51 protein-coding genes (2 of these 51 only partly in view) are annotated in these 57,671 nt (G+C 68.8%); 24 read left to right on the forward strand and 27 right to left on the reverse strand.

The window, feature by feature from the left end; genetic code table 11:
- A protein-coding gene (locus AC5RUW_RS06100) for an SDR family oxidoreductase (RefSeq protein ID WP_494159863.1) crosses the window boundary here: on the reverse strand, positions 1-386 show its 5' portion. The gene continues 373 nt to the left of window position 1, outside the view; the window shows 386 of its 759 coding nt (coding positions 1-386); the start codon lies at positions 384-386; its stop codon lies beyond the left edge, outside the window.
- Between the two features lie 204 nt (positions 387-590).
- Positions 591-1,331, reverse strand: coding sequence for a beta-ketoacyl-ACP reductase (locus tag AC5RUW_RS06105; protein WP_494159864.1), 741 nt, complete (start codon positions 1,329-1,331; stop codon positions 591-593).
- 115 nt (positions 1,332-1,446) lie between these two features.
- On the opposite strand from AC5RUW_RS06105, the gene AC5RUW_RS06110 reads away from it, so the two are divergent.
- The 4 genes from AC5RUW_RS06110 to AC5RUW_RS06125 all read left to right on the forward strand — a co-directional run bounded on the left by AC5RUW_RS06110 (position 1,447) and on the right by AC5RUW_RS06125 (position 3,696).
- Complete coding sequence (locus tag AC5RUW_RS06110) at positions 1,447-1,845, forward strand: DUF3099 domain-containing protein (RefSeq protein ID WP_494159865.1); 399 nt, start codon at positions 1,447-1,449, stop codon at positions 1,843-1,845.
- Between the two features lie 10 nt (positions 1,846-1,855).
- Positions 1,856-2,128: a hypothetical protein gene (locus AC5RUW_RS06115; RefSeq protein ID WP_494159866.1), complete on the forward strand. Its 273-nt coding sequence runs from the start codon at positions 1,856-1,858 to the stop codon at positions 2,126-2,128.
- Positions 2,129-3,007 carry an SURF1 family cytochrome oxidase biogenesis protein gene (locus AC5RUW_RS06120; RefSeq protein ID WP_494159867.1) on the forward strand — a complete coding sequence of 293 codons (879 nt, stop codon included), beginning with the start codon at positions 2,129-2,131 and terminating at the stop codon, positions 3,005-3,007.
- 68 nt (positions 3,008-3,075) lie between these two features.
- The gene (locus AC5RUW_RS06125; RefSeq protein WP_494159868.1) at positions 3,076-3,696 is read left to right on the forward strand and encodes an L-threonylcarbamoyladenylate synthase; all 621 of its coding nucleotides are present in this window, start codon (positions 3,076-3,078) and stop codon (positions 3,694-3,696) included.
- Positions 3,697-3,714: 18 nt separating this feature from the next.
- On the opposite strand, the gene AC5RUW_RS06130 is transcribed toward AC5RUW_RS06125, so the two are convergent.
- Positions 3,715-5,313 carry an ABC-F family ATP-binding cassette domain-containing protein gene (locus tag AC5RUW_RS06130; protein WP_494159869.1) on the reverse strand — a complete coding sequence of 533 codons (1,599 nt, stop codon included), beginning with the start codon at positions 5,311-5,313 and terminating at the stop codon, positions 3,715-3,717.
- Between the two features lie 148 nt (positions 5,314-5,461).
- On the opposite strand from AC5RUW_RS06130, the gene AC5RUW_RS06135 reads away from it, so the two are divergent.
- The 4 genes from AC5RUW_RS06135 (at position 5,462) to AC5RUW_RS06150 (ending at position 9,640) form a co-directional block, all read left to right on the forward strand.
- A complete protein-coding gene (locus AC5RUW_RS06135; RefSeq protein WP_494159870.1) occupies positions 5,462-6,160 on the forward strand; it encodes a biotin transporter BioY in 699 nt (232 codons plus the stop codon).
- Between the two features lie 155 nt (positions 6,161-6,315).
- Positions 6,316-6,999, forward strand: coding sequence for an energy-coupling factor ABC transporter ATP-binding protein (locus tag AC5RUW_RS06140; protein ID WP_494159871.1), 684 nt, complete (start codon positions 6,316-6,318; stop codon positions 6,997-6,999).
- The gene (locus tag AC5RUW_RS06145; protein WP_494159872.1) at positions 6,999-7,574 is read left to right on the forward strand and encodes a CbiQ family ECF transporter T component; all 576 of its coding nucleotides are present in this window, start codon (positions 6,999-7,001) and stop codon (positions 7,572-7,574) included. Before AC5RUW_RS06140 ends, AC5RUW_RS06145 begins: the two co-directional genes overlap by 1 nt.
- 770 nt (positions 7,575-8,344) lie before the next feature.
- Positions 8,345-9,640: a hypothetical protein gene (locus tag AC5RUW_RS06150; RefSeq protein ID WP_494159873.1), complete on the forward strand. Its 1,296-nt coding sequence runs from the start codon at positions 8,345-8,347 to the stop codon at positions 9,638-9,640.
- A gap of 128 nt (positions 9,641-9,768) precedes the next feature.
- Here AC5RUW_RS06150 and AC5RUW_RS06155 read toward each other — a convergent pair whose 3' ends face one another.
- From AC5RUW_RS06155 to AC5RUW_RS06175, 5 genes are all read right to left on the reverse strand, one after another.
- Positions 9,769-10,098 (reverse strand): metal-sulfur cluster assembly factor, encoded by a 330-nt coding sequence (locus AC5RUW_RS06155; RefSeq protein WP_494006977.1) that lies wholly within the window; start codon positions 10,096-10,098, stop codon positions 9,769-9,771.
- A 33-nt stretch (positions 10,099-10,131) separates the two neighbouring features.
- Positions 10,132-10,890 (reverse strand): Fe-S cluster assembly ATPase SufC, encoded by a 759-nt coding sequence (sufC, locus tag AC5RUW_RS06160; protein WP_494006976.1) that lies wholly within the window; start codon positions 10,888-10,890, stop codon positions 10,132-10,134.
- Between the two features lie 121 nt (positions 10,891-11,011).
- A complete protein-coding gene (gene sufD / locus AC5RUW_RS06165; RefSeq protein ID WP_494006975.1) occupies positions 11,012-12,343 on the reverse strand; it encodes a Fe-S cluster assembly protein SufD in 1,332 nt (443 codons plus the stop codon).
- Complete coding sequence (sufB, locus tag AC5RUW_RS06170; protein ID WP_494006974.1) at positions 12,343-13,818, reverse strand: Fe-S cluster assembly protein SufB; 1,476 nt, start codon at positions 13,816-13,818, stop codon at positions 12,343-12,345. The genes sufD and sufB overlap by 1 nt, the downstream gene beginning before the upstream one ends.
- Positions 13,818-14,612 (reverse strand): helix-turn-helix transcriptional regulator, encoded by a 795-nt coding sequence (locus tag AC5RUW_RS06175; protein WP_494006973.1) that lies wholly within the window; start codon positions 14,610-14,612, stop codon positions 13,818-13,820. The genes sufB and AC5RUW_RS06175 overlap by 1 nt, the downstream gene beginning before the upstream one ends.
- Before the next feature lie 192 nt (positions 14,613-14,804).
- Between AC5RUW_RS06175 and AC5RUW_RS06180 the strand changes: the two genes are divergently transcribed.
- From AC5RUW_RS06180 to AC5RUW_RS06200, 5 genes are all read left to right on the forward strand, one after another.
- Positions 14,805-15,680 (forward strand): ABC transporter ATP-binding protein, encoded by an 876-nt coding sequence (locus AC5RUW_RS06180; RefSeq protein WP_494160201.1) that lies wholly within the window; start codon positions 14,805-14,807, stop codon positions 15,678-15,680.
- The gene (locus AC5RUW_RS06185; protein ID WP_494159874.1) at positions 15,677-16,420 is read left to right on the forward strand and encodes an ABC transporter permease; all 744 of its coding nucleotides are present in this window, start codon (positions 15,677-15,679) and stop codon (positions 16,418-16,420) included. Before AC5RUW_RS06180 ends, AC5RUW_RS06185 begins: the two co-directional genes overlap by 4 nt.
- A gap of 68 nt (positions 16,421-16,488) precedes the next feature.
- A complete protein-coding gene (locus AC5RUW_RS06190; protein WP_494160202.1) occupies positions 16,489-17,391 on the forward strand; it encodes a COX15/CtaA family protein in 903 nt (300 codons plus the stop codon).
- A gap of 221 nt (positions 17,392-17,612) precedes the next feature.
- Positions 17,613-18,065, forward strand: coding sequence for a hypothetical protein (locus tag AC5RUW_RS06195; protein WP_494159875.1), 453 nt, complete (start codon positions 17,613-17,615; stop codon positions 18,063-18,065).
- A complete protein-coding gene (locus AC5RUW_RS06200; RefSeq protein ID WP_494159876.1) occupies positions 18,062-18,385 on the forward strand; it encodes a winged helix-turn-helix domain-containing protein in 324 nt (107 codons plus the stop codon). The genes AC5RUW_RS06195 and AC5RUW_RS06200 overlap by 4 nt, the downstream gene beginning before the upstream one ends.
- Positions 18,386-18,452: 67 nt before the next feature.
- On the opposite strand, the gene AC5RUW_RS06205 is transcribed toward AC5RUW_RS06200, so the two are convergent.
- Entirely contained in the window at positions 18,453-19,352 is a 900-nt protein-coding gene (locus AC5RUW_RS06205; RefSeq protein ID WP_494160203.1) for a heme o synthase, read from the reverse strand.
- A 337-nt stretch (positions 19,353-19,689) separates the two neighbouring features.
- On the opposite strand from AC5RUW_RS06205, the gene tkt reads away from it, so the two are divergent.
- Genes tkt through pgl form a run of 6 tightly spaced genes read left to right on the forward strand, consistent with a single transcriptional unit; the run spans position 19,690 to position 27,936 of the window.
- Positions 19,690-21,876 (forward strand): transketolase, encoded by a 2,187-nt coding sequence (gene tkt / locus AC5RUW_RS06210; RefSeq protein ID WP_494159877.1) that lies wholly within the window; start codon positions 19,690-19,692, stop codon positions 21,874-21,876.
- Between the two features lie 23 nt (positions 21,877-21,899).
- A complete protein-coding gene (gene tal, locus AC5RUW_RS06215) occupies positions 21,900-23,021 on the forward strand; it encodes a transaldolase (protein ID WP_494159878.1) in 1,122 nt (373 codons plus the stop codon).
- Positions 23,022-23,027: 6 nt separating this feature from the next.
- The gene (locus AC5RUW_RS06220; RefSeq protein WP_494159879.1) at positions 23,028-24,653 is read left to right on the forward strand and encodes a phosphoglucose isomerase-related protein; all 1,626 of its coding nucleotides are present in this window, start codon (positions 23,028-23,030) and stop codon (positions 24,651-24,653) included.
- Positions 24,654-26,195, forward strand: coding sequence for a glucose-6-phosphate dehydrogenase (gene zwf / locus AC5RUW_RS06225; RefSeq protein WP_494159880.1), 1,542 nt, complete (start codon positions 24,654-24,656; stop codon positions 26,193-26,195).
- The gene (locus AC5RUW_RS06230; protein WP_494159881.1) at positions 26,192-27,127 is read left to right on the forward strand and encodes a glucose-6-phosphate dehydrogenase assembly protein OpcA; all 936 of its coding nucleotides are present in this window, start codon (positions 26,192-26,194) and stop codon (positions 27,125-27,127) included. The genes zwf and AC5RUW_RS06230 overlap by 4 nt, the downstream gene beginning before the upstream one ends.
- The gene (pgl, locus tag AC5RUW_RS06235; RefSeq protein WP_494159882.1) at positions 27,124-27,936 is read left to right on the forward strand and encodes a 6-phosphogluconolactonase; all 813 of its coding nucleotides are present in this window, start codon (positions 27,124-27,126) and stop codon (positions 27,934-27,936) included. The genes AC5RUW_RS06230 and pgl overlap by 4 nt, the downstream gene beginning before the upstream one ends.
- 109 nt (positions 27,937-28,045) lie before the next feature.
- Here pgl and secG read toward each other — a convergent pair whose 3' ends face one another.
- The 15 genes from secG to AC5RUW_RS06310 all read right to left on the reverse strand — a co-directional run bounded on the left by secG (position 28,046) and on the right by AC5RUW_RS06310 (position 46,555).
- Complete coding sequence (secG, locus tag AC5RUW_RS06240; protein ID WP_494006963.1) at positions 28,046-28,297, reverse strand: preprotein translocase subunit SecG; 252 nt, start codon at positions 28,295-28,297, stop codon at positions 28,046-28,048.
- Between the two features lie 58 nt (positions 28,298-28,355).
- Entirely contained in the window at positions 28,356-29,171 is an 816-nt protein-coding gene (gene tpiA, locus AC5RUW_RS06245) for a triose-phosphate isomerase (RefSeq protein ID WP_494159883.1), read from the reverse strand.
- Positions 29,172-29,263: 92 nt separating this feature from the next.
- Positions 29,264-30,490 (reverse strand): phosphoglycerate kinase, encoded by a 1,227-nt coding sequence (locus AC5RUW_RS06250; protein ID WP_494159884.1) that lies wholly within the window; start codon positions 30,488-30,490, stop codon positions 29,264-29,266.
- A gap of 54 nt (positions 30,491-30,544) precedes the next feature.
- Positions 30,545-31,549 carry a type I glyceraldehyde-3-phosphate dehydrogenase gene (gap, locus tag AC5RUW_RS06255; protein ID WP_494159885.1) on the reverse strand — a complete coding sequence of 335 codons (1,005 nt, stop codon included), beginning with the start codon at positions 31,547-31,549 and terminating at the stop codon, positions 30,545-30,547.
- Positions 31,550-31,749: 200 nt separating this feature from the next.
- On the reverse strand, positions 31,750-32,385 hold the full coding sequence (locus AC5RUW_RS06260) for a superoxide dismutase (RefSeq protein ID WP_494159037.1): 636 nt from the start codon (positions 32,383-32,385) through the stop codon (positions 31,750-31,752).
- Between the two features lie 106 nt (positions 32,386-32,491).
- A complete protein-coding gene (whiA, locus tag AC5RUW_RS06265) occupies positions 32,492-33,472 on the reverse strand; it encodes a DNA-binding protein WhiA (protein WP_494006959.1) in 981 nt (326 codons plus the stop codon).
- Between the two features lie 23 nt (positions 33,473-33,495).
- Positions 33,496-34,524, reverse strand: a complete 1,029-nt coding sequence (locus AC5RUW_RS06270; protein ID WP_494159886.1) for a gluconeogenesis factor YvcK family protein — start codon at positions 34,522-34,524, stop codon at positions 33,496-33,498.
- Complete coding sequence (gene rapZ / locus AC5RUW_RS06275; protein WP_494006957.1) at positions 34,521-35,420, reverse strand: RNase adapter RapZ; 900 nt, start codon at positions 35,418-35,420, stop codon at positions 34,521-34,523. Before rapZ ends, AC5RUW_RS06270 begins: the two co-directional genes overlap by 4 nt.
- A 49-nt stretch (positions 35,421-35,469) precedes the next feature.
- Positions 35,470-37,536: an excinuclease ABC subunit UvrC gene (uvrC, locus tag AC5RUW_RS06280; protein ID WP_494159887.1), complete on the reverse strand. Its 2,067-nt coding sequence runs from the start codon at positions 37,534-37,536 to the stop codon at positions 35,470-35,472.
- Between the two features lie 76 nt (positions 37,537-37,612).
- On the reverse strand, positions 37,613-38,281 hold the full coding sequence (locus AC5RUW_RS06285) for a lysophospholipid acyltransferase family protein (RefSeq protein ID WP_494159888.1): 669 nt from the start codon (positions 38,279-38,281) through the stop codon (positions 37,613-37,615).
- A complete protein-coding gene (locus AC5RUW_RS06290) occupies positions 38,268-39,035 on the reverse strand; it encodes an HAD hydrolase-like protein (protein WP_494159889.1) in 768 nt (255 codons plus the stop codon). The genes AC5RUW_RS06285 and AC5RUW_RS06290 overlap by 14 nt, the downstream gene beginning before the upstream one ends.
- A 137-nt stretch (positions 39,036-39,172) precedes the next feature.
- Positions 39,173-42,073 (reverse strand): excinuclease ABC subunit UvrA, encoded by a 2,901-nt coding sequence (gene uvrA / locus AC5RUW_RS06295; protein WP_494159890.1) that lies wholly within the window; start codon positions 42,071-42,073, stop codon positions 39,173-39,175.
- Between the two features lie 54 nt (positions 42,074-42,127).
- Entirely contained in the window at positions 42,128-42,505 is a 378-nt protein-coding gene (locus AC5RUW_RS06300; RefSeq protein ID WP_494006952.1) for a GntR family transcriptional regulator, read from the reverse strand.
- Between the two features lie 161 nt (positions 42,506-42,666).
- Positions 42,667-44,721: an ABC transporter ATP-binding protein gene (locus AC5RUW_RS06305; protein WP_494160204.1), complete on the reverse strand. Its 2,055-nt coding sequence runs from the start codon at positions 44,719-44,721 to the stop codon at positions 42,667-42,669.
- A gap of 100 nt (positions 44,722-44,821) precedes the next feature.
- Positions 44,822-46,555: an ABC transporter ATP-binding protein gene (locus tag AC5RUW_RS06310; protein WP_494159891.1), complete on the reverse strand. Its 1,734-nt coding sequence runs from the start codon at positions 46,553-46,555 to the stop codon at positions 44,822-44,824.
- Positions 46,556-46,809: 254 nt separating this feature from the next.
- Between AC5RUW_RS06310 and AC5RUW_RS06315 the strand changes: the two genes are divergently transcribed.
- On the forward strand, positions 46,810-47,448 hold the full coding sequence (locus tag AC5RUW_RS06315) for an MBL fold metallo-hydrolase (RefSeq protein ID WP_494159892.1): 639 nt from the start codon (positions 46,810-46,812) through the stop codon (positions 47,446-47,448).
- Between the two features lie 202 nt (positions 47,449-47,650).
- Here the strand turns inward: AC5RUW_RS06315 and AC5RUW_RS06320 are convergent, their stop codons facing one another.
- Together AC5RUW_RS06320 and AC5RUW_RS06325 are read right to left on the reverse strand one after the other, a co-directional pair.
- Positions 47,651-48,430, reverse strand: coding sequence for a trans-aconitate 2-methyltransferase (locus tag AC5RUW_RS06320; protein ID WP_494159893.1), 780 nt, complete (start codon positions 48,428-48,430; stop codon positions 47,651-47,653).
- Positions 48,431-48,827: 397 nt separating this feature from the next.
- The gene (locus AC5RUW_RS06325; RefSeq protein WP_494159894.1) at positions 48,828-50,783 is read right to left on the reverse strand and encodes an HNH endonuclease signature motif containing protein; all 1,956 of its coding nucleotides are present in this window, start codon (positions 50,781-50,783) and stop codon (positions 48,828-48,830) included.
- 212 nt (positions 50,784-50,995) lie between these two features.
- Here AC5RUW_RS06325 and AC5RUW_RS06330 point away from each other — a divergent pair, with 212 nt between their 5' ends.
- The 4 genes from AC5RUW_RS06330 to AC5RUW_RS06345 all read left to right on the forward strand — a co-directional run bounded on the left by AC5RUW_RS06330 (position 50,996) and on the right by AC5RUW_RS06345 (position 56,539).
- Positions 50,996-53,539: a DEAD/DEAH box helicase gene (locus AC5RUW_RS06330; RefSeq protein WP_494159895.1), complete on the forward strand. Its 2,544-nt coding sequence runs from the start codon at positions 50,996-50,998 to the stop codon at positions 53,537-53,539.
- A 9-nt stretch (positions 53,540-53,548) separates the two neighbouring features.
- The gene (locus AC5RUW_RS06335) at positions 53,549-54,040 is read left to right on the forward strand and encodes a GNAT family N-acetyltransferase (protein WP_494159896.1); all 492 of its coding nucleotides are present in this window, start codon (positions 53,549-53,551) and stop codon (positions 54,038-54,040) included.
- Positions 54,041-54,084: 44 nt separating this feature from the next.
- Positions 54,085-55,347, forward strand: coding sequence for an alpha/beta fold hydrolase (locus AC5RUW_RS06340; protein ID WP_494160205.1), 1,263 nt, complete (start codon positions 54,085-54,087; stop codon positions 55,345-55,347).
- A 112-nt stretch (positions 55,348-55,459) separates the two neighbouring features.
- Positions 55,460-56,539 carry a glycosyltransferase family 2 protein gene (locus AC5RUW_RS06345; protein ID WP_494159897.1) on the forward strand — a complete coding sequence of 360 codons (1,080 nt, stop codon included), beginning with the start codon at positions 55,460-55,462 and terminating at the stop codon, positions 56,537-56,539.
- Here the strand turns inward: AC5RUW_RS06345 and AC5RUW_RS06350 are convergent.
- Positions 56,472-57,671, reverse strand: the 3' portion of a protein-coding gene (locus AC5RUW_RS06350) for a TerC family protein (protein WP_494159898.1). Its footprint extends 33 nt past the window's final position; 1,200 of the gene's 1,233 nt are visible here — the last part of the coding sequence; its start codon lies off the right edge, out of view; it ends in the stop codon at positions 56,472-56,474. The genes AC5RUW_RS06345 and AC5RUW_RS06350 overlap by 68 nt on opposite strands.

The following is a 57,671-nucleotide window of genomic DNA, read 5'->3' on the forward strand; positions in this document are numbered from 1 at the left end:
CGTGAGCCGGCCGGCATCGCCTTGGCCGCCGCCCGGGCCATGGCAACCTGGGCGTCACGGTTCAGGCGCAGTGCGTAGTCCTCGCCGAAGCCGGTCTCCATTCCGCCGGAGGCGTTCAGGACCAGCAGGTCCAGGCCGCCGAAGTTCTCCTTCGCGGCCGCCACCAGTGCCTCGGGGCCCTCCTGAGTGGTCAGGTCGGCGCCGACGGCCACCGCACGGCCGCCTGCCGCCTCGATGGCGGCCACCACCTTGTTGGCCCGGGGCGCCTTCTGCCGGTAGTTCACCACCACGGCCGCGCCCTCGCCGGCGAGAAGCTTCGCGGTCTCGGCGCCGATGCCGCGCGAGGATCCGGTAACGATGGCGGTCTTTCCCTCCAGCAGGGCCATGGGAAACTCCTTCAGGTCGGTGAGCTTGCGGAATCTGTCCGGCGCGCTTGTGGGAACTGCCCAAGGCGCTGGAAGCACTGTTCCCATCCTGCCAGCCGATGCCGGTCCCGGCAGTGGAGGATTCCTCCAAGGAACCGGCGCCGAAGCTGGCAGGGGCCGGGGATGCCCGTCCCCTGCCGGCACCGCCGGGCCCGGGAGGCGGCGTCAGTGCCCCATGCCGAGCCCGCCGTCCACCGGAATCACGGCGCCGGAAATGTAGGCGGCCTCGTCGCCGGCGATCCAGCGGACCACCTTGGCGACCTCTTCAGGCTCGGCGAACCGGCCGGCCGGGATGGACCCGAGGTAGTCCTGCTGTGTCTGTTCCGGCAGCGCCCGGGTCATGTCGGTGTTGATGAAGCCGGGGGCGACGACGTTGGCGGTGATGCCGCGCGAGCCCAGCTCCCGGGTCAGGGAGCGGGCGATGCCGATGAGGCCGGCCTTGGACGCGGCGTAGTTGATCTGGCCCGGCGAACCGTACAGGCCGACGACGGAGCTGATCAGCACCACGCGGCCCTTCCGCAGCCGGATCATGCCCTTCGACGCGCGTTTGATCACGCGGAAGGCTCCGGTGAGGTTGGTGTCGACGACGTCGGTGAAATCCTCTTCGCTCATCCGCAGCAGCAGGGTGTCTCGGGTGATGCCGGCGTTGGCGACCAGGACCTCCACCGGCCCGTGGGCTGCCTCCACCTCCGTGAAGGCGGCATCGATGGACGCGGCGTCCGTCACATCCGCCTTTACGCCGAGCATTCCCTCGGGCACCTCGCCGGAGCGGTAGGTCACCGCCACCCGATCGCCGCCCGCGAGGAATTCGCGGGCAATGGCCAGGCCGATTCCGCGGGTTCCTCCCGTCACCAATACGCTGCGGCCCTGCACGGCATCGGGCTGGGTCTGCTGGGTGTTCTGCACGAAAGAATCCTCCATGGGGGTAGGGGGCCGGGTCCGGTTCGATCCTAGCCGCGCCGAAACCGGGTTCTGCAACGCACCGGGCAGTGAGAGAATGGTCGAACGTGTTTGGAGGGTGATGAACAGGCAATCCAGCGATTCCGGCGACGCCGGGGGGATCCCCCGGATCACCGGAGCCAGGGCGGCGCACTCGGACGAGATGCGCTCCCGCATGATCAAGTACACGGTGTCGATGAGCATCCGTATGGTGTGCCTCTTCCTGCTCTTTTTCGTCCAGGGCTGGATGACCTGGGTAGTGGTGGTGGGCGCCGTCGTGCTCCCCTGGTTCGCCGTGGTGATCGCCAACGGGGGAAGCGACACGCGGAACATGGACACGGGCGCCATGATCGACGCCCCGCCGATGCAGGCCCTGGGCTCGCCCGCTCCCCCGCAGCCGGCGGACGAGCGGCCCGAAACCACCGTGCTGCACGGTGAGATCATTGATGACCAGCGCAACGACGACAACGACAAGGCCTGACGGACGCTCCATGAACCTCCTCGACTCGCTCTCCGGTCCTGCCGGCCCCGGCCCCGATGAGGGGGCGGCCGTGTGCTCCCGGCGCGGCTGCCGCGCCGACGCCGCGTGGCGCCTGCTGTGGAACAACCCGCGCATCCACACCCCGGACCGCCGCAAGACCTGGCTGGCCTGCGCGGACCACCGCGGGTGGCTGGAGGAGTATCTGCGCGAGCGGACCCTCTGGCGGGAGACCCTCCCCCTGGGCGCCGGCGACGGGCCGGCCGACGTGGAGGGCAGCAGGTAGATGTACCGGTTCCTGTTGTCGGGCAAATGGCTCGGCTGGTTCCTGCTGGTCTGCCTGCTGGCCGCGGTCTGCAGCGCGCTGGGAATGTGGCAGCTGGACCGCCGCGAGGCGGTGCGCGCCGACATCGGCGTCGTCGAAGAGAACTACGACGCCGATCCGCGGGCCTACGACCCGGCGCTGTTCACCGGCTATGACCCGGCGACCGAGTGGCTGCCGGTGACGCTGACCGGGACCTACGACGCCGCCGAACAGCGCGTGGTACGCAACCGCCCGCTGAACGGCCGGCCCGGCTACGAAGTGCTGGTGCCCCTGCGGTTGTCCGACGGCACGGCGGTGGCCGTGAACCGGGGCTGGCTGCCGATCGGCAATGACGAGGCCGGCCATCCGGACTCCGTACCGGCTCCGCCGGAGGGCGAGGTCGAGGTGACGGCCCGCATCCGGCCGTCGGAGCCCGCCGTCGAGCGCGGCGCCCCGGCCGGGCAGCTGGCCTCCATCGACCTGGCCGCCTATGCGGCCGAACTCGACTATCCGCTCGCGACCGGCTCGTACGGCGTGATGGCTGCCGAGAGCCCCTCGGCGGCGGAGGTTCCCCAGCCGCTGGCCGTGCCTGAACGCAGCGAGGGCACCCACCTTTCGTACGCGCTGCAGTGGTTCGCCTTCGGGCTGCTGCTGTTCGTGGGCCTGGGCTACGCCGCGTACCAGGAGGCACAGAACCGTCGCTGGGCCGCGGCCGGCCTGGACCGCGACGACGACGAGGACGGGATGCACTCGGCTGTTCCACGCGCCCGCCCCAAGCCGCAGCGTGCCCGACGCCGGCCCACCCAGGAGGAGGAAGAGGACGCCATCCTCGACGCGCAGGAGGATCTTGACGCACGGTAAGGCCGGACATGCCGTTCCCGGCGGCCTTACCGCCGCAGCAGCTGTCGGATCAGCGGTAGCCTCGGGAGATGGCACGATACTTTGACATCCATCCGGATAACCCGCCGCGGCGCGCCGTCGACCAGGTTGCCGCCATCCTTCGCTCCGGCGGCCTGATCGCCTACCCGACGGATTCCTGCTACGCCCTGGGCGCCCAGCTCAACAACAAGGACGCCCTGGACCGGATCCGCTCCATCCGTCATTTGGACGACAAGCACCACTTCACGCTGATGTGCAGGGACTTTGCGCAGCTGGGCCGGTTCGTCACGATGGACAACGACGTTTTCCGCGCCATCAAGGCCTCCACCCCCGGCAGCTACACCTTTATCCTGCCGGCGGTGAAGGAAGTGCCGCGCTGGCTGTCGCAGCCCAAGAAGAAGACGGTGGGCGTGCGCATCCCGGACAGCAAGGTGGTAGGCGCGCTGCTGGAGGAACTGGGCGAACCGATGATCTCCAGCACCCTGCTGCTGCCCGGCGAGGAGGATCCCCTGACCGAAGGCTGGGACATCAAGGAGCGCCTGGACCACCAGCTGGACGCCGTCCTTGACGCCGGGTTCTGCCCGCCGGACCTCACGACCGTCGTCGACTTCTCCAGCGGCAGGCCCCAGGTCCTCAGGCGCGGCGCAGGAGATCCGTCCCGCTTCGAGTAAGCGGATGCCGGGCCGTGCTCAGGCGAGGGTGACGAGCTCCAGGTAATCGGAGTTCCACAGGTCCTCGACGCCGTCGGGCAGCAGGACCACACGCTCGGGGTTGAGCGCCTCGACGGCGCCTTCGTCGTGGCTGACCATCACCACGGCGCCCTTGTAGTTGCTCAGGGCACCGAGGATCTCGGCGCGGCTGGCCGGGTCCAGGTTGTTGGTCGGTTCGTCGAGCAGCAGCACGTTGGCCGAGGAGGCCACGATGGTGGCCAGCGCGAGGCGGGTCTTCTCGCCGCCGGAGAGCACGCCGGCCGGCTTGTTGACGTCGTCACCGGAGAAGAGGAACGAACCGAGGATGCCGCGGACCTCGGCGTCGGCCATGTCCGGGGCGGCGCTGCGCATGTTCTCCAGGATCGTGCGCTCGGTGTCCAGGGTCTCGTGCTCCTGGGCGTAGTAGCCGATCTTCAGGCCGTGCCCGGCCACGACCTGGCCGGTGTCTGGCTTGTCCACGCCGGCGAGCATGCGCAGCAGGGTGGTCTTGCCCGCGCCGTTCAGGCCCAGGATCACCACGCGCGAGCCACGGTCGATCGCCAGGTCCACGTCGGTGAAGATCTCCAGCGACCCATAGCTCTTGCTCAAGCCCTCGGCCGTCAGCGGCGTGCGTCCGCACGGCGCCGGCTCCGGGAACCGCAGCGCGGCGACCTTGTCCGAGGTTCGTTCGGCCTCAAGCCCGCCCAGCAGCCGCTCGGCCCGCTTGAGCATGTTCTGGGCAGCCACGGCCTTGGTGGCCTTGGCGCGCATCTTGTTCGCCTGGTCGATCAGGACCTGGGCCTTCTTCTCGGCGTTCGCCCGTTCACGCTTCCGCGCGCGCTCGTCAGTCTCCCGCTGGACCTTGTACCGCTTCCAGTCCAGGTTGTAGATGTCGATGGTGGCGCGGTTCGCGTCGAGGCTGAAGACCTTGTTCACGGTGGCCTCCAGCAGCTCGGTGTCGTGGCTGATGACGATCAGTCCGCCGGAGTGGTTCTTCAGGAACTCGCGCAGCCATGCGATCGAGTCGGCGTCAAGGTGGTTGGTCGGCTCGTCGAGGAGCATCGTGTCGGCGCCGGAGTAGAGGATGCGTGCCAGCTCCACACGGCGCCGCTGGCCGCCGGAGAGGGTCTTCAGGGGCTGGTTCAGCAGCCGGTCGGGCAGCGCGAGGTTGGAGCAGATGGCGGCGGCCTCCGCCTCGGCGGCATAGCCGCCTCCGGCGAGGAATTCCGCCTCCAGCCGGTCGTAGCGGTTCATCGCCTTGCGGGCGACGGCGGGATCGTCGCTGGCCATTTCGTCCTGGCTCTTGCGCAGGTTGCGCACCACGGTGTCCAGGCCGCGCACGGAGAGGATCCGGTCCCGGGCCAGCTGGTCCATGTCAGGGGTGCGCGGATCCTGCGGCAGGTAGCCGATCAGCCCGCTGCGGGTAATGGTGCCCGCCGCGGGCAGCGCCTCACCGGCCAGGACCTTCGTCAGGGTGGTCTTGCCGGCGCCGTTGCGGCCCACCAGCCCGATCTTGTCCCCCTTGTCCACCCGGAACGTGACTTCGTCCATCAGCAGACGGGCGCCGGCACGCAATTCGAGTCCGGATACGGATATCACCAGGGAGAACCTTTCGGGGGCGGGGAGGGGCAGCTATCCAGTCTAGCCCTGCGCGCCGGTTTGTAGAAAACCTCCAATGGCAGGGTGGCAACCCGCCACTAGGGTCGAAAGTGCGGCGGCTGGCGCCGCACTTCGCACCGGAGGCACCGTGACCCGTTTTTCCGATTCTCCCCTCGACACATCCGGCGGGCACACCGCGTCCCGTGCCGCCGCAGGTTCCCGCGGCGGCCCGCTCGCACAGGGCACGCAGCGGCGGTCCCGGAACCGCGGTGCGGACCTCGCCCTGACGGCGGTCTTCGCCGCCCTGATCGCGGCGCTGTCGGTGCTGCCGGGCATTCCCGTCGGCGCCCTGGGCGTGCCGATCTCGCTGCAGACCCTCGGCGTGCTGCTGGCCGGCCTCATCCTGGGCCCGGCCCGTGCCGCAGCGGCGGTGGGACTGTACCTGCTCGTGGGCCTTGCCGGCCTGCCGGTCTTCAGCGGCTTCCGCGGCGGACTTGGGGTGTTGGCCATGCCGTCTGCGGGGTTCCTGTTCGGCTTCCTGCCGGGCGCGGCGGCTGCCGGGGCGCTCTCCCGCCTGGCCTGGCGGCAGGGCGCAGGGCAGCCGGCCGGACGCCGGGCCGGACTGCGGACCGTGCTCCTTCTCGCGGCGGCCGCCGCCGCCTCCTTCCTGGTCATCCACCCGCTGGGCATCGCGGGCATGATGATCAACGGCCGGCTCAGCTTCGAGGCCGCCCTGCTGGCGGATCTGCTGTTCGTCCCCGGCGACGTCATCAAGTGCGTGGTCGCCGGACTGCTCACCGCCGCCGTCTTCCGGGCGTTCCCCCGGATGGGGACCGGCGCCGAATGAGCCTGTTCCGCCGCCGCGCGGCTGTCCCGGGAGACGGTGCCGCGGGCACCACCCCAGAACCGGCGGGCGGCCCTGTTTCGGGCGACCGGCCCGTGCCGGGCCCGGTGCCCGGAACATCGTCTGCAGCCGGGAGCATCGTCTTCGACTCGGTCGGCGTGAGCGTTCCCGGGCTCGACGGCGGTCCCCGGCACCTCCTGCAGGACGTGAACCTGGTCCTCAGCGAACAGCGCATCGCCGTGATCGGTGCCAACGGCTCCGGCAAATCCACCCTGCTCAAGCTGATCAACGGACTGGTGCGCCCGACGTCGGGCACTGTCCGCGTGCGGGGGCTCGACGTCGCCGAGTCCACCGCCGCCGTGCGGCGTGCGGTCGGGTTTGTCTTCACCGACCCGCTGTCCCAGCTGGTGCTGTCCACCGGCCGGGACGACGTCGACCTCTCCCTGCGCCGCAGTGTCCCGGACCGCAGGGCGCGGGCCGCGGCCGTGGAGGACCGGCTCGACCGGCTGGGCCTGCTGCCGCTGGCGGACCAGAGCATCTACGACCTCTCCGGCGGGGAACGCCAGCTCATGGCGCTGGCCGGGGTGCTCGCCGTCGAACCGGCGATCCTCCTGGCCGACGAGCCGTCCACGCTGCTGGACCTGCGCAACACCGCGCGCCTCCGCTCACTGTTGGCCGCACTCCCCCAGCAGGTGCTCTGGACCACCCATGACCTCGACTTTGCCGGGGATGCGGACCGGATCCTGGTGGTCGAGGAGGGGCGGATCGTGTTCGACGGCGCACCCGGACCCGCCATCGCCGAGTACCGGGCCCGGTCCGCCCAGGCAGGGGCCGTGCGCTGATGCGCAGGCCGACGCTGCCGCTGGCGGTCAAGGCACTGGCCGTCGCGGCGCTGACCGCCTGGGTGCTGGCGCTCCACACTCCCCCGGCCGCCGTGATGGCCCTGCTGCTGGTGTGCGCCGGATTCGCAGTGTCCGGGCATCTTCGGGAGCTGGTGCGCACCACGCTGCAGACGCTGCCGGTGCTGGTCCTGCTCGGCGTGTTCCAGTTCTTTACCTCCGGCTGGGAGGCAGCGGTGGCGGTGCCGGTCGGGATTCTTGCCTGCGTGGGCGCCGCCCAGCTGCTGGTCTCGACCACGCCGGTACCGGTGCTGCTGGACGGGCTGGCCGCGCTGCTGCGTCCGCTGCGGCGGTTCGGCGCCGATCCGGAACGGTTTGCCCTTGCCGTCGGCCTGATGCTGCGCAGCCTGCCGTGGCTGTCGGCCGCGCTGCGGGACGCCCGGCAGGCGGCAGCGGCGCGGGGACTGGGCCGCAGCGCGCGGGCGCTGCTGGTGCCCGCCGTCGTCGGCACCGTCGCCTACGCGCGGCGCACCGGCGATGCCCTGGCCGCCCGCGGCTTGGGCGAACGGCAGGACTGAGGGAGCGGGCGTCCGGATAAGGGTGAGAGGAGCATTAGCTGCCGCCACTGAGCGGTTATCGCTGGGCTGATGACATAGCTCGACCCTCCAGCCGCAGCGATGAGAATCGGGAACACCGTCCATTGCGCGCGGTCAGCGTCCGGTGCCAGCGCGCCGAGGGCGACACCCAAAGCTATGGCGACAACGGGGGAGCCAGCAGGAACACGCCTGCTAGGAGAGCAGGCTTCTGAGGCTGCACACCACCTATTGCCAGCAGCGTCGTGATGACTACGACCGCTTGCGCCACGCCGATGACGTGGAAGGGGACCAGGATCAAGCCCATGAAATTCAGGTTGGACGTTCGCCCCCGCATTCGAGGGTTCAGCGCTCATCAGGAGTGGCGAGTCGGGAATTGGCGGCCTGCAGCGCACAACCGAAGGAACAGCGCCTACGGCCGGAACCAAGGTCCATTTCGAAACTGATGACCTCGAAGGCTTTACTACCCCATCCCATCCGAATGAAGGTGGGTGCCCCTTCGAGCTGGATCTGGCCCCGTCGCTCTGGCCCATAGCTCATCCACGACTTAGTATCGGATCGTCGACCGGCGAAGTTGGAGCAGGCAGGTAACTCAAGGTTTCTCATACGGTCAGTTAATCGGGCTGGGCTGCCGGTTGAAGGCAGCCCAGCCCCTTATAAAAAGGAAAGATGATGAGTCAGGATACCGCGACATGGATCCACTGGCTTGCATCTGAACAACCGACCGGGACCTCAATACCCAGCAGGCCAGCAGTGTGAAGGAGTTCCTCAAGCTCGGATCCTTGGCCGCAGCTGCTTCATTCATACCTGGGGCCAGGGCATCAATCCTTTTACTGCTCGTAGGAGACGCCTACGGAAACGGGGCGGCAGCTACTCTTGGCTTGTCCGCGCAGTTTCTGGCAATAACACTCGTCGCGGTAGTCGGCCTATCAATTACTACCGTCTTCAAGTTCAAGACACTGACGCCCGCACGGACTGTTTCCGATGTGGCACAGGAATCTGGTTCGATTGCTTTTGCTGGAGCCGCACTGGTTTTCCTTGTTGCGATATTGGGCGGAGTGCTCATCCCACTGATGAGTGCAGGTATCGATGTCGCACAGTTCACCGCTTATTGGTATATATCGATTATCAGCCTCTTGGCTGCGGTATTCTCATCGTGGCAAGCGGGACTGCTTCAGGCAAGGAATGCAGATTCGCGAGTGTTCCAGATAAATTCGGTGTCGGCCGCCGTCGCGGTTGGCTCCGCAGTTGCCATCACCATCTTTGTTCCTGACGATGCGTCCTTGGCGCTTGCGTACATTGCAATCACTAACGCCGTAATTGATGTCGTTGCCCTCGTGAGCAGATCGAAAGCGGTGCGGGTGGTCTGGGGCACGGAATTAGGTGGTCTTTGGAAACAATCCTGCAGGACCTTCTGGTCTGCAAAACGGATTACCTTCCAAAAACTGCCCGCTGTCTCGAAAGCAACAGCCGATGGGTTGCTCCTGATGCTTGTCTTCCTGACGGCGGGGCTGGTCGCGACCCGGACCGACGTTGGCGCTGGGGCTGCAGTGTTGACGGCAGTCGCGCTGATGCGATCCCTGGTTCTGCCCTTGAAGCAACTGGGAATGGTTGGGGGACGCCTCGCCATGACCGCGGGACGAAACAGGATTCACGCTATCGGGCCGATGGTTCTCTTCGTTGCCGCATTGATGGCGTTGGGGGCTGCAGCCCTAATCATCCTGAAACTTCTCTCCCTCCTCCCTTCGCAAATCAGCATGACGCTTGTATGCCTCCTTGCACTGCAGCTGCTGATGGAACCAATTACTGGTTTCCTTTTTGCATCACTGAAGATCATGTATAAGCCGGATTTCGCAATGAAGGCACTGTTATCCATCAGTGGAGCATTCACAATCCCGAGCATTCTGATCCTCAGCCTCTTGGACAGGGCTACGCCGGAGTTCATCTGGGCGGTATTGCTTGCGACACGAACTGTATTTGGTATCACCATAATTTATGCGGTCAGACGCATTCAGATTTTCAACGAGGGTCGCCCTGCTGGACTTCGCTGAAGGGTTGCCGGGAGGGTTGGTACGAGGACGGCCCCGCCGGCCGCGCCCGGACGCGCAAAAGGGCCGCTCCCCCTCTTGGGGAAGCGGCCCTTTGCACTCAGTGATGCGGCAGGCGAAGCGCCCGCGGATCAGATGTTGAAGCCCAGGGCCCGCATCTGGTCGCGGCCGTCGTCGGTGATCTTCTCCGGACCCCACGGCGGCATCCACACCCAGTTCAGCCGCCACTCATCCACGACGCCGTCCAGGGCCTGGCCGGTCTGCTCCTCGATCACGTCGGTGAGCGGGCATGCGGCCGTGGTGAGGGTCATGTCGATGAGCAGGGCGCCGTCGTCGGCGTACTTCAGCCCGTAGAGCAGACCGAGGTCGACGACGTTCACCCCCAGCTCGGGGTCGATGACGTCCTTGAGGGCTTCCTCGACGTCCTCCAGCGATGTGCGCGCGTCAGCGGTTTCGCTCATCATCTGCTCCTTAAGTAATCGGGACGGTGCGGATCAGGCTCCGACGCCCACGAAACGGTCGTAGCCTTCTTCTTCGAGGCGGTCGGCCAGCTCGGGGCCGCCCTGCTCGGCAATCCGGCCGTCCACGAAGACGTGCACGAAGTCCGGCTTGATGTAGCGCAGGATGCGCGTGTAGTGGGTGATGAGCAGGGTGCCCATTCCGCCCTTGGCGTGCTCGCGGTTCACGCCCTCGGAGACGACCTTCAGCGCGTCGACGTCAAGGCCGGAGTCGGTCTCGTCGAGGATGGCGAACTTCGGGTGGAAGAGTTCCAGCTGCAGGATCTCCACGCGCTTCTTCTCACCGCCGGAGAAGCCCTCGTTGACGTTGCGGGCGGCGAAGTCGGCGTCGATGCGCAGGTCGCTCATGGCGGCCTTGACGTCCTTGGTCCAGGTGCGCAGCGAGGGGGCCTCGCCGTCGAGGGCGGTCTTGGCGGTGCGCAGGAAGTTGGTCATGGTCACGCCGGGCACCTCGACCGGGTACTGCATGGCCAGGAAGAGGCCTGCGCGGGCACGCTCGTCGACGCTCATCTCCAGGACGTCTTCGCCGTCCAGGGTGATGGAGCCGCTGTCGACGGTGTAGCGGGGGTGGCCGGCGATGGTGGCGGCGAGCGTGGACTTGCCGGAGCCGTTCGGGCCCATGATGGCGTGGGTTTCGCCGGTGTTGATCGTCAGGGTCACGCCCTTCAGGATCTGCTTCGAGCCCTGTTCGGTCTCGATGCTGACGTGGAGGTCCTTGATCTCAAGAGTAGACATGCGGTCTGCTTTCTCCTTTGCACCCTCTGGCGGATGCGTCTCTAAGCTGTGGGGTTCCGCGGACCAGGGTGCGGGACCGGGAGGTCCCGCACCCTGCGCGGAGGGGTTCTGCGTACGCTGATCAGTTCTCGGAAGCGGCGAGTTCGCGCTCGACGGCCTCGGTGAGGCGCTCCTCGAGGGCCGGCACCTTGATCTGCTGGATGATCTCGTTGAGGAAGCCACGGACCACCAGGCGGCGGGCGGCTTCCTCCGGGATGCCGCGGGCCATCAGGTAGAACAGGTGCTCGTCGTCGAACCGGCCGGTGGCGCTGGCATGGCCGGCGCCCTCGATCAGGCCGGTCTCGATCTCCAGGTTCGGCACGGAGTCGGCGCGGCAGCCGTCGGTGAGCAGCAGGTTCCGGTTCACCTCGTAGGTGTCGGTTCCTTCGGCTTCCTTGCGGATCAGCACGTCACCCACCCAGACGGTGTGCGCGTCCTTGCCCTGCAGGGCGCCCTTGTACAGCACGTTGGACTTGCAGTTGGGGACTGCGTGGTCCACGAACAGGCGCTGCTCCAGGTGCTGGCCGGCGTCGGCGTAGTAGAGGCCGTAGAGCTCCACCTCGCCGCCGGGGGCGGTGAAACGCGCGGACGGGGTGATGCGGACCAGGTCGCCGCCCAGGCTGACGGCCACGTGCTTGAACCGCGCGTCGCGGCCCACCACGGCGTACTGCGCCGAGGCGTGCACGGCGTCGTCGGCCCAGTCCTGGACGGACACGACGGTCAGCTCGGCGTTGTCGCCGACGACGACCTCGACGTTCTGCGAGAGCACGCCGGTGCCGTTGTGGTCCAGGACCACGACGGCGCGCGAGTTGGCGCGGGCGTCGATCACCAGGTGCTGGGCGGCCGGGTCGGTGCCGGCGCCGGTCACCGTGAGGGTGACGCCGCCGTCGGCCGATACGCCTTCGGGGATGGTGATGACGGTCGCCTCGGTGAAGGCCTCCCACGCTGCGGCTGCGACCAGGTCCTCGGGGATGCCGGCGGAACCGATGCGGGCGTCGTCGCGTCCCACATGCTCCACCAGCACACCGTCGGGAGCGACGACGGCCAGCTCGGGCGCGGCGCCGTCGAGGGCCTTGGTGTGCAGGCCGCGCAGGCGCTTGAGCGGAGTGAACCGCCAGTCCTCCTCGCGGCCGGTCAGCTTGCCGAAGTCCGCCCGGTTGAAGGACGTCATCCGGCCGGCGCGGGAGCTGTCGGCCAGCCCCTCGCCGCCGCCGTGGCTGTGCGCCTTGGCGCTGTCGCCGCCCAGGACCTGCCGGGTTTCATTCAGCGGCGAGAGGTCCTCGCCTTCCTCGGTGAATCCGTCAATGAGGACGCGGCGGTCCTGTCCGTCGGCTCCGATCCGTGCCTTGACGTCTTCCACTGCATTGGCGACCTTCTCGGTCACCGTTTCCACGACGTCGTTAAGCTTCGACATTAACCGACGGCTCCTTCCATCTGGAGTTCGATAAGGCGGTTCAGTTCAAGGGCGTATTCCATCGGCAGCTCGCGGGCGATCGGCTCGATGAAGCCGCGCACGATCATGGCCATGGCCTCGTCCTCGGGCATGCCGCGGGACATCAGGTAGAACAGCTGCTCCTCGCTGACACGCGAGACCGTGGCCTCGTGGCCCATGGTGACGTCATCCTCGCGGATGTCGACGTACGGGTACGTGTCGGAGCGGGAGATGTTGTCCACCAGCAGGGCGTCGCAGCGCACGGTGTTGGCCGAGTGCTTGGCGCCTTCGCGGACCTGGACCAGGCCGCGGTATGCGGCGCGGCCGCCGCCGCGGGCGACGGACTTGGAGATGATCGAGCTCTTGGTGTTCGGCGCAATGTGCACCATCTTCGAGCCGGTGTCCTGGTGCTGGCCCTCGCCGGCGAAGGCGATGGACAGGGTCTCGCCCCGGGCCTCCTCGCCGACCAGGTAGACGGCCGGGTACTTCATGGTGACCTTGGAGCCGATGTTGCCGTCGATCCATTCCATGGTGCCGCCGGCCTCGACCACGGCGCGCTTGGTCACCAGGTTGTAGACGTTGTTGGACCAGTTCTGGATGGTCGTGTAGCGGACGCGGGCATTCTTCTTCACGACGATCTCGACGACGGCGGAGTGCAGCGAGTCCGAGGTGTAGATCGGCGCGGTGCAGCCTTCGATGTAGTGGACGTAGGAGTCCTCGTCGGCGATGATCAGCGTGCGCTCGAACTGGCCCATGTTTTCCGTATTGATGCGGAAGTAGGCCTGCAGCGGGATCTCCACGTGGACGCCCTTGGGGACGTACACGAAGGAGCCGCCGGACCACACGGCGGTGTTCAGCGAGCCGAACTTGTTGTCGCCGACCGGGATCACGGTGCCGAAGTACTCGCGGAAGATGTCCTCGTGTTCCTTCAGCGCGGTGTCGGTGTCCAGGAAGATGACACCCTGCGCCTCCAGGTCCTCGCGGATCTGGTGGTAGACGACCTCAGACTCGTACTGGGCGGCGACGCCGGCGACGAGGCGGTTCCGCTCAGCCTCCGGGATGCCCAGCTTCTCGTAGGTGTTGCGGATGTCCTCGGGCAGTTCCTCCCAGGAAGCGGCCTGCTTCTCGGTGGAGCGCACGAAGTACTTGATGTTGTCGAAGTCGATGCCGGAGAGGTCTGCACCCCAGGTCGGCATGGGCTTGCGGTCGAAGTACTTCAGGCCCTTCAGGCGCAGGTCGAGCATCCATTCCGGCTCGCTCTTCTTGGCCGAGATGTCCCGGACAACGTCCTCGCTGAGCCCGCGGCGGGCGGAGGAGCCGGCGACGTCGGAGTCGGCCCAGCCGTACTCGTAGGTGCCGATCCCCTCAAGTTCGGGGTTCCTTTCGAGGATGTCCGAAATCACTGTCTGGGGCACCGACTCCGGCACCGCTGACTTTCGGGTTACTTGATCCGTCATCACGGCCTTTCTTGCTGATGAGTGGATGAGGCTGTTATCGCTTCGGCCGGTGCCGGCGCGGGGGGCGCCGTGCGGGTACGGCCGACGGGAATGTGGGTGGTGCAGACGTGTCCGCCGCGGGAGAGCGTGGACAGGCGGCGGACGTCGACTCCCAGCAGGCGGGAGAACACCTCCGTCTCCTTGTCGCAGAACACGGGGTAGGAACTGGCCAGCGCCTGGATGGGGCAGTGCCCCTGGCACAGCTGCACGCTCAGCAGGGTGCTGGGAGTGCGGGCCGTGCCGATCATCGTGGTGGATCCCACGAAGCCGTCCTTGGTCAGTTCAGCGGCCAGCGCCTCCGCGCGGTCCTCGACTGCCGGGCCGGCGGCCTCCACCGCCGGGCGGTACTTCTCCTCCAGGGCCTCGAAGCGGTCGGCGGCGAAACGCGCCACCGCTTCCGGGCCCAGGGCATCCCCCAGCTGTCGGAGCGCTTCAACCGCGATGTCCAGGTAGTCGTTGCCCAGATACGCCTGGCCCTGGGGGCTCAGCACGTATCGGCGCGCGGGCCGGCCAGCACCCGAGGAGGTGCCGCCTACGCGCTTGACCTGGATCAGCCCCGTCCCGGACAGCGCGTCCAGGTGGCGGCGGACCGCAGCGGGCGTGAAGCCCAGCAGTTCACCGAGTTCCGCGGCGCTGACCGGGCCGTGCTCCAGTACGGCACCCAGGACGCGGTCTCGGGTGCGCTGCTCTGATTCGCGGGCGGTCACGGTCTTGTTCACCGCCTTCTTCTGGCCGGTTTTGCTCACGGAATACACAACACAATCATGACCTAATCTGTTCCGGCGATCTACTAAGGTCAGGCTTCCCACCTGTTTGGGCGCGGTTTGCGGCCACCCGGAACCGGGTACTACATAACGTAGAATATCCGGGTGTCCACTGCTGATTACTGCCTGACCATCGAGGGCCTGGTCAAAGACCTGGGCCCCGTGAACGGGCTCGACGGGAAGATGATACGTGTCATCGCCGACGTCGACTTCGCCGCCCGACCCGGCCAGGTAACCGCCCTTCTGGGTACCAACGGAGCCGGTAAGACCACCACGCTGGCCTGTGCGCAGGGCCTCATGCCGGCCGACGGCGGCACCGTGCGCCTGCTGGGCGAGGATCCCTGGAACGCCGGCGCCGACCTGCGGGCCCGCGTGGGAGTCATGCTGCAGGACGGGGGCCTCCCGCCGTCGGCCCGTCCCGTCGCCCTGCTGAAGCACCTCTCACGGATGTACCTCTCCCCCCGGCCCGTTGAGGAGCTGGTCAAGCGGCTGGGCATCGGCAGCTTCGCCTCCACGGGCATCCGCCGGCTCTCCGGCGGGCAGAAGCAGCGGCTGGCGCTGGCCTGCGCGCTGGTGGGCAACCCGGAGGTCCTCTTCCTGGACGAGCCCAGCGCCGGGCTGGACCCGCAGTCCCGTCAGATCGTCTTCGAGCTGATCCAGGAACTGCGCGACGAGGGCCTGGGCATCATCCTCACCACCCACCTGCTCGACGACGCGCAGCGACTGGCCGACTACGTGTACATCATCGACGACGGCCGGACCGTGGCCCGCGGAACAGTGGCCGAACTCACGGCCGCCAGCGACGAAACCGCGCGCAGCCGGGTCCTGACCTTCACCGCCGAGCCCGGGCTGGACCTGGCCGACGCCGGCCTCCCGCATCTCGAGTGCGGCGAGACGGCCGCCGGCCACTACACCGTTGCCGGCGGCATCCTCCCCGCCGACCTGGCCCGGCTCACCGCCTGGTGGGAACGCCGGGGCATCATGCCCCATTCGGTGCACCTGGCTTCCCGCACCCTTGAGGACGTCTTCCTCGAACTGTCTGGAAGGGACATCCGATGAGCGCGCCGGCTCCCCTTGCCACCAGGATCCTGCAGCAGGGCCGCTACGAGGCCATCACCATGCTGCGCAACGGCGAGCAGCTGATCCTCGCCGTCGTCCTGCCCATCCTTGCGCTGATCGGGCTCACCGTGACCCCGCTGCTGGACGGCTACGGCGCGTCCCGCATCGACATGGCCGTCCCGGGCGTGCTCGCCCTGTGCGCCATGTCCACCGCGTTTACCGGCCAGGGCATCGCCACCGGATTTGACCGCCGCTACGGCGTCCTGCGCTACCTCTCCACCACCCCGCTGGGGCGCGGCGGCCTGATCGCCGGGAAAGCCATCGCCGTCGTCGCGGTCCTGATGATCCAGGTCGCGGTGATCACCGGCCTGGCCCTGTTCCTGGGCTGGCGGCCGGAACCGGCCGGCCTGCTGCCCGGCCTTGCGCTGCTGCTGCTCGGTGCGTTCGCCTTCACCGCCCTCGGGCTGCTGGTCGCCGGTACGGCCCGGCCGGAGGCTACGCTGGCGATCACCAACCTGCTGTGGATCCTGCTCGCGGCCGTCGGCGGGATCCTGATTCCGACCACCAATATGACCTCCGCCTGGACTCCCCTGGTGGAGCTGCTGCCCTCGGCGGCGCTGGGCGATGCGCTGCGCAGCGCCCTGGTCGAGGCGCAGTTCAACCTGTCCGCCACGCTGATCCTGCTGGCGTGGGCAATCCTGGGCGGCCTGGCTGCCGTCCGCTGGTTCAAATGGAGTTAGTTCCCGTGTCCCAAACCCTGACCGGCCCAGCCGCCCGCCCCGCCGTCGCCGGCCGGCTCGTCATCGCCATGGCTGTCGCGTCGCTGGTGGCCAACATCGGCATCGTCGTCACCGGCGGCGCGGTCCGCCTGACCGCCTCCGGGCTGGGCTGCCCGGAGTGGCCGCTGTGCACCGCGGACTCGCTGGTCGCCACCCCCGAGATGGGCGTCCACGGCATCATCGAGTTCGGCAACCGCCTCCTGACCTTCGTGCTGACCGCCATCGCCTTCGGCACCGTGGCCTCCGTCTGGAAGCTCCGGCACGCGCGCCGGGACCTCTGGTGGCTGTCCATCGGCCTGCTGGCCGGCATCCCGGCCCAGGCCTTCATCGGAGGCATTACGGTGTGGACCGGGCTGAACCCGTGGGTGGTGGGCCTGCACTTCATCGTGTCGATGATCCTGATCGTGGCCGCCACGGTGATGGTCAACCGCGCCCGGCTCGGCGAAGCGCAGCTGGCGGCACAGGACGGGCCGCTGGCCCCGTCCGCCATGCGTCCGCTGCTCTGGGCCATCGGCGTCCTGTCGGCGATCACCGTGGTGCTCGGCGTCATCGTCACCGGCTCCGGCCCGCACGCGGGCGACCACGGCGCGGCCCGGAACGGGCTGGACCCCGACCTGTGGACGCGCATCCACGTGGTTCCCGTCTACCTCTTGGTCTTCGCGATCGCGGTGGCCCTGTACCTCGCCTGGCGGCGGCCGGCGGACGCCCGCCTGCGCCGTGCGCTGGTGCTGATGACGGCCGTGACTCTGCTGCAGGCCGTCATCGGCTACGTGCAGCACTTCCTCGCGCTGCCGATCGTCCTGGTGGCGCTGCACATGCTGGGGGCGTCGCTGCTGACCGCCGCCGCCGCGCATCTGGTGTTCACCGGGGTCGCGCGCCGGATCCCGGACCGGGCCGGGGCGGAAGCCGGGAAGGCGACAGCCGCCCGGTAGCCGCCCGGACCGCTGCTGCGGAGTACTTTGGCAGGAGGGCCGGCCCCCGAGGGGACGGCCCTCCTGCCATTTAACGCAGCTTCTTCAACGGCAGCTGACGCAACAGGCGATGCCGGTACGTTTCCCGGAAACTACTTGCCGTTGTGGAAAGTGGTTGCTTCAGTGGAAACCCGGCGTCCGGGCCCCCGGATCCCGCCGTTCCCACCTTCCCAGGAGCACCGATGGCATTCACCGATCCGCCCCCGACCCCGAACCAGGCGCGAAACCAGCTGGCCGCAGCCGGTTCCCGAACTCCCGCCAGATCGCAGGACCGGCGCACCTACGCTGCAGCCACCGCCGTGCTCGGCTTGGTCATGGGCGTCAACGCGGTGGCGAGGCCGACCCTGGGGGTCAGCATGTTCCTGACCTGGACGGCCTTCACCTTCCTGCTCTTCCTGGCCGGAATCTGGCTTGTGCAGCGCCGGACCCGCTCGGTGCCCCGCCATGCCTGGAGGTGGGTCGGGGCCGGATACCTCGCATCGTTCCTGGTGGGCCTCTGGGTGGTGTCACCCATGCTGAACCGGGTGCTGCTGAATGCGTCGGAGATCGGACCGGCGCTGGCGACGGGGGCCTGGGCCCTGACGGCGGCTCCCTGCATCCTGGCGGCTCTGATGATCCTGCGACCCGTACGGTGAGCGAAAACCCCGGCACCGGTGCACGCATCCGCCTTGATGAAGTCATCCATGCTCCGGTCCGGCTCAGCATCGCCGCGGCGCTGGCGCAGGTGGACGAGTCGGAGTTCGGACATCTGCGCGACATCCTCGAGGTCTCGGACTCCGTGCTGTCCAAGCAGGCAGGACAGCTGGAAGCCGCCGGGTATCTGCGCATCCGCAAGGGGTACATCGGAAAGCGGCCGCGGACGTGGCTGTCCCTCACGCCGGACGGACGGCGTGCCCTCACCCGGCACATCGCGGCACTGCGTGCCATTGCCGAGGGGCTTGAGAACGGGCCCTGAGAAGCTGCCGCTTACCCGGCCCGCGCCATCGGCGCGGCGGGCAGTGACCCGGAAGGGCGGAAGCGGATCAGGCCAGGACGGCCGGGCCGATGAACGGATCGACCGCCAGGGCCAGGAACAGCACCGTGAGGTAGCTGATCGAAAGGTGGAAGACCTTCATGGCGGACTTGTCCGTCACCTCTTCGCGCTGGGCGCGGGCATGCAGCTTGTGCGACTCGGCGATGAACCAGATGCCGCTGAGCAGCGCGCCAAGGGTGTAGACCCAGCCGGCTCCGCCGACGGGAACCAGCAGCAGGGAGCAGGCCACGGTCGCGTAGGCGTAGAGCACGACCTGTACGGACACCGTCTTGGCGCCGGCCACGGCGCCGAGCATCGGCACGCTGGCGTTGCGGTAGTCCTCGCCGTACTTCATGGACAGCGGCCAGTAATGCGGCGGCGTCCACAGGAAGATGATCAGGAACAGGATGACGGCGGGCCATTCGACGCTGTTGGTAACCGCGGCCCAGGCGATCAGCACCGGCATGCAGCCGGCGATGCCGCCCCAGACGATGTTCTGGGTGGTGCGCCGCTTGAGGATCAGCGTGTAGAAGACCACGTAGAGCAGGATCGCGCCCAGGCCGAGGGCGGCCGTGAGGAGATTCGCTCCGGCCCAGAGGATGGCGATGGACACCGCGCCGAGCGCCCAGGCGAAGACCAGCGCCTCGCGGGGAGTGACCTCCCCGGTCACCAGCGGGCGGTTCTTGGTGCGCCGCATCAGCCGGTCCATGTCCCGGTCCAGGTAGCAGTTGAACGCTCCGGCGCTGCCGGCGGCCAGGGCGCCGCCGACCATCGTCGCCAGGATCAGCATCAGCGGGGGCATCCCCCGCTGGGCGAAGATCATGGTCGGAAGGGTGGTCACCAGCAGGAGCTCGATGACGCGCGGCTTGGTCAGCGCCACATAGGCCCGCAGCTTACGGCCGGCCGTCATCTTCCCGGTGTACACCGGAATTTCGGCGGGGGCGTGCTGGGTAGTCACGGAGCTATCACTTGATCCTGTCTGGGCATGGGAAAGTCCGGAGTAATCATAACCTCTATCTCCTGTAGAAATCGAAGCCGTGCACGGCCCGGGCCCGGTCCGCCTCTTCCTTTGGCTTCGCATCGGGTAACCGGCGCTCCATTAGCGGTGCGGAATTGGCCCACGGCGGTGCGCTGCGGGATAAAGTGGGTAGCGATCCGCACCCCGGCCGCCGCTGATCCGCGGCTGCCGGAACCGGCGCTGTCGCCGGCAAGCCACTACAGAGAGGGGCCCGGTCAACGTGCCGCAGATGGATGAGCAAGAACTGAGCTGGACCGAGCTGGACCGAAAAGCCGTGGACACCGTCCGCGTTCTCGCCGCCGATGCGGTGGAAAAGGTCGGCAACGGCCACCCCGGCACCGCCATGAGCCTGGCCCCCGCGGCCTATCTGCTGTTCCAGAAGCTCATGCGCCACGACCCCTCCGACCCGCAGTGGCTCGGGCGTGACCGCTTCGTCCTCTCCCCCGGGCACACCTCGCTCACCCTTTACGCACAGCTGTTCCTCTCGGGCTACGGCCTGGAGCTGGAGGACCTGAAGGCCCTGCGCACCTGGGGCTCCAAGACCCCCGGACACCCCGAATACCGCCACACCGACGGTGTGGAGATCACCACCGGACCGCTCGGCCAGGGCCTCGCCACCTCCGTGGGCTTCGCCTACGCCCAGCGCCGGCTGCGCGGGCTGCTGGATCCGGAGGCACCGGCCGGCACCAGCCCCTTCGACCACACCATCTGGGTGATCGCCTCCGACGGCGACCTCCAGGAAGGCGTCACCGCCGAGGCCTCCTCGCTGGCCGGCCACCAGGAGCTGGGCAACCTCGTCGTCATCTACGACGAGAACCACATCTCCATTGAAGACGACACCGACATCGCCTTCACCGAGGACGTCCTGAAGCGCTACGAGGCCTACGGCTGGCACACCCAGCGCGTGGACTGGACCCGGACCGGGAACTACGTCGAGGACGTCGAAGAGCTGCACCGCGCCCTGAAGGCGGCCCAGGCCGAGACCAGCCGCCCCTCCATCATTTCCCTGCGCACCATCATCGGCTGGCCGGCACCGAACAAGCAGAACACCGGCAAGATCCACGGCTCCGCCCTCGGCGGCAGCGAAGTGGCCGCACTCAAGGAGGCGCTCGGCTTCGACCCGGAGCAGACCTTCGAGGTGGACGAGGCCGTGCTCGACCACGCCCGCCAGGTCGCGGAACGGGGCCGCAGCGCCCGCCGCGCCTGGGAGGAGAGCTTCACCCGCTGGCGCGACGCCAACCCGGAAGGCGCAGCCATCCTGGAACGGCTGCAGAACCGCACCCTGCCTGAGGGCTGGGAGCAGGCGCTGCCCGCCTTCGAGGCCGGCAAGGACATGTCCACCCGCGCTGCGTCCGGGAAGGTCCTCAACGCCATCGGCCCGGTCCTGCCGGAACTGTGGGGCGGCTCCGCCGACCTCGCCGAGTCGAACAACACCACGATCGAAGGCGCGCCCTCGTTCGTGCCCGCGGGCAAGCAGACGTCGGCCTGGTCCGGCAACCCCTACGGGCGGGTGCTCCACTTCGGCATCCGCGAACACGCGGCCGCGGCCATCGTCAACGGCATCACGATGCACAGCAACACCCGCGCGTTCGCCGGCACCTTCCTGATCTTCAGTGACTACCAGCGTCCGGCGATCCGCCTCGGCGCCCTGATGGGAGTGCCGTCCATCTACGTGTGGACGCACGACTCCATCGGCCTCGGTGAAGACGGCCCGACCCACCAGCCGGTCGAGCAGCTGGCCTCCCTGCGCGCCATCCCCGGGCTCGACGTCGTCCGCCCGGCCGACGCGAACGAGGTCGCCGCCGCCTGGCAGGCCATCCTGGAGAACACCGAGCACCCGGCCGGCATCGTGCTGACCCGGCAGAACGTGCCCACCTTCGCCCGCGGCGAAGGCGACGCCACGGCCGACGCCTTCGGCTCCGCAGCCGGCACCGCCCGAGGCGGCTACGTCCTCGCGGAGGCCGTCCGCGACGGCGCCGTCGTGAACCCGGACGTCATCCTCATCGGCACCGGCTCCGAGGTGCAGCTGGCCGTTGAGGCCCGCTCCGAGCTCATGGCCGAGGGCATCGCCGCCCGCGTCGTGTCGATGCCCAGCATCGAATGGTTCAACCGCCAGGACGACGCCTACCGCGAGTCCGTGCTGCCCGGCGGGGTGAAGGCCCGCGTTTCGGTCGAGGCCGGCATCGCGCAGGGCTGGCGCGAACTGGTCGGCGACGCCGGCCGGACGATCTCCCTCGAGCACTACGGCGCGTCCGCCGACTACCGCACCCTGTTCCGCGAGTTCGGCATCACTTCGGAGGCGGTCGCCGCGGCCGCCCGCGAATCGCTCAACGCCGTCCGCGGCGGGAGCTCGGCCCCCGACGCCACCCAGGCGGCCACCGGGGCCGAATCCACCCGCACCGGCGACCAGCAGTAAAGCCCATCAGAAGGAGCTGTCCCATGACTTCCAACACCGCCCGGCTCGCCGAAGCCGGCGTGTCCATCTGGCTCGATGACCTTTCCCGGGAACGCATTGTCTCCGGGTCCCTGAAGCAGCTGATCGAAGAGCGCAACGTGGTGGGCGTGACCACCAACCCGAGCATCTTCGCCGCAGCGCTGGCCAACGGCGAGTCCTACGCTCCGCAGGTGCAGCAGCTCGCCGCCGGCGGCGCCGACGTCGACAAGGCGGTCTTCGAGATCACCACCGACGACGTCATCCAGGCCTGCGACATCTTCGCCCCGGTCTTCGAGGCCAGCGGCGGCGAAGACGGGCGCGTATCCATCGAGGTGGATCCGCGGCTCTCCCGCGACACCCAGGGCACCGTCAATGAGGCCAAGGAGCTGGCGCAGAAGATCGGCCGCAGCAACGTGCTGGTCAAGATCCCCGCCACGCAGGAAGGCCTGCCCGCCATCGCCGCGGTCCTGGCCGAAGGCATCAGCGTCAACGTGACGCTGATCTTCTCCCTGGAGCGCTACCGGGAGGTCATCAACGCCTTCATGACCGGCCTGGAGCAGGCCCGCGACAACGGGCACGACCTGCGCACCATCCACTCCGTCGCCTCGTTCTTCGTCTCCCGCGTGGACTCGGAGGTGGACCGCCGCCTCGATGCGATCGGCTCCGACGAGGCCAAGGCGCTCAAGGGCCAGGCGGGCCTGGCGAACGCCCGCCTCGCCTACCAGGTGTTCGAGGAGCAGTTCGACACCGAGCGCTGGCAGGTGCTGGCAGCCGCCGGCGGCAACGCCCAGCGGCCGCTCTGGGCCTCCACCGGCGTCAAGGACCCGAACCTGCCTGACACGCTCTACGTCACCGGGCTGGTCGCCGGGTCCGTCGTCAACACCATGCCGGAGAAGACGCTGGAGGCCGTGTTCGACCACGGCGAGGTCACCGGCGACACCATCACCGGTACCTACGAGGAGTCCGCGGCCGTGCTGGACCGCCTCGAGACGGCGGGCGTGTCCTACTCGGACGTCGTCGAGCTGCTGGAAACCGAGGGCCTGGACAAGTTCGTCGTCAGCTGGGGCGAACTGCTCGAAACCGTGCAGGGCGCCCTCGACGCCGCCGCCGAGCCGAAGGAGGGCTAGCACCCGATGGGCACCCTGTCGTTCGAAGCCGCCGGAGCGGCGGCAGCCGCCGTCGAGGCGCACGTACCCGGGCTGGTGCGCGACCAGGTCGCTGGGCGCCTGATGTCCGCGGACGCCACCCTGTGGGGCCCCGACGCCGAGCCGGAGGCGTCGATCCGCCTCGGCTGGACGGATCCCGGCCCCGCCTCGCGGCCGCTGCTCGGGCAGATCGCCGAACTGCGGGCCGCCCTGGCGGCCGAGGGGATCACCCGGGTGGTCCTGGCCGGAATGGGCGGCTCGTCCCTGGCGCCGGAGGTCATCACCCGTACCGCCGGGGTGCCGCTGACCGTGCTGGACTCCACCGATCCCGACGCCGTCCGGGCGGCCCTGGCCGACAACCTCGCCGGGACCGTCATCGTGGTGTCCTCCAAATCCGGCTCAACGGTGGAGACCGACTCGCAGCGCCGGGTCTTTGAGCAGGCCTTCACGGATGCCGGCCTCGATGCGGCCTCCCGCATCGTGGTGGTGACCGATCCCGGTTCCCCGCTGGACGAGGCCGCGCGCGCCGCCGGTTACCGGGCCGTGTTCAACGCCGACCCCAACGTCGGCGGCCGCTACTCGGCCCTTACCGCCTTCGGGCTGGTTCCCGCCGGGCTCGCCGGCGCCGACATCGAGGCGCTGCTGGACGACGCCGAGGAAGCCGGCGAGGTGCTGCGCGACGACGCCGAGGACAACATCGGCCTGCAGCTCGGCGCAGCCCTGGGCGGCACCGATCCGCTGCGCAACAAGATCGTCATCGTTGATGAGGGCTCCGGCCTGCCCGGGTTCGGCGACTGGGCTGAACAGCTCATCGCCGAGTCCACCGGCAAGCTTGGCCGCGGGCTGCTGCCCGTGGTGGTGGAGCCGGGTGCTCCCGAGCTGTCCGCCGATGCCGCCGATGTGCTGGCGGTCCGGCTCGTCCGCGTGGACGCCGACGCCGCACCGGCGGGCAACGCCGTCCAGGTGGCGGGCAGCCTCGGCGGCCAGATGATGCTCTGGGAGTTCGCCACCGCGGTGGCCGGCCGCCTGCTGGGCATCAACCCGTTCGACCAGCCCGACGTCGAGGCCGCGAAGAAGGCTGCCCGCGGCCTGCTGGACGCCCAGCCGGCGCCGGAGCTGCCCGCCTTCGTGGACGGCGCCGTTGAGGTCCGGGCCGACGCCGGCCTGCTCAACGGCACCACCACGCTCCGCGGCGCCCTGCAGGCGCTGCTGGCCACGCTGCCGGAGGACGGCTACCTCAGCATCCAGGCCTACCTCGACCGCGGGGAGCAGGCAGGGCTGGAAGCGGTCCGCCCGCTGCTCGCCGGCCTGTGCGGCCGTCCGGTGACCTTCGGCTGGGGCCCGCGCTTCCTGCACTCCACCGGCCAGTTCCACAAAGGCGGCCCGGCGCAGGGAGTGTTCCTGCAGATCACCGGTGCGCCCGCCGAGGACCAGGCCATTCCCGGCCGGCCGTTCACCTTCGGCGAGCTCATCCAGGCGCAGGCCGCCGGCGATGCCCAGGTGCTGGCCGACCACGGTCGTCCGGTGCTGCGCCTGAACCTCATCAACCGGGCCGACGGCTCCTCCGAGCTGGAGAACGTCGTGCGGGCCATGTCACGGGACGGCTTGCAGTAGATGGCGGCATCGACAGGCGGCGGGTCAAACCCGCTGCGGGACCCCCGCGACCGGCGGCTGAGCCGGATCGCGGGGCCCTCGGCCCTGGTGATCTTCGGCGTGACCGGAGACCTGGCGCGCAAGAAGCTGATCCCGGCGGTCTACGACCTCGCCAACCGCGGCCTGCTGCCGCCCAGCTTCTCGCTGGTCGGTTTCGGCCGCCGTGACTGGGACGATGAACGCTTCGTGGCGGAGGTGCGTGCCGCCGTCGAGGACGGCGCACGCACCGAGTTCAACGAGGGCGTCTGGGAGCAGCTGGCCGACGGCATCCGCTTCGTCCAGGGCGGGTTCGACGACGGCGCGGCCTTCGAAGAGCTGCGGCGCACCCTCGAGGACCTGGACGAAACCCGGGGCACCTGCGGCAACTACGCGTTCTACCTGTCGGTGCCGCCGAAGAGCTTCGAACAGGTCTGCCAGCAGCTCTCCGAGCACGGACTGGCCCAGTCCGACGACGACGCGTGGCGGCGGGTCGTGATCGAGAAGCCCTTCGGCCACGACCTGCGCTCGGCGCGGGAGCTGAACGCCGTGGTCGAGTCCGTCTTCCCCGCGGATTCGGTCTTCCGGATCGACCACTACCTGGGCAAGGAGACGGTCCAGAACATCCTGGCCCTGCGCTTCGCGAACCAGCTGTTCGAACCGATCTGGAACGCCAACTACGTGGACCACGTGCAGATCACCATGGCCGAGGACATCGGCATCGGCGGCCGCGCGGGCTACTACGACGGCGTCGGCGCGGCGCGCGACGTCATCCAGAACCATCTGCTGCAGCTGCTGGCGCTCACCGCGATGGAGGAGCCGATCTCCTTCGACGCCGAGCACCTTCGGGCCGAGAAGGAAAAGGTGCTGGCCGCCGTCCGGCTGCCCGAGGACCTGTCCACCCACTCGGCGCGGGGACAGTACGCCGGAGGCTGGCAGGGCGGCGAGAAGGTCAGCGGCTTCCTGGAGGAGGAAGGGTTCAATCCCGATTCCACCACCGAGACCTTCGCCGCGCTGCGCCTGGACATCAACACCCGCCGCTGGGCCGGAGCCCCGTTCTACCTGCGGGCGGGCAAGCGGCTGGGGCGGCGCGTGACCGAGATCGCCGTGGTCTTCAAGCGCACGCCCAACCTGCTGTTCCGGGACCACAGCGGAGACGACTTCGGACAGAACGCCGTCGTCATCCGGGTGCAGCCGGATGAGGGCGCAACCATCCGGTTCGGGTCGAAGGTCCCCGGCACTCAGATGGAGGTCAGGGACGTGTCGATGGACTTCGGGTACGGACATGCGTTCACAGAATCCAGCCCGGAGGCGTACGAGAGGCTGATCCTCGACGTCCTGCTCGGTGAGCCCCCGCTCTTTCCGCGCCACCAGGAGGTGGAGCTGTCCTGGAAGATCCTGGACCCGTTCGAGGAGTACTGGGCCTCGCTCGGCACCAGGCCCGAGCCCTACGCCCCGGGCAGCTGGGGCCCAAAGTCGGCGCATGACCTGCTGGCGCGTGACGGAAGGACCTGGAGAAGGCCGTGATTGTCGAACTGCCCGATACGACGACCTCGAAGGTCTCGAAGAAGATCGTGGCCATGCGCGAGCAGGGCGGCGTGGTTACCCTCGGCCGCGTGCTGACCCTGGTGGTGTCCAGCAAGCCGGACTTCGTGGAGGAGGCGATCGCCGCCGCCAACGAGGCCAGCCGTGAGCATCCCTGCCGGATCATCGTCCTGGCCGAGGGCTCCCCCGATGAACCCACCCGGCTGGACGCCGAAATCCGGGTCGGCGGCGACGCCGGTGCGTCAGAGGTGATCGTGCTCAGCGGCCAGGGGGACCTGGCCGGGGAGAGCGAGTCCATGGTCTCGGCCCTGCTGCTGCCGGACGCGCCGATCGTGGCCTGGTGGCCGCACGGCATCCCGGACAACCCGTCGCTGACGCCCCTGGGCCGGATCGCCCACCGCCGCATCACCGACGCCGGCAACGAGCCGGACCCCCGACAGGCCCTGCTGTCCCTCAGCGACAGCTACACGGCCGGGGACACCGACCTCAGCTGGACCCGCCTGACCAGCTGGCGTGGCCAGCTGGCGGCGGTGCTGGACCAGGCCGGCATGCCTCCGGTCACCGGCACGGTCGTGGAAGGGGCCCCGGATTCGGCCAGCACCTACCTGATGGCCGCCTGGCTGGAGCATGCCCTGCAGGTCCCCGCGGAGATCATCGCCGACCCCGAGGTCACCGGCCTGCGCCGGGTGCGGCTGCTCCACGCCGACGGCAGCGTGGAACTGCACCGCCCCGGCGACACCATGGCCTTCCTGCACCAGCCGGGCCAGCCGAGGCAGCGGATCGCCCTGCCGCGGCGCAGCCTGCGGGACTGCCTGGCGGAGGAACTGCGCCGGCTGGACCCGGACGAGGTTTTCGGAGAAGTACTTACCGAGGGGCTGGCGAAGTGCCTGTCCCGGGAAGGGGCCACGCCGTGAGGCACTCCCCCAAGGGCGTCAGCATCCACCCGGACTTCGACGCGCTGGCCGCGGCCGTCGCGGCGCGGTTGATCACCAAGCTCATCGATGTCCAGAACCGGCGAGGAGAGGCCACCGTGGTCCTGACCGGCGGGTCGCTGGGCATCGCCACCCTCGCGGCGGTGGCCTCCTCGCCGGCCCGGACCGCCGTCGACTGGCAGCGCGTGAACTTCTGGTGGGGCGATGAACGCTTCGTTCCCGCCGACGATCCGCAGCGCAACGCCCGCCAGGCGCAGGAGGCCATGCTCGGCCTGCTTCCGGTGGACCCGGCCAGGGTCCACCCGGTGCCGGCGGAAGGTGAGGCCGCCGACGTCGACGCCGCGGCGCTCGATTACGCGCGGGCGCTGTCCGACGCGGCCGCCGAAGAGGAGCTTGCGCCGGGCTTCGATGAGGTGGATCCGCGGCTGCCGCGGTTCGATGTGCTGCTGCTGGGCGTCGGTCCCGACGCCCACGTGGCCTCTCTGTTTCCCGAGTCCGCCGGCGCCCGCACCGTCGGTGCCACCACCGTCGCGGTGCACAACGCTCCCAAGCCGCCGCCGGAGCGGGTCTCCCTCACCATGGAGGCGATCAACACGGCCGACGAGGTGTGGCTGGCCGTGGCGGGAGAAGACAAGGCCGGTGCCGTCGGCTTGGCGCTGGCCGGGGCCGGGCCCGTGCAGGTACCGGCGGCCGGGCCCTCCGGCCGCAGCCGGACCCGCTGGCTGATTGACCAGGCCGCAGCCTCGAAGCTGCCTGAGCGGCTGTTCGAGCAGCACCAGCTGGAAGGCTGAGCTGCCCGGTCCCCCGCGCTGCGCCGCAGGCTTAAACAGGAAATCCCGCTCCGGATCGGAGCGGGATTTCCTGTATCCGCGGGCCCTGGTGCCCGCCGCGGCAGGGTGGCTAGGACTCCACGGCGAAGCGCTGGATGAGGCCGAGGGCGATGATCACCAGGCCCCACGAGATGCCGAGGACAACGGTGATGCGGTTGAGGTTCTTCTCGGCCACGCCGGAGGAGCCCAGGCTGGTGGTCATGCCGCCGCCGAACATGTCGGACATGCCGCCGCCGCGTCCCTTGTGCAGCAGGATCAGCAGCGTCAGGAGCACGCTTGTGATCGCCAGCAGCACCAGCAGGATGATCTTGAGAATTTCCACTTACGGCCTTTCAGATGGCACGGTTCTTCACGGCCGGGGCAGCGGCGCCCCGGGCCGGTCACTCGGTGACCAGGTGCTGTTCAAACCTGACAATATTAGCAAACTCGGCTACGTCCAAACTGGCGCCGCCCACCAGCACGCCGTCGACGTCGCGCTCCCGGAGGATGGCGGCGGCGTTGCCGGCCTTCACCGATCCGCCGTAGAGCAGCCGGACCTTCGCGGCGGTGGCGTCGTCGTAGAGGTCCGCCAGTTCCATCCGGATGGTGTTGCACATTTCCTGGGCATCCTGGGGTCCCGCCACCTCGCCGGTGCCGATGGCCCAGATCGGCTCATACGCGATGACCAGGCGGGAAACCTGCTCGGCGTCGAGCCCGGCCAGGTCGGCGCGGACCTGCTCAAGGGTGTGCAGGAGGTGCTCCCCCGCCTGCCGGACCTCCAGTCCCTCGCCCACGCAGAGGATGGGCGTGAGGCCGTTGCGGTAGGCGGCCTTCAGCTTGCGGTTGAGCAGCTCGTCGGTTTCGCCGTGGACGGTGCGGCGTTCGCTGTGGCCCACCAGGACGTAGGTGCAGCCGAGCCGGGACAGGAACTGCCCCGAAATGTCGCCGGTGTAGGCGCCCGAATCCTCCGGCGAGAGGTCCTGCCCACCGTAGGCGATCTTGAGCTTGTCCCCCTGCACCAGGGTCTGCACGCTGCGCAGGTCGGTGAACGGCGGGAAGACGGCAACTTCGACCCGTTCGAAGTCGTGGTCGGCGTCCTTGAGGGTCCAGGCCAGTTTCTGCAGCAGGGTGATGGCCTGGACGTGGTCCATGTTCATCTTCCAGTTGCCCGCAATCAGTGGCGTGCGGTCGTACTTGCCGTTGGTCGAGCTGGTCATTTCTGCTCCGGAATCTACTCGGGCGGCCGGGGCCGCGACAGGCGCTGCGGCCGCCGCCCACGATCAGGCGGCGGCCGCAGCGGTGGGGAATCTTAGCGGTCCAGGACGGTGAGGCCCGGCAGGTCCTTGCCTTCCAGGTACTCCAGCGACGCCCCGCCACCGGTGGAGATATGGCCGAAGTCGCGGTCCGCGAAGCCCAGGCGGCGCACAGCCGCGGCGGAATCGCCGCCGCCGACGACGGTGAGGCCGGCGCAGTCCTTCAGCGCCTGGGCCACGGCCCGGGTGCCTTCAGCGAAGGCGGGGAACTCGAAGACCCCCATCGGCCCGTTCCAGAAGACCGTCTCGCCGCCGCGGATGCGTTCGGCGAACGCCGCGCCGGAATCGGGGCCGATGTCCAGGCCGATGGCCTTGTCTCCGAAGCGGCCCGACTCCATGGCGTCCGCCGGAACGACCTCGTGTTCGGCGTCGGCCGCGAAGCGGTCCGCGACCACGATGTCGGTGGGCAGCACGAACTCGCAGCCGACCTCGGCGGCCCGGTTAAGGTAGCCCTTGACGGTCTCGATCTGGTCCTCTTCCAGCAGGCTCGCTCCGACCTTGTGGCCCTGCGCCGCCAGGAAGGTATAGACCATCCCGCCGCCGATCAGCAGGCTGTCGGCCCGGGCCATCAGGTTCTCGATCACGGCCAGCTTGTCGGAGACCTTCGAGCCGCCGAGCACCACGACGTAGGGCTTCGCCGGATCCTGCGTGAGGCGGGTCAGGACCTGCACCTCCTCCTTCACGAGGTCGCCCTGGTAGGCGGGCAGGATTTCAGCGATGTCGTAGACGCTGGCGTGCCGGCGGTGCACCGCACCGAAGGCGTCGTCGACGTAGGCGCCGTTGCCGCCGGTCAGGGCGGCGAGCTCGCGGGCGAAGGACTGCCGCTCGGCGTCGTCCTTGGAAGTCTCGCGCGGGTCAAACCGCACGTTCTCCAGGACCAGGACGCTGCCGGCCGCCAGGGATCCGGCGAGCCGCTTCGCGTCTCCGCCGACCGTGTCGGAGGCGAACTCGACGGAGAACGGTGCAAGCTCGTTGAGTTCGTCCGCCGCCGGCCGCAGGGAATACTTCTCGTCGGGCTTGCCCTTGGGGCGGCCCAGGTGCGCCATGACCATGACCTTGGCACCGTGGCCCACCAGACGCTGGATGGTGGGGATGGAGGCGCGGATGCGGCCGTTGTCGGTCACCCGGCCGTCCTCCAGCGGAACGTTGAGGTCGGAACGCACAAGCACGTAGCGGCCGTCGACGCCCTCGTTGATCAGTTCATCCAGTGTCTTGACTGTCATAGCTACCTTTGGTCGGTCGGTGGTCTGGGTGGATTGGGTCGGGTTGGATCCGGGTCAGAGCTTGGACGCCACCAGCGAGGTCAGGTCGACCAGGCGGCAGGAGTAGCCCCACTCATTGTCATACCAGCCCACGACCTTCACTTCGTTGCCCATGATCCGGGTGAGGCCGGAGTCAAAGATGCAAGAGGCCGGGTCGGTGACGATGTCGGAGGAGACCAGGGGTTCGTCGGTGTAGCGCAGGATGCCGGACAGCGGTCCGTCGGCCGCCGCCTGGTAGGCGTCGTTGATCTGCTCGACGGTCGCTTCGCGGCTGACCTGCACGGTGAGGTCGGTGATCGAGCCGGTGGGGACCGGCACGCGGAGCGCGAACCCGTCGAGCTTGCCGTCCAGTTCCGGCAGCACCTGGCCGATGGCCTTGGCCGCGCCGGTGGTGGTCGGCACGATGTTCAGGGCGGCTGCACGGGCGCGGCGCAGGTCGCGGTGCGGTCCGTCCTGCAGGTTCTGATCGGCGGTGTAGGCGTGCACTGTGGTCATGAGGCCCCGCTCGATGCCGAACGCCTCATGCAGCACCTTGGCCAGCGGGCCCAGGCAGTTGGTGGTGCAGGAGGCGTTGGAGATGATGTTGTGCTCGGCGGGGTTGTAGTCGCCGTCGTTCACGCCCATCACGATGGTGATGTCGGCGCCCTTGCCCGGCGCGGAGATGAGCACCTTCTTCGCGCCTGCGTCTATGTGCTTTTTCGCGTCGTCGGCCTTGGTGAAGAACCCGGTGGACTCGATGACGACGTCCACCCCGAGGTCCTTCCAGGGCAGGTTCGCGGGATCGCGTTCGGCGAGGACCTTCAGCGTGCGGCCGCCCACCACGATGTTGCCCTCGTTGACCTCGATATCGGCCGGAATGCGGCCTGTGACGGAGTCGTACTTCAGCAGATGGGCGAGCGTCTCGGGGCTGGTCAGGTCGTTGACGGCGACAATGTCCAGATCCGCGTTCTGCTCCAGCGCGGCCCGGAAGTAGTTGCGTCCGATGCGTCCGAAGCCGTTGATGCCAACTCGAGTAGTCACTGTCCGTCTCCTTGATAGCTGGTCAATCGAAGATCACGTGACCCCGGTTGTCTGAAGGCCACCTGGGAGCTGCTTCGCCAGGGCCCGCCCGGCCGGTGGGCCGGGCGGGCAGCTGACGGTCTCATCTTACGCGTCGGGCTCCCGCGGGGTACCGGGCAGGGGCGGTTTTTGTCCCGTTCGGGGCCCCTCCGGTGTGGTGCCTACGCCTCGTTGGGCAGGATCAGTGCCGGGGCGCCGGAGCGGGCGGCGTCGAAGCGCTGCGCGACGTCGGCCCAGTTGATGATGTTCCAGAACGCCTTGACGTAGTCGGCCTTGACGTTGACGTAGTCCAGGTAGAAGGCGTGCTCCCACATGTCCAGCATCAGCAGCGGGATGGTGCCCACGGGGATGTTGCCCTGCTGGTCGTAGAGCTGCTCGATGACCATGTTCCTGCCCAGCGGGTCGTAGGCCAGGATGGCCCAGCCGGAGCCCTGCAGCGAGGTCGCCGCGGCGGTGAACTGGCCGCGGAAGCCGTCGAAGGAGCCGAAGAACTCGTCGATGGCGGCCGCGAGCTCGCCCTCGGGCTTGTCGCCGCCGTCCGGGCTCATGTTGTTCCAGAAGATGCTGTGGTTGGTGTGCCCGCCCAGGTGGAAGGCCAGGTCCTTGGACAGCTTCGGGATGGACCCGAACTCGCCCGCCTCGCGGGCTTCGGCCATCTGCTCAAGGGCGGTGTTGGCGCCGGCCACGTAGGTGGCGTGGTGCTTGTCGTGGTGCAGCTCCATGATCCGCGCGGAAATGTGCGGCTCCAGGGCGGCGTAATCGTAGGGCAGCTCAGGCAGGGTGTACTTATTGTTCACAGCTTCTCCTTCATGCTCGGCGGCAGCGCCCGACCGGGCCGCTGCGGGAGTGGCCGGTGATGCCGGTGGGAAAGCCGGCGGGCTGCCTCCATCCTATGCAAAGGACCTAGCCGTCAAGCATTTCGGCCGTCACGCTCGCCTCGGTTCCCGGGATGCCGAGCTCGGCGGCGCGCTTGTCCGCCATGGCCAGCAGCCGCCGGATGCGCCCGGCCACGGCGTCCTTGGTCATGGCCGGTTCAGCGAGGCGGCCCAGTTCGTCAAGGCTGGCCTGCTTGTGCGCCAGGCGCAGCTCGCCGGCGTAACGCAGATGCGGCGGCACGTCTTCGCCGAGGATTTCGAGGGCCCGCTCGACCCGGGCGCCGGCGGCGACTGCGGCCTGGGCGGAGCGCCGCAGGTTCGCGTCGTCGAAGTTCGCCAGGCGGTTGGCCGTTGCGCGGACCTCCTTGCGCATCCGCCGTTCCTCCCAGACCATCAGGGCGTCGTGGGCGCCCATGCGGGTCAGCAGCGCGGCGATCGCGTCGCCGTCGCGGATCACCACCCGGTCCACCCCGCGCACTTCGCGGGCCTTGGCGGAGATGCCGATGCGCCGGGCAGCGCCAACCAGCGCCAGCGCGGCTTCAGGACCCGGGCAGGTGACCTCCAGCGCGCAGGAGCGGCCCGGCTCCGTCAGGGAGCCGTGGGCGAGGAAGGCCCCGCGCCAGACCGCCTCGGCGTCGGCGGCGGAACCGTTCACGACCGCGGAGGGCAGGCCACGGACCGGCCGTCCGCGCGAGTCGAGCAGTCCCGTCTGCCGGGCCAGGGACTCCCCGTCCCGCACCACCCGGACGACGTACCGGTTGCCGCGGCGCAGGCCGCCGCCGGAGACGACGACGATTTCGCTGCCGTGGCCGTAGACCTCGGAGATGGCCGTGCGCAGCCGGCGGGCCGTCGAGGCAAGGTCCACCTCGGCCTCAATGACGATCCGGCCGGAGATGATGTGCAGCCCCCCTGCGAAGCGCAGCAATGCCGAAACCTCGGCCTTGCGGACGGAGGACTTCAACACGTCCAGACGTGAGAGTTCCTCCTTGACGGCGGTGGTGAGGGCCACGGACACACTCCTGTTTCCTGGTGCTAGTTCTCGAAAATGTCCTGGTAGGCGGTGGCAAGCCGCAGTGGATCATGCACTGCACGGCTGCCCGCAGCCCCCACCTTACCGAAGACCGCGCGGGCTCCCAGCGCGGCGGCCGCCTCCTCGAAGGCGCGGCGGTCGCCCGCTACGGCCGGATCCGCCAGCACGGCGTCGACCTTGAAACCGGGGGCATAGCGGCGGATTACCTCCAGATGGTCCGCCGCGGTCATGCCCGCAGTCTCGGTGGTGTCCATGTTCAGGTTCATGGTCAGCAGGCGGCGGGCGTTGGTGGAGCACAGGGCGTCGCGCAGCTGCGGCAGGAGCAGGTGCGGCAGCAGCGAGGTGTACCAGGACCCGGGGCCCAGGATCACCCAGTCCGCCCGTTCGACCGCCTCCAGGGCCTGCGGGCACGCCGGAGCATCCGCAGGCTCGAGGCGGACATCCGTGACGTTGCTGCGGGCTCCCGCCGCGGCGAGCCGGGCCTGCCCGCGCACGGTCTCGTGCTGCAGGCCGGCCGCCGTTTCGCGCAGGACGTCGCCTTCAATGGTCAGCGGGACCGTCGACATCGGCAGCACCTGCCCGCGGGCGCCCAGCAGGGCGCCGGCCCACTGCAGGCCCGCCACCGGGTCCTGCAGCAGCTCCCACAGAGTGACGATGAGCAGGTTGCCCATGGCGTGCCCGTCCAGGGTCCCCTCGACGCCGTCCATGGACTTGAAGCGGTGCTGCATGACGTCGCGCCAGGTGCGGCCCCAGTCGGTGTCATCGCACAGTGCGGACAGCGCCATCCGCAGGTCCCCAGGAGGGAGCACGCCCAGGTCCCGGCGCAGCCGCCCGGAGGACCCGCCGTCGTCGGCCACGGTGACCACGGCGGTGAGGTCGGTGGTCAGCAGCCGCAGGGCCGAAAGCGAGGCCGACAGCCCATGCCCGCCGCCCAGCGCGACGACCGCCGGCGCGGCCGAACGGCCGCCGGTGCCCGGACGGGCGGCCGACGTATCGGGAATCAGGGGCAGGGGGCCGGTAAGGAAACTCACTCCCGCCCCAGGTCGCGGTGATGGGCGCTGACAGTGACGTGCGGCAGCTGGGCCAGCCGCTTCGCGAGCTCCTCGGTCACGGCGACTGAGCGGTGCTTGCCGCCGGTGCACCCGACGGCGATGGTCGCGTAGTGCTTGTTTTCCCGGCGGTAGCCGTCGATCACCGGTTCCAGGGCCTCGACGTAGCGGTCCAGGAACTCCTTGGTTCCCTCGGCGTCGAGCACGAAGTCGCGGACATCGCCGTCCTGCCCGGTGTGCGGGCGCAGCTGGGGAATCCAGTGCGGATTGGGAATGAAGCGCACGTCGGCGACGAAGTTGGCGTCCACCGGCAGCCCGTACTTGAACCCGAAGCTCATCACGTTGAGACGGAGCACGATCGGCCCGGACTCGGTGAACAGTTCGGTGATGGTCGTGGCCAGCGCGTGGACGTTGAACCGTGAGGTGTCGACGACGATGTCGGACGAGCGTCGCAGTTCGGCCAGTACGTCCCGTTCGGCGGCGATGCCGTCAAGGATGGAGCCGTCCTCCTGCAGCGGGTGGGGCCGGCGGCCCTGTTCGAAGCGGCGGACCAGGGTGGCGTCGTCGGCGTCGAGGAAGAGCACCCGGTAGCTGACGCCGGCGGCGCGCAGGTTGCGCAGGGCCTCCCGGATGTCCTGGAAGAGCTCCTTGCTGCGGACATCGATCACCACGGCCAGCTTCGGAATCGAATGCGGCATCCGGGACACGAGCTCGGTGAGCGTGCCGAGCATCAACGGGGGCAGGTTCTCCACGACGTACCAGCCGTGGTCCTCCAGGGCGTTGGCGGCGGTGCTGCGCCCGGCGCCGGACATGCCGGTGACCACGAGCAGCTCGGATTCGGCCGGTTTGACGCTGGTCAGCCCGTCCACTTCAGTCATCGTTCTATTGTCCTGTCGTTGTGGCGTAGACACCGGGTTCCCAGCGTAGCTAAGATTCCACGATTTCGCCGGTGGTCATGTTTACCGCCGGGGCCGCCGCGGTGGACGCTGCGTCCAGCTGGCGGCGGATCGAGACGGCCAGGGCGGGGCCGATGCCGGGCACCGACCGCAGCTCCTCCTCACCGGCCGTCCGCAGCTTCTTCACCGAGCCGAAGTGCTTGAGCAGGGCAGCGCGCTTGGCCGGGCCCAGGCCCTGGATGTCGTCGAGCAGCGAGGCGGTCATCGATTTGCCCCGCTTCTGTCGGTGGAAGGTGATGGCGAAGCGGTGGGCCTCGTCGCGGATCCGCTGCAGCAGGAACAGGGCCGGGGAGGAACGGGGCAGGATCACCGGGAACTCGCTGTCCGGTACCCAGACCTCCTCCAGCCGCTTGGCCAGGCCCACCACCTGTACGTCGGTGATGCCCAGGTCGGCCAGGGCCCGGCAGGCCGCGTCCACCTGCGGTCGCCCGCCGTCGACGACCACCAGGTTGGGCGGATAGGCGAACTTGGGCCGGGCGACCGGGGTGAGCGTGTTCGCCCGCGGTGCGGCGGAACGGGCAGGCGCCTGGCGGTCCCCGCCGGCGCCGCCCGCCTGCTCCGCTGCCTCCACCGGTCCGGTTGCCTCGACTGCCTCAACGGCGGCGGCGACCTCGTCGGGGTGGGCGTTGGGATCGAAGTTCTCGGACAGGTAGTGGCGGAAGCGGCGGCTGATGACGTCGTACATGGCCGAGGTGTCATCGCGGGCGGCCTCGCCGGTGATGGCGAAGCGCCGGTAGTCGGACTTCTTGGCCAGGCCGTCCTCGGCGACGACCATGGAGGCGACCACGTTGGTGCCCTGGACGTGCGAGATGTCGTAGCACTCGATCCGCAGCGGCGAGACCGGCAGCTCCAGGGCGTCCTGCAGCTCCTGGAGGGCGGCGGAGCGCGCGGTGAGGTCCGAGGCGCGGCGGCTCTTGTGCAGGCGGAGGGCGTCCTCGGCGTTCTGTTCGACCGTTTCCATCAGGGCGCGCTTATCGCCGCGCCTGGGCACCCGGATCTTGACCTTGGAGCCGCGCAGCCCCGAGAGCCAGGCCTCCAGGTCCTCCACGTTGGCCGGCAGGCGGGGCACCAGGACCTTGCGCGGGATGCGGTCGGTGGAGGCGGCTTCGCCGTACACCTGCTGGAGCAGGTGCTCGATGAGGTCCTCGTCTCCGGTGTCTTCGACCTTCTCGACCACCCAGCCGCGCTGGCCGCGGATCCGGCCGCCGCGGACGTGGAACACCTGGGCCGATGCTTCGAGCTCGTCCTCCCGCAGGCCGAAGATGTCTGCGTCGGTGTCCTCGCTGAGCACTACGGCATTCCGTTCGAAGACCTTCTTCAGGGCGGAGATGTCGTCGCGGATGCGTGCGGCGGACTCGTAGTCCAGCTCAGCGACGGCCTCGCGCATGCGCGCCTCGAGGTCCTGGATGAAGCGCTTGCTGTCGCCTGCCATGAAGTCGCACAGGGAGGCGGCGATGTCGCGGTGCTCCTCGGCGGTCACGCGGCCCACGCAGGGCGCGGCGCACTTGTCGATGTAGCCGAGCAGGCAGGGGCGGCCGGTGCGTTCGGCGCGGCGGAAAACGCCGGCGCTGCAGGTGCGCACCGGAAACACGCGCAGCAGGGTGTCGAGGGTTTCGCGGATGGCCTTCGCCGGATAGAAGGGGCCGAAGTACCGGGTGTCCTTCCGGCGGTCCCCGCGCATGACCTGGGCGCGGGGGTACTTCTCCCCCATCGTCACGGCCAGGTAGGGGTAGGACTTGTCGTCCCGGAACATGATGTTGAACCGCGGATCGTATTCCTTGATCCAGGTGTACTCGAGCTGCAGCGCCTCAAGCTCGGTGCCGACGACGGTCCATTCCACCCCGGCGGCGGTATGGACCATGGTGCGGGTCTTGGGCATCAGGCCGGCCGGATTGGCGAAGTAGGAGTTCAGGCGGGAGCGGAGGTTCTTGGCCTTGCCCACGTAGATGACCCGGCCCTGGGCGTCGCGGAAACGGTAGACGCCCGGCTGGGTGGGAATTTCGCCGGTCTTGGGCCGGTAGCTTGCTGGATCTGCCACTGTTCCATCCTACGGTTGCCCGGACAGCCGCCCTTGGGCTTTCGCGGACGGCGGAGGCAGCCGACCGGGCCGGCCGTCAGCCTTCGGGCTTGTGCTGGTTGTAGGTGCCGGCGCGTTCCTGGCCGCTGAGTTCGGCGATGGCGTCCATCACCCGGTCGGTGGCCTGCCGTCGGGCAGGGAGGGCATGGTCCGGCCCGGTCTTTTGGAAGTACAGCGGCCGGCCTACCTTCATCGTGAAGTGCTGGGGCCGAACCATCCGGGCGCCTGCGGGCTGCAGCCGTTCCGTTCCGATCAGCCCGACCGGCACCACGGGGGCACCGGAGGTCAGCGCCAGCCAGCCGACGCCGGTCCGCCCGCGGTAGAGCAGGCCGTCCCGGGAGCGGGTTCCTTCGGGATAGATGCCGATGCCGCCGTCCTGGTCCAATATGTCCAGGAGGGTGCGCAGCGCCGCCACGCTGGCGGCCTGTTCGCCGCGCTCGACCGGAATGGAGCCGACGCCTTCGAAGAAGCTGCGCATGGCCGCGCCTTTGAGCCCGGTGCCGGTGAAGTATTCGGCCTTGGCGAAGAACGCCACCCGCCGCGGCATGAGGGCCTGGACCAGGACGCTGTCAAGGAAGGACAGGTGGTTGGCCGCCACGATGAAAGGACCGCTGGGCGGCACGTTCTCCAGCCCGATGATCGTGGGCCGGCAGAGCCCGGCGATCAGGGCGCGGGTGCTGGTGCGGGTGAGCTTATAGACGCCCATGCGCGGCCACCTCCCGGCTGCCGGCGGCGCCCCGGAAGGGAGCGGAGGCGGAGGAAGGCTCGTGCCCCGGGAGTTCGACGGCCGGTGCGGCAGCCGTCCGGGCGATCGCCGCGGGCAGGTCCCCGGCCCGCGCCACGACCTCCGCAGCGCCGGCCTCCTTCAGTTCGCCGTCGGCGGCGAAGCCCCAGGTGATGCCGATGCAGGGCAGGCCGTTGGCGGCGGCGCCGTGCACGTCATGACTCCGGTCACCGATCATCACCGCGCGGTCCCAGGCGCCGCGGTGCCGTTCGAGCGCGGCCGCGACGATGGAGGCCTTGCCGTCCGTCGCTGACGTCCGCTCGTCGTCGGGGGAACCGTGGATGGAGGCGAAGAACCCGTCAAGGCCCTGGAGGCGCAGCAGTTCATGCGCCAGGCCCTCCGGCTTCTGCGTGGCGACGGCGAGCAGGCACCGGCCCTGCAGCTCTGCCAGGACTTCGGGGATGCCGGGGTACGGCCTGCTCGCGGCCATTCCGCTGCTGCGGTATCCGGCGCGGTAGGCAGCAATCACTTCGTCGAGGCGGTCCTCGGGCACGCCGGCAATGTCGCGCAGGGACGTCGTGAGTGCCGGGCCCACCATGGCCGAGAGCCGGTCGGGCCCGGGTACCGGCAGCCCGGCTTCCGCCAGGGCCCCGGCGATGCCGCCGGTAATACTTCCGGCAGGATCCACAAGGGTCCCGTCAAGGTCGAACAGCACCAGCAACCGCGTCTCATCCACCGGGCAAGTTTCCCACATGTGACGCCCTGCACCGAAAAATACATGCCGTCACACGCATGTATTGAGGCGGGCATATTCCTCCGCTGCCCTTCCACGCCGGTTCCCCGGCCGCCGCGGCGGCCGGGGAACCGGGAACCTCAGGGCAGGATTTCCGCCAGGAAGGTGCCGGTGTGGCTGGCCTCAGTCGCGGCCACCTTTTCCGGCGTTCCGGAGGCGACCACCATGCCGCCGCCGGACCCGCCGTCGGGCCCCATGTCGATCAGCCAGTCCGCGCTCTTGATCACGTCGAGGTTGTGCTCGATCGTGATGACCGTGTTGCCTTTGTCCACCAGACCCTGCAGGACCAGCAGCAGCTTGCGCACGTCCTCGAAGTGCAGGCCGGTGGTCGGCTCGTCCAGCACGTACACGCTGCGTCCGTTCGAACGCTTCTGCAGCTCGCCCGCCAGCTTGACGCGCTGCGCCTCGCCGCCGGACAGAGTGGTCGCAGGCTGGCCCAGCCGGACGTAGCCCAGCCCGACGTCGACCATGGTCTTGAGGTAGCGCGCGATCGCCGTGTAGGCGGAGAAGAACTCGGCGGCCTCCTCAATCGGCATGTCCAGGACCTCGGCGATGTTCTTGCCCTTGTAGTGCACCTCGAGCGTCTCGCGGTTGTAGCGGGCGCCGTGGCACACCTCGCAGGGCACGTACACGTCCGGCAGGAAGTTCATTTCGATCTTCAGGGTGCCGTCGCCGTGGCAGGCTTCGCACCGGCCGCCCTTGACGTTGAACGAGAAACGGCCGGCCTGGTAGCCGCGCACCTTCGCCTCGGTGGTCTCCGCGAAAAGCTTCCGAATGCGGTCAAAGACGCCCGTGTAGGTCGCCGGGTTGGACCGCGGGGTGCGGCCGATCGGGCTCTGGTCGACGTGGATCACCTTGTCCAGGTGCTCCAGTCCCTCGACCCGGGTGTGCCGGCCGGGAACGTGCTTGGCGCCGTTGAGCTTGTTCGCCAGCACCTTGTAGAGGATGTCGTTGATCAGGGTGGACTTGCCGGACCCGGAGACACCCGTGACGGCGGTGAAGACGCCCAGGGGCACGGTCACGTCGATGTTGCGCAGGTTGTTTTCCTTGGCGCCGACGATCTTCAGCTGGCGCTTGCGGTCGATCTTTCGGCGCTTCGCGGGGATCTCGATCTCGCGCCGGCCGGTGAGGTAGTCCGCGGTGATCGAGCGTGGGTTCTCCAGCAGCTCCGCCAGCGGACCCGAGTGGACGACCTCGCCGCCGTGCTCGCCGGCGCCGGGGCCGACGTCGACAATCCAGTCCGCTTCCTTGATGGTGTCCTCGTCGTGCTCCACGACGATCAGGGTGTTGCCCAGGTTCCGCAGCCGGGTCAGCGTTTCGATGAGGCGCCGGTTGTCCCGCTGGTGCAGGCCGATGGAGGGCTCGTCGAGGACATACAGCACGCCCACCAGACCGGAGCCGATCTGGGTGGCCAGCCGGATGCGCTGCGCCTCGCCGCCGGACAGCGTACCGGCGGCCCGGGACAGGCTGAGGTACTCCAGGCCGACGTCGAGCAGGAAGGTCAGGCGGGCCAGGATCTCCTTGAGCACCTGGTTGGCGATCTGCGCCTCCCGTCCGGTCAGCTCCAGGCCTTCCAGGAAGGACCGGACCTCGCGCAGCGGCAGGGCGGTGACTTCGGCAATGTTGCGGCCGTTGATCAGCACGGACAGGGACGTGGGGTTCAGGCGCGCGCCGCCGCACTCGGGGCACGCGATTTCCCGCATGTACTCCTCGTAGCGGTCGCGGGCGCTGTCCGACTCGGTCTCCAGGTGCTTGCGCTGGATGTACTGGACGACGCCCTCAAAGCCGGTCGTGTAGCGGCGCATGCGGCCGAACCGGTTGCGGTACTCCACCTCCACCTTGTGATCCTTGCCGTTCAGCACCGCCTGCTGGACGTGCTTGGGCAGCGAATGCCAGGGGGTGTCCATGGAGAAGTCCATGTCCTTGGCCAGGCCCTCGAGCAGCCGGTTCCAGTACTCGGTGGTGGCGGTGCCGAGGGACCAGGGGGCGACGGCGCCGTCGCGCAGCGACTTGTCCGGATCCGGAATGACCAGCTCCTCGTCGACTTCCAGCCGGGAGCCGATGCCGGTGCAGACCGGGCAGGCGCCGAACGGGTTGTTGAAGGAGAAGGAGCGGGGCTCAACTTCGTCCAGCGCCAGGGCGTGCTCATTGGGGCAGGCGAGATTTTCGGAGAAGGCCCGGATCCGGTCCGGGGCGTCTTCGGGCAGGTCTACGAAGTCGGTGAGCACGCGGCCATCGGCCAGGCCCAGCGCGGTCTCGATGGAATCGGTGAGCCGCTGCCGGACCCCGTCCTTGACCACCAGGCGGTCGACGACGACTTCGATGGTGTGCTTGTACTGCTTGCCCAGCTTCGGCGGATCCGAGAGCTGGACCTGCTTGCCGTCGACCCGGGCCCGGGAGTAGCCCTTGGAGGCCAGTTCCTTGAACAGGTCCACGAACTCGCCCTTGCGGCCGCGGACCACCGGGGCCAGGACCTGGAAGCGGGTGCCTTCGGGCAGCTCGAGAAGCTGGTCGACGATCTGCTGCGGGGTCTGCCGGGAAATCGGCTCGCCGCAGACCGGACAATGCGGGCGGCCGACGCGCGCCCAGAGCAGGCGCATGTAGTCGTAGATCTCGGTGATCGTGCCGACCGTCGAGCGCGGGTTGTTGCTCGTGGACTTCTGGTCGATGGAGACCGCCGGCGAAAGCCCTTCGATGAAGTCGACGTCGGGCTTGTCCACCTGCCCCAGGAACATGCGGGCGTACGCCGACAGGGATTCCACGTAGCGGCGCTGGCCTTCGGCGAAGATGGTGTCGAACGCCAGGGAGGACTTTCCGGAGCCGGAAAGGCCGGTGAAGACGATCATCGCGTCCCGCGGCAGGTCCAGGTCCACGTTGCGCAGGTTGTGCTCCCGCGCACCCTTGACGATCAGCCGGGAAAGGTCATTGCCGGTCGGTTGGCGAACCAGGCCACCGGTCTGGGAAGAAGTCGCAGTAGACACGTTTTCCACTGTAGATCAAACGCGAATCGAAGACGTATTCGAGCGGTGCCGTGTTCACCGGGAGCGTAGGGCCGCCTCCACGATGGCCAGCGCGGCGTCGGCTGCGAGGCCGTTGGCGTGCGCGGCATCGGCGTACACCTTGGCTGCGTCGGCCACCCGGCGGCGGGCGTCTCCGGCCGGCGCGGAGACGACGGTGCCGGCCCGGGAGCGGGTCGTGACGATCTCGGCGTGCTCCAGCTCGCGGTATGCGCGGGCAACGGTGTTGACGGCCAGGCCCAGCTCAGCCGCCAGCGTGCGGACCGGCGGGAGCCTGGTCCCGACCGGCAGCCGGCCGTCGTTCGCTGCGGTGAGGATCTGCAGGCGAAGCTGCTCGTACGGCGGCACGGGGTCGGATGGGTCGATCCGCACCCACGAGAGCACCTGGTCGCTCAATGATTCGTCCTCCCTGTTTCGGGTCAGCGGGCCGACGGCGCCGGGGCTCACCGGCGCCCCTGCGGGCCCGTCCTCATTCTGCCACGGCGCCCCTCCGGGCACCGGCTGTCCGCCGATGTGGCGCGTGCGCCGTGCCGGATGCGGGGCGGACACTCAGCTGTTCAGCCGGCCGTGGCCGGGCCGGGCGCCTCCACCTTCCCTGCAGCGGCGGCCCCGCCCGCTGCCCTGCCCGCTGCCCCGTCGGCTGCCCCTTCCGCTTCCCCGGCTCCGTCATCGGCCCCTTCATCGTCCCCGGCAGGGCCGCTGAACTGCGCACGGTAGAGATCCGCGTAGAATCCTTCGGCCTCGAGCAGCGCGTCATGGGTTCCCTGCTCCACGATCCGGCCTTCCCGCACGACGAGGATGACGTCGGCATCACGGACGGTGGAGAGCCGATGGGCAATGACGAAGCTGGTGCGGTCCTGCCGCAGGGCGTTCATGGCGAGCCGGATCGCCACCTCGGTTCGGGTGTCCACGGAGCTGGTTGCCTCGTCGAGGACCAGGATCGCGGGGTCGGCCAGCCAGGCCCGGGCGATGGTGAGCAGCTGCCGCTGGCCCTGGCTCAGCGACCCGCCGTCGTCGCCCAGCACGGTGTCGTACCCCTCGGGCAGGGAACGGACGAAGTGGTCCACATGGGTGGCGCGGGCGGCGGCAACGATCTGCTCTTCCGTGGCCCCGGGGGCGCCGTAGGCCAGGTTCTCCCGGATCGTGCCGTCGAACAGCCAGGCGTCCTGGAGCACCATGCCGATCAGCCGGCGCAGGTCCCGGCGCCGCATGCGTCTCGTGTCGACGCCGTCGATGGTGATGCGTCCGGCATCGACGTCGTAGAAGCGCATCAGCAGGTTCACCAGGGTGGTCTTGCCCGCGCCGGTGGGGCCGACGATGGCGACCGTCTGTCCCGGCTCGGCAACGAAGGACAGGTCGCGGATCAGCGGCGCGTCCGGGGTGTAGCTGAAATCGACGTGTTCGAAGGCCACCCGGCCGCGCACCCGCGGGAGGGTCGCCGGCTCCGCCGGATCGGGTTCCTGCTCCGGCGCGTCGAGCAGTTCGAAGACCCGCTCCGCGGAGGCGACACCGGACTGCAGCATGTTGATCAGCGAGCCGATCTGGCCCAGCGGCTGGGAAAACTGGCGGCTGTACTGGATGAAGGCCTGCACTCCCCCGATGGAGAGCCGGCCGTTGGCCACCAGCAGGCCGCCGACGACGGCGACGGCCACGTAGTTGAGGTTCGAGATGAACTGCATGGTCGGCATGATGATGCCGGAGACGAACTGGGCCCGGAACGAGGAACGGTAGAGCTGCCGGTTGGCCGGCCGAAAGCCCTCCACCACCCGTTCGGACTGCCCGAAGGCCTTGACCACATCGTGGGCGCTGAACATCTCCTCGATGTAGCCGTTCACCTCGCCCGTGGATTTCCACTGCTGCATGAACTGCGCCTGCGAGCGCCGGGCGATCAGGACGGTCACGACGGCGGACACCGGCACCGTGATCACCGCGATCAGGGCCAGCAGCGGCGAGAGCCAGAGCATCATGCCCAGCACGCCGATGATCGTGAGCGAGGCGGTGACGATCTGCGTGAGCGTCTGGGAGAGAGTCTGGGCCAGATTGTCGATGTCGTTTGTGACGCGGCTGAGCACGTCGCCGCGCGCTTCACGCTGGAAGTGCGACATCGGCAGCCGGAAGAGCTTGGCGTCCACGTCCCTGCGGAGCCGGTACATGGCGTTCTGCACCACCCGTGCGGTCACCCGGGCCTGCAGCCAGCCGAACAGGAAGGCTGCGAGGTAGATGCCCAGCACTCCCAGCACCAATACCCCGAGCCGTCCGAAGTCCACCCCCTGTCCGGGAACCACGTCCATGGCGGCCAGCATGTCCGCCAGCTGCTCCTGCCCCTGCCGGCGCAGCTCCTGCACCTGCTCATCCTTGCTGATGCCCTGCTGCAGCCCGGCGCCGATCACGCCGTCGAAGATCACGTTGGTCGCCTGGCCCAGTACCGCCGGGGCGCTGACGGCGAGCGCCACGGAGACGACGGCGGCGGTCGCCACCAGCGCTACCCGCAGCCGGTCCGGAGCCATCAGGGCCAGGATCCGGCGCACGCCCGCACGGAAGTTCAGCGGCTTGCCTCCCGGGGCATGACCGCCTGCAGGACGGCCGGCGCCGGGCCGGCTTCCCCCATGCATTCCGCTCACGGGCCCACCTCCGTTCGGCGCGGCTGACGAAGCTCCCGGGGCATCGGGAGGGATTGCCGCAGCTGGGCATTCCTGCCCCGCCGTCCTGCCGTCACGGGACCTCCTCCGCCGTCAGCTGGGATTCCACGATCTCCCGATATGTCGACGAAGACTCCAGCAGTTCCACATGCGTCCCCTGCGCGGCCACCCGCCCTTCCTCCAGCACGACAATCCGGGCGGCATCGCTGATGGTGTTGACCCGCTGCGCGACGATCAGCACCGTGGCGTCCGCCGTGCGCTGCTTCAACGCCGTGCGGAGCCGGGCGTCGGTGGCGAAGTCCAGGGCCGAGAAGCTGTCGTCGAACAGATAGACGGCGGGCCGGACCACCAGGGCACGGGCAATGGCCAGGCGCTGGCGCTGGCCGCCGGAGAAATTGCCGCCTCCCTGCTCCACGCGCTGTTCGAGGCCCTCCCGGGACGCCCGGACAAAGTCGGCAGCCTGGGCGATCTCGAGCGCCTCCCACAATTCGGCGTCGGTGGCCTCGGGCCTGCCGAACCGGAGGTTGGAGGCAACGGTGCCGCTGAACAGGTACGCCCGCTGCGGCACCAGGCCGATGCCGCTGCGCAGCGACTGCAGGGTGACGTCCCGGATGTCCTGTCCGTCCACCAGGATCCTGCCGTCCGTGGCGTCCAGCAGTCGGGGCACCAGGTTCACCAAGGTGGACTTGCCGGCCCCGGTCGACCCGATGATGGCGGTCGTCTGCCCGGACGCCGCCGTGAAGCTGACGTTGTGCAGCACCGGTGCTTCCGCCCCGGGATAGGTGTAGCCGACGTTATCGAAGACCAGGGTGCCGCCGTCGTACACCAGGGGAACGGCGTCGGCGGCGTCGCGCACCGTGCTTTCGGTATCGAGGACTTCGTAGATGCGTTCCGCGCACACCGCGGCCCGAGGGAGCATCATGATCATGAACATCGACATCATGACCGCCATCAGGATCTGCATGATGTACGCGATGAAGGCGGTGAGGGCCCCGATCTGCATCTGCCCGGCGTCGATCCGGTAGGCACCGAACCAGACAACGGCCACGGACGCGAGGTTCGCGACCAGCATTGCGGCCGGGAACAGCAGAGCCATGTACTGAGCGGTGCGCAGCTGCGTATCGGTCAGGGTCCGATTGGCGCCGTCGAACCGCTCCTGCTCGGTGCGCTCGCGGACAAAGGCACGGATGACGGCCAGGCCCATGATCTGTTCGCGCAGCACCCCGTTCACCCGGTCGATCTGCTGCTGCACCCGGCGGAAGAGCGGGATCAGGCGGCGCAGCACCAGCCCGATGACAATGAACAGGGCCGGCAGGATCAGCAGCAGGATCCCGGAGAGGGCGACGTCCTGGTTCAGGGCCAGCAGCACCCCGCCCAGGCCCATGATCGGGGCGGAGACCATCACCGTGAACGTCATCAGCAGCGTCATCTGAACCTGCTGGACGTCGTTGGTGGTGCGGGTGATCAGGGATGGCGCGCCGAAGGTGCCCACTTCCCGGGAGGAGAACGACTCCACCGACGTGAACAGCCGGTCACGGATGTCCCGGCCCGCGCTCATGGCGACCCGGGACGCAAGATAGGTGGCTGCCACGGCGCAGACCACCTGGCCGCCCGTCACGGCGAGCATCCAGCCGCCGACGTCGAGGATCACCGCAGTGTTGCCGGTGACTACTCCCCGGTCAATGATGTCCGCGTTCAGGGTCGGCAGGTACAGGGTTGCCACGGTCTGCAGCAGCTGCAGGAGAACGACGACGGCGACCGCGCCCTTATACGGCGCCAGGTTCTGCCGAACCAGCCTGAGGAGCATCCGGCCAACGTACCGCCACCGGGGGACGTGCACAATCCCCGCGGAGGCGAGTGCTCCCATGCTCTGGTCGTGCCTGTCGGGGACGGGCCGGAGACGGCGATGCCGGGGGCCGCGGGCCCGGCGTGGTCGGCGAGCGCATGCGTGGACGGCAGCGCAGCAGGCTGGGGCCGACTGCGGCCGGGCGCCCACAGCTGGCAGCACCGGACTGTGGGACCTGTCACGCGCGGCCGCGGCACAGTGGATACACTGCCCCCATGTGGGATTTGGAGAATGTCACCATCCGTCGGGCGTCCGTCGGCGAGATGGACAACAACGTTTATGTCATTACCGCCAAGCGCTCGGGCGCCCAGGTAATCATTGATGCCGCCGACGATTTTCCGGCCATTCAGGCGCTGCTGGAGAGCGGTGCTCAGGACGGCGGAGGACCGGCGCACGTGGAGATGATCATCACGACGCACAGCCACTGGGACCATGTGCGGGCCCTTGCTGAGGCTGCCGCCGCCACCGGCGCACGGACGGCCGCCGGCAGCGATGACATTCCGGATATCCCGTTGAGCGCAGATGTCGCCCTCAACCACGGCGACATCCTGGACTTCGACGGGTTCGACCTGGAAGTCATCCACCTGCGCGGGCACACTCCCGGTTCCGTCGCCCTGCTCTGCCGCAACGGTGCCGGCCCTGCCCACCTGTTCTCCGGGGACTCGCTGTTCCCGGGCGGAGTCGGGAACACGTGGAAGGACCCTGAGCGCTTCAACTCGCTCTTCAGCGATGTAGTCGAACGTGTGTTCGAATACCTTCCTGATGACACAGTGGTGCACCCCGGGCATGGAGCTCACACCACGCTCGGAGCCGAGCGGCCGCACCTGCCGGAGTGGAAAGCGCGGGGCTGGTAGCTGCCGGAGTGGCAGGCGCGGGCTGGTAGCTGCCGGACTCGAAAACGCGGGTCTGATGGGTGGAAGGCCGGAAGGCGCGGCCGGAACACGCGGGCTGGTAGCTGCCGGACTTAGCTGGTAGCTGCCGCGCTTAAAGGCACCAGGCGGCCAGCCGCCCAACAGGAAACCCGGTCGGAACGCGGAGCTGCCAGCCGGCCCGGCGCTATTCCGGCTTATGGCCGACGACGAACAGGCGGCGGAACGGGAACAGTGTTCCCCAGGCACGGCGGGGATAGGCTGCCCGAAGGGCGGCCGAGTAGGCGGCTTCGAATGCGGCGAGGTCGGCGGCACTGAGGGCCTGCATGACCGGGCGGAAGCCCGTGCCGCGCACCCACTCCAGAACGGGGTCTTCTCCCTGGAGAACCTGTTGATAGGCCGTTGCCCAGGCGTCGGCTTCCCATCCTGCGCTGAGCAGCAGGTCAAGGTACTCGCTGAGGGGTGCGACGGCGTCGGCGTGCCGCAGCACGCCGTCGAGCTTGGGCCGCCAGCGTTCTGAGTCGGCGAGCGCGCGCATCAGGGCATGCGACGGGGCGTCGAAGTTGCCCGGAACCTGGAAGGCGAGCCAGGCTCCGGGTGCAAGAGCTGCGGCCCACCTGCTGAGCAGCTCCGTGTGGTTGGGCACCCACTGCAGAGCCGCGTTGGAGACGACGACGTCGGTGCCGGCGTCGGGCATCCAGTCTTCGATGTCCGCCAGGTCGAACCTGAGGTTGCCGGGCGCGTCGTCGCGGGCACGGGCCTGCTCAATCATTTCCGGCGAAGAGTCCAGGCCGATAACCTCGGCGTTGGACCAGCGTCCTGCAAGCGCGGCAGTGAGGAGGCCGCTCCCGCAGCCAAGGTCTACGACGCGGCGTGGTGCTTCCGCGCCGATCCGGCCTGTGAGGTCAAAGAACGGACGGTCCCGGAGATCGGCGTACGCCTGGTACTTCGCCGGATCCCAGGTCAAAGGCCTATCGGACTTTCGGGGATTGTCGACTCCTTCCCCGCCGGAACCGGGGCGACGGCCTGATCCGTGCTCCGCATGACCCTCCGAGGCCTCGACCGGCTCCCTTCCCGGAGCATCAGCGATCCGGGCGTTTCCACTCTCTGTCTCTTCCATAGCTGCGACCCCTTCGACGGACGGTTTCTGCTGCCTGGCAGCCTAGCCTGTCCGATGAAAACTGCCCGACGAAGACGCCGCGGGCTGATTCCACGCCGGAGGACCCAGGACCTGGGCTACTACTGGAAGGGTTGGGCAACGTCACTGGCCGGCGGGTGACCCGGTCAGGCTCGTCCAGACACCGGAGTCACTCAACGCCGGCGTCCCCAGGCCCTCGGCAATTGCTACAAGGGTGGCGCGACGTCTAGAAGGGAGGTGTAACGTCACCGCCCGGCGGGCGATCACGGCCACGGTCATCCGCGCCCGGGCGATTCTCTCCCGCGCGTCCTTCTCCTACGGATCCCGCTCCCGCGGATCCCACATCCCCGGAGAAGTCTGGTGCGGGCGCCACACCCACACCAGCGGTCGGATTCGCCCCATCGCCTTCACCGAGCTCTCTGCGCACGTTTCCACCCGGCGGAACCAGGCTGAGCTGAGCGTCGGTGCTGTACCGGCGGCCCAGAGGCGAGCGCCATTCAAGGGTGCCGGCTTCGGGCTGCCGTGCGGTCCAGTATCCCTGGGTCTTGAGTCGATGGTGCTTTGGACACAGATGCTCAAGGTTCTGATGATCGGTGGGGCCGCCTGTGGCGTAAGGGAGAGTGTGGTCCAGCTCTGACCGACGCGCGTTGACGCTGCACCCTGGGAACCGGCAGGTTCCGTCCCTTGCCTGAAGCCATCGGGCCAGTCCGGCGGGAACGCGACGCCGACGTCCCACGGCGAGAATCTCACCAGTCTGCGGATCCTGGACCAGCCCCGTCCAATGCCGGACCGAACGGATGAGCCGGCGGGCGGCTTCGGCGCTGATCGGGCCGTAACCGTTCAGCTCGGCCGGGGCATCATCGGCACCGAACAGAGTCTCGGCGCTGATGATCACCATGACCTCCGGACGCAGGCCGGGCAGGTCCTCCTCCGCTGCGCCCTCCGCGTCTGGCCCAGCCTGTCCGTCTGCACAGGTGCCAGGCCCTGCCGGGGCGAGATCCGTCTGGTTCCGACCTGCTCGCACCTGCCCCCGGCGGCCTTCGTTCCCGGCCCGGTCGGCATCACCCAGAGGGACTGAACCACCGGACAAAGAAGCGCACTCTTCCTGCACCCGCCCCTGCGATCCCGCCGCCCCGCCGCCAAGCAGCGCTGAGGCCAGCAGGTCGACACGCAGCTGGTCGACTGTTCGCCCGTCACCTGCCGATTTCCGCGCACGAGCCGCCCGGGACAGCGATCCGAAAACGGCCTGCCCCTGCTCCGCGCGCATCAGGGCGGTGAGGCAGGACATCCCGTCCGGCGCCGGCTCGAGCCACACCCGACGTTTGGCCAGGGCGTTCCGGTGCCGATCCACGATGGTCTCCGGATATCTGCGCTCCCGCATCGTCCGCACCCGGCGCCCCAGCTGTGCTGCCGTCCGACCCGCCGCCGCGTCCAGTACTGCGGCTTCAAAACCGGCGGCGTCCTCCGCCGGAACGAACTGGGCCTCATCCAGGAGCACACGGGCATGCGAGTAGGTAATCCGACCCTGCGACAATCCAGCCAAGGTCGCCGGAAACCGTTCAACCAGCTTCCCGGACTCGGAAACCACCCGCAGCGCCGTCATGTGCGGCACCCGAAGCAGCGCCCCCACCTCCGCTGCAGTCAGAGTCAACGTCTCTCCCGGCTGCAGCTGGGCGGGTGTGTCGCGGCGTTCCACCTCACGGGCCAGAAGGTCCTGCAGCCGCTTTACCACCCTGGCCTGCTGCGCCTGCGCCCATCCGACAAGGGCATCCAGGCGTTCCAGCACCGCCCCTGCCTCATGCGCATCGAGCTCCTCGGCGGCACCCAGTGACAGCTGTCCCGCCAGCCCCGCCGGCAGAGGACCAGCGGCTCCGGGGCCGGCGCCGTCGGCACCGCCCCTGTCAGGACCGCCGGCGACAGAACCGCCGGTGCCAAGACCGCCGACGTCGGCGTTCTCCGCCTCAGCGCCACCGCCCCCGGGATCACCAGGCGGCTGTGCAGAAAAGACGACGGCGAGCGCCACCGCAGCGGGCACCCCGTCCCTGCAGCGGGCCGCGCCCAAGCCGGCGCCCACGCCGGCATTCCCGTCGGAGCCGGAAGCCGGTGCCGCCCCTCCGGTGCCGCCCGTCGAAAAGTGACCCCCGAAGAGGCTGCCCTGCCCTGGATTCTCCCGCTTGGTCATGCCCCAAGGTTTTCAAGCCGGACCGACATTTTCGGCCCGGAAGGACCCTTATCCACAGCCGGCAGAGCACCCGTTTTTCACTGCCTTCTCTCCGCTATTCTCGGAGCCATCTTTGGCCTGGACCCGGCACTTCACAGTCCCGCTCCGCCCGGCCCTTCCGCCCACGGCGCATCCCGCCCGGCGCCGGCCGGCCCGACGGTAGGCTGGAAACAATGAAACTCCTTGATGCGCTTCCTTCCCCGTCCACCGGCACCCCTGCAGAGGTAGACCCCGACGAGACGTACACCGCGTTCCTCGAATGGGCCGAAAGCCGCGGCATGCCGCTGTACCCGGCGCAGGACGAGGCCGTCATGGAGCTCGTCACCGGAAACAACGTCATCCTCGCCACCCCCACCGGGTCGGGCAAGTCGATGGTCGCCATCGCCGCACATTTCCACGCCATGGCGCACGACGAGCGCAGCTACTACACCGCACCGATCAAGGCCCTGGTCTCGGAAAAGTTCTTCGCCCTGTGCGACATTTTCGGCGCCGAAAACGTCGGCATGGTCACCGGAGACTCCGCCGTCAACAAGGACGCCCCGATCATCTGCTGCACCGCGGAGATCCTGGCCAACATCGCGCTGCGGGAAGGCCCGGACGCCGACCTGGGCACCGTGATCATGGACGAGTTCCACTTCTACTCCGATCCGCAGCGCGGCTGGGCCTGGCAGGTCCCCCTGCTGGAGCTGCCGCAGGCCCAGTTCCTGCTCATGTCTGCCACCCTGGGCGACATGACCCGGATCGCGAACGAGCTCAGTGAACTGACCAACCGGGACACCGTCACCGTCTCGTCCGTGCAGCGGCCCATTCCACTGCACTACTACTACGTGGAAACTCCCGTCCAGGAATCCCTCGAGGAGCTGCTGGCCACCAAGCAGGTACCCGTCTACGTGGTGCACTTCTCCCAGCTCGAAGCCATCGACCGGGCCCAGGCGCTGATGAGCATCAATGTGTGCACCCGTGAGGAAAAGGACCGGATCAACGAGCTGATCGCCGGATTCCGCTTCGCCCCCGGCTTCGGCAAGACCCTGAACCGGCTGGTCCGGCACGGCATCGGCGTCCACCACGCCGGCATGCTGCCCAAGTACCGGCGCCTCGTCGAACAGCTCGCCCAGGCCGGCCTGCTGAAGGTCATCTGCGGCACCGACACCCTCGGCGTCGGCATCAACGTGCCCATCCGCACGGTGCTGATCACCGCCCTCAGCAAGTACGACGGCACCCGCACCCGGCTCCTCAACGTCCGCGAATTTCACCAGATCGCCGGCCGGGCCGGGCGGGCCGGCTACGACACCGCCGGCACCGTCGTCGTCCAGGCGCCTGAGCATGTGGTGGAGAACAACAAGGCGATGGCCAAGGCCAAGGCCAAGTTCGGCGACGACCAGAAGAAACTGCGCCAGGTGGTGAAGAAGAAGCCGCCCACCGGGTTTGTGTCCTGGGGCGAGGCGACCTACCAGAAGCTCGTTGACGGCACTCCGGAAGCGCTGTCCTCCAGCTTCACGGTCAGCCACTCCATGCTGCTGAACCTGCTCGAGCGCCCCGGTGATCCGTTCAAGGCCGCCCGCAGCCTGCTCGAACGCAACCACGAGACCCGGGCCAGCCAGCTCAAGCTGATGCGCAGCGCCCTGGGCATTTACCGTGAGCTGAAGAAAGCCGGCATCGTCGAAAAGCTGGACACCCCGCAGGCCGACGGCCGCACCGTCCGGCTGAAGGTGCAGCTGCAGCCGAACTTTGCGCTCAACCAGCCGCTCTCCCCCTTCGCGATGGCCGCCCTGGAGCTGCTGGACCCGGAGAGCGCGTCCTACGCGCTCGACGTCGTCTCCGTCATCGAATCCACGCTCGAGAAACCGCGCCAGATCCTCTCCGCCCAGGAGAAGAAGGCCCGCGGCGAGGCGATCGCGGCGATGAAGGCCGACGGGGTCGAATACGAAGCGCGGATGGCCGCCCTCGAGGAGGTCACCTATCCGCAGCCGCTGGGCGAGCTGCTGCACCAGTCCTTCGACGTCTACCGCTCCGGCGCGCCCTGGCTCGGCGACTTCGAGCTGAGCCCCAAATCGATCGTCCGGGACATGTACGAACGGGCCATGGGCTTCGGCGAGTACGTCGCGTTCTACGGGCTGGCCCGCTCCGAGGGCATCGTGCTGCGCTACCTCGCCGACTGCTACAAGGCGCTGCTGCACACCGTGCCGCCCGAAGCCCTGCGCGAGGACCTCTCCGACATCATCGAATGGCTCGGCGAACTGGTCCGCCAGACCGACTCATCCCTGCTGGACGAATGGGAGGAACTGACCTCCGGGACCGATCCGAACGCGTCCACCGAACCCGTCCTGCCCCCGGAACCGGCGCGGGTCACCGCCAACAAGCGCGCTTTCCGCGTGATGGTGCGTAATGAGATGTTCCAGCGGGTCAAGTACTTCGCCGATGAGAACGACGCCGCCCTCGGAGAGCTCGACGGCGGCAGCGGCTGGGATGCCGACCGCTGGGCGGCCCTGATGGACGACTACTTCGAGGAACACGAAGACATCGACGACGGCCCCGGCGGCCGCGGCCCCGATCTGCTGATCATCACCGAACTGCCCGGCAAGTGGGAGGTCCGGCAGGTCTTCAAGGACCCGGCCGGGCACCTGGACTGGGGCATCAGTGCGGAGGTGGACCTCGCCGCCTCCGACGACGCGGGCGAGCCTGTCATCCGCATCACCGACGCAGGGCGGCTCGATTAGTCTGGAGGCATGACTTCGATCCGCCCCGCCGAACCCCGCGACGTCCCTGTTATCCTCCAGCTCATCCACGATCTGGCCGTCTACGAGAAGGAGCCGGACGCCGTCGCCAATACGGAGGAGGCGCTGGAGCGGAACCTGTTCGGAGAGCACCCGGCGATCTTCGCGCACGTCGCGGAGGACGACGGCGGGGTGCAGGGCTTCGCGCTCTGGTTCCTGAACTACTCCACCTGGGAGGGTACGCACGGGATCTGGCTCGAGGACCTCTACGTGCGGCCCGAGGCCCGCGGGAAGGGGTACGGCAAGGCGCTGCTGCAGACACTGGCGGGCCTCGCCGTCGAGCGCGGCTACCGGCGGGTGGAATGGTGCGTGCTGAACTGGAACGAACCCTCGATCCGCTTCTATGACTCCCTCGGCGCCCGGCCGCAGGACGAGTGGACCACCTACCGGCTCACCGGCGATGCGCTCGCCTCCCTCGGCAGCACGGCAGGGGCGACGGCGTGAGCCCGGTTCCGCACGACTCGTCGGCACCGTACGTGGTCCGCGGAATGCGCGTCCGGGACCACCGGTTCACCGTTCCCCTGGACCATGCGGCCCCCGACGGTGAGACCATCACCGTCTTCGCCCGCGAGTACTCCGACGCGGCCCTGACCGAAGCTGAGGCCCGGCAGCTGCCCTGGCTCCTGTACCTGCAGGGAGGCCCCGGCGGCAAGGGCAACCGGCTGCTGCAGTTCGGCGGCTGGACCAAGGCCGCCGCCGGCAGCTTCCGCATCCTGATGCTGGACCAGCGCGGCACCGGGCTTTCCACCCCCGCCAGTCGGCAGACCCTGGCCCTGCGCGGCGGCCCAGCCGCCCAGGCGGAGTACCTGACGCACTTCCGGGCGGATTCGATCGTGGCCGACGCGGAGCTGATCCGCGCCGCCCTCGGCTCGGACCCGTGGACCATCTACGGGCAGAGCTACGGCGGGTTCTGCTCCCTGACCTACCTGTCCTTCGCGCCCGAAGGGCTGAAGGAGTCGCTGATCACCGGGGGCCTCGCTCCGTTGGAGGGGGCGGCGGACCGGGTCTATGACGCCACCTTCCGCCGGGTTGAAGCCCGCAACGCCGAGTACTTCGCGAAGTACCCCGAAGACCGGGCCCTGACCACGCGCATTGCCCGCCATCTGGAGCAGGTGCCCGAACACCTGCCGTCCGGAGAACGCCTGACTGTGCGCCGGTTCCAAATGATCGGCTCCTTCCTGGGCGGCAACACCCGGATCGACGGACTGCACTACCTGCTCCAGGAGGCGTTCGCGCCGACCCCCGACGGCGACCGGCTCTCCGACACCTTCCTCACCGCCGTGCACGCCCTGGTGCAGCGGGCCGACAACCCGCTCTACGCCCTGATGCACGAGTCCATCTATGGCCAGGGTCGAGCCACCGGCTGGGCCGCCTGGCGGGTGCTGGAGTCCTTTCCGCAGTTCCGGCCCGACGCCGCCGAACCGCTGTTCACGGGCGAAATGGTCTACCCCTGGTACTTCGAGGAGGATCCCGCGCTGCGGCCGCTCGCCGAGACCGCCCGGCTGCTGGCGGACAAGGATGACTGGCCGCCCCTGTACGACCTGGCGCAGCTGACGCGCAACGAGGTTCCGGTGGCGGCGGCGGTCTACACCGATGACATCTACGTGGACCGGGACCTGTCCCTGGAAACCGCGGAGACGGTGCGCGGACTCCAGGTCTGGGAAACCGCCGACTTCCACCACGACGGGATTGCCGACGACGGGGAGGCGATCTTCAACCGGCTGCTGTCGATGGTGCGCGGCGGCGCCTGAGCCGCAGCAGCTCCGTCCCCGCACTCCCGTCGCAGGATCCTCATGGGCCACCGGACGGCCGCGCGCAGCGGACCTTGCTGACTCCGGCAGGAGGACCTTGCTTCCATGGAGTATGGAGGCGAGCCGAAACCCGGAAATCACCATCATCCTGCCCTGTCATAATGCAGATTCCAGCCTGGAACAGGCCGTCGCGAGCGTGCAGGCCCAGACGTTCGCAGACTTCGAGCTGCTCATCGTAGACGACGCATCCACGGACGCCAGCCTTGCCTGCGCCCGCCGGCTGGCGGCCTCCGACCCGAGGATGCGGGTCCTGCCGCTGGCCCGGAACGTCGGTGTCGGGGCGGCCCGCAACCATGGAATCGACGCAGCCCGGGGCAGCTACGCAGCCTTCCTGGACGCCGACGACGAGTACCTGCCCGGCTTCCTCCAGACCCTGCATGACGCCGCGGCCGCCGCACCGGGGACGGTGGCGGTCTGCGGCCACCAGGTGGTCTCGCCCGACGGAGGCACGGCCGCCCGCACGCTTCCCGCCGCCCTCCTGCCCAGGGCCGGCGCGGTGCGGGAAGCAATGCGGGGCCGGCTGACCCTCTTTCCGTGGGACAAGCTGGTGCCGCTCCCCCTGCTGGAGAACCTCCGGTTTCCTGAGGGCCCGCGACGGTTCGAGGACCTTGCGCTGCTGCTGGCCGTCTATGCCCGTTCCGCCCAGGTGAGCCTCGTCCCCGAGGCGTTGGTGCGGTATCGGATTTCCCCCGGCGGCCTCACCTGGGCCTCGGCGGGGTCCGAGGCGGATTTCCAGGCCGCCCGGCGGCACCTCGAAGCCCACCTCGCGGAGGAATTCCGGTCCGGGCCGTTCACCGGCCCCTACTCCGCCGTGCTGACCCTGATGCGCCTGCTCACCGCGCAGACGGCGTCGGTGGCGGCCGATCCAAACGAACGGAGCCGGGCCGCAGATGCGGCCCGGCTCCTGCCCTGGCGGACGGTTATCCCCGCTGTCCGTGCTGCGCCCGTCATCGGGGCAGCAGGGCTGCTCCTGAAGGCGTCACCGCGGCTGTACGGGATGCTCTACGGCGGCTACGCACGCCGGCGTTACGGAATACCCGCAGGTGCCGCGGCGCCGGCACCCGCTACTGCCGGGCCTCGCCCTCGGCGCCGGCGGCGTCCCCGCGCGGCCCATTGGAGCGCGGGTCGTTAGCGCGGAACCGTGCCCGGGCTTCCTCGGTGATCTCGGGCATCTCGACGTCGGCCTGCCCGTCGGTCGCGGCGGCGGCGGCCCGGTAGGTGTCGGTCACGGCGTCGTACGCCTGGACCTTCTCCTCCTTGGAGGCGTCCTCGCCGAGCGTCCGGTACACCGCCAGGGCCTCCTCGAGGGAGGCGACGGCGTGCATCGCCTTGGCCTTGGGGCTGAGCAGGCTGGCGACGGTGGCAATGACGATGGTGCCGACAATCACGCCGAGGGAGACGAAGGTCGGGATCTCCGGTGCCCACTCGATGTGCTCGCCGCCGTTGATGAAGGGCAGCTCGTTCACGTGCATGGCGTGCAGGATCAGCTTGACGCCGATGAACGCCAGGATCACCGACAGGCCGTGCTTGAGGTAGATCAGCCGGTTCATCATGCCGCCGAGCAGGAAGTAGAGCTGGCGGAGGCCCATCAGGGCGAAGATGTTCGCGGTGAAGACGATGAAGGCGCTCTGGGTGAGGCCGAAGATGGCCGGAATGGAGTCGACGGCGAAGAGCAGGTCGGTCATGCCGATGGTGATGAAGACGATCAGCATCGGGGTGAAGACCTTGCGCCCGTCGACCACGGTGCGGATCTTTCCCTCGTCGAACTTCTCGGTCATCGGCAGCACGCGCTGGAGCCGGCGGACGAGCTTGTTGTCGCTGCCCTCTTCCTCGTCCTCACCCTCGTCGCGCGCCTGCTTCCACGCGGTCCAGAGCAGGAACGCGCCGAAGATGTAGAACACCCAGCTGAAGTTCTCGATCACGGCGGCACCGATGAGGATGAAGATGCCGCGCAGGATCAGCGCAATGATGATGCCGAACATCAGCACTTCCTGCTGGAACTTCCGGGGTACCGAGAAGCGGGCCATGATGATGATGAACACAAACAGGTTGTCGATGCTCAGGCTGTACTCGGTGACCCATCCGGCAATGAACTGGCTGCCGTACTCGGCGCCGGTGAAGATGAACATCATCAGGGCGAAAACCAGTGCCAGCCCCACATAGAACGCGACCCACAGTCCGGCCTCCTTCATGGAGGGCTCGTGGGGCCGCTTGACGACCAGCAGCAGGTCGAAGAGGAGCACAAGCCCCAGAACTATGAAGGT

It is taken from the genome of Arthrobacter sp. Y3222053 (assembly GCF_059092805.1).

Bases quoted from the DNA above. Each gene is read 5' to 3' on its own strand.
- sufD (WP_494006975.1), bottom strand. From the start codon at position 12,343: ATGTCGAAGCTTAACGACGTCGTGGAAACGGTGACCGAGAAGGTCGCC.
- AC5RUW_RS06120 (WP_494159867.1), top strand. From the start codon at position 2,129: ATGTACCGGTTCCTGTTGTCGGGCAAATGGCTCGGCTGGTTCCTGCTG.
- AC5RUW_RS06305 (WP_494160204.1), bottom strand. From the start codon at position 44,721: ATGCATGGGGGAAGCCGGCCCGGCGCCGGCCGTCCTGCAGGCGGTCAT.
- AC5RUW_RS06340 (WP_494160205.1), top strand. From the start codon at position 54,085: ATGCGCGTCCGGGACCACCGGTTCACCGTTCCCCTGGACCATGCGGCC.
- AC5RUW_RS06285 (WP_494159888.1), bottom strand. From the start codon at position 38,281: ATGGGCGTCTATAAGCTCACCCGCACCAGCACCCGCGCCCTGATCGCC.
- AC5RUW_RS06205 (WP_494160203.1), bottom strand. From the start codon at position 19,352: ATGACGGCCGGCCGTAAGCTGCGGGCCTATGTGGCGCTGACCAAGCCG.
- AC5RUW_RS06325 (WP_494159894.1), bottom strand. From the start codon at position 50,783: ATGACCAAGCGGGAGAATCCAGGGCAGGGCAGCCTCTTCGGGGGTCAC.
- AC5RUW_RS06250 (WP_494159884.1), bottom strand. From the start codon at position 30,490: ATGACAGTCAAGACACTGGATGAACTGATCAACGAGGGCGTCGACGGC.
- tpiA (WP_494159883.1), bottom strand. From the start codon at position 29,171: ATGACCAGCTCGACCAACGGCAAGTACGACCGCACGCCACTGATTGCG.
- tkt (WP_494159877.1), top strand. From the start codon at position 19,690: ATGGATGAGCAAGAACTGAGCTGGACCGAGCTGGACCGAAAAGCCGTG.
- AC5RUW_RS06185 (WP_494159874.1), top strand. From the start codon at position 15,677: ATGAGCGCGCCGGCTCCCCTTGCCACCAGGATCCTGCAGCAGGGCCGC.
- AC5RUW_RS06315 (WP_494159892.1), top strand. From the start codon at position 46,810: ATGTGGGATTTGGAGAATGTCACCATCCGTCGGGCGTCCGTCGGCGAG.
- AC5RUW_RS06310 (WP_494159891.1), bottom strand. From the start codon at position 46,555: ATGCTCCTCAGGCTGGTTCGGCAGAACCTGGCGCCGTATAAGGGCGCG.
- AC5RUW_RS06330 (WP_494159895.1), top strand. From the start codon at position 50,996: ATGAAACTCCTTGATGCGCTTCCTTCCCCGTCCACCGGCACCCCTGCA.
- AC5RUW_RS06220 (WP_494159879.1), top strand. From the start codon at position 23,028: ATGGGCACCCTGTCGTTCGAAGCCGCCGGAGCGGCGGCAGCCGCCGTC.
- AC5RUW_RS06115 (WP_494159866.1), top strand. From the start codon at position 1,856: ATGAACCTCCTCGACTCGCTCTCCGGTCCTGCCGGCCCCGGCCCCGAT.
- AC5RUW_RS06195 (WP_494159875.1), top strand. From the start codon at position 17,613: ATGGCATTCACCGATCCGCCCCCGACCCCGAACCAGGCGCGAAACCAG.
- AC5RUW_RS06110 (WP_494159865.1), top strand. From the start codon at position 1,447: ATGAACAGGCAATCCAGCGATTCCGGCGACGCCGGGGGGATCCCCCGG.
- AC5RUW_RS06125 (WP_494159868.1), top strand. From the start codon at position 3,076: ATGGCACGATACTTTGACATCCATCCGGATAACCCGCCGCGGCGCGCC.
- AC5RUW_RS06335 (WP_494159896.1), top strand. From the start codon at position 53,549: ATGACTTCGATCCGCCCCGCCGAACCCCGCGACGTCCCTGTTATCCTC.
- AC5RUW_RS06155 (WP_494006977.1), bottom strand. From the start codon at position 10,098: ATGAGCGAAACCGCTGACGCGCGCACATCGCTGGAGGACGTCGAGGAA.
- AC5RUW_RS06345 (WP_494159897.1), top strand. From the start codon at position 55,460: ATGGAGGCGAGCCGAAACCCGGAAATCACCATCATCCTGCCCTGTCAT.
- AC5RUW_RS06190 (WP_494160202.1), top strand. From the start codon at position 16,489: ATGGCTGTCGCGTCGCTGGTGGCCAACATCGGCATCGTCGTCACCGGC.
- zwf (WP_494159880.1), top strand. From the start codon at position 24,654: ATGGCGGCATCGACAGGCGGCGGGTCAAACCCGCTGCGGGACCCCCGC.
- AC5RUW_RS06180 (WP_494160201.1), top strand. From the start codon at position 14,805: ATGATACGTGTCATCGCCGACGTCGACTTCGCCGCCCGACCCGGCCAG.
- sufC (WP_494006976.1), bottom strand. From the start codon at position 10,890: ATGTCTACTCTTGAGATCAAGGACCTCCACGTCAGCATCGAGACCGAA.
- AC5RUW_RS06145 (WP_494159872.1), top strand. From the start codon at position 6,999: ATGCGCAGGCCGACGCTGCCGCTGGCGGTCAAGGCACTGGCCGTCGCG.
- rapZ (WP_494006957.1), bottom strand. From the start codon at position 35,420: ATGACTGAAGTGGACGGGCTGACCAGCGTCAAACCGGCCGAATCCGAG.
- tal (WP_494159878.1), top strand. From the start codon at position 21,900: ATGACTTCCAACACCGCCCGGCTCGCCGAAGCCGGCGTGTCCATCTGG.
- sufB (WP_494006974.1), bottom strand. From the start codon at position 13,818: ATGACGGATCAAGTAACCCGAAAGTCAGCGGTGCCGGAGTCGGTGCCC.